Here is a 57,671-nt window from a genome sequence, read left to right as displayed (position 1 = left end):
AACTGCACTCGAAGCGTCATCCCCTGACGTTTCAGGCATCATGCTACCCTCTGGCGGGGCTATAACCTTCGTATCTTCCCGCGCTGGAGATAAACCGGAAGCTTTATCAGCTTCTTTGACACTATTTCTCTTATCGTCATCCTTCTTTTTTTCAGCGCCTAACACCACACCAAAGCCTCTATTCAGCCTATGAAATCCTCGTTTATTACCATTGGATTCAGGCACGCCCAGCGTCGTGCAGAGTTCACTCATAATAAGCTGTGAAAAAACTATCATTTCAAAAGCATAGGGGTCATCAGGATTATTGGTCATTAATTCGGTGATACCCAGCACCTCTGGAAGACGACGGAAAGAGTGTTCAGAGAACGTTCCATCCAGAATCACCCTGGCAAAAATTTCCCGGACTAAAAGCCCTTGGTCGTCCAACGCTTCGATCTTCTGAGCCACGGCACGCTGAGACAGGTTTTGAACGTCCATCACGTCACTGCTGTAAGGATCCAGCTCAAGGTATTTATGGGTAGCAACGTCAATGGCCAGTTTTATCGGTTGAGCCATAGCCTCGTCTGTTATCTTTTTACGTACCTGATCTTTCGACGCATTCTGCCAGTCACTGTTTTCGGTATAACAGGCAAACAACGCACGGAATAAGCCGACACCATCATCATCCTTCACCTGTAACATGCGGGCGGATGAAGACGGCTCTCCCGATTTATCACCAGAACGTCTGCGAGGATTTGAGCGTTGCGGGCTGGTCCGGGAAGATACCGAGACGCCAGAGTCATCATCACTCTCAGGCTTGCCTTGTAAACGTTGTTCCAACTCCGCCATTAACATCGCTTTGTCATCAAGAATTTCTTCACTGGTGTTTTTTTCTTGCCGATACCAGGCATAACCGAGGTCTCTGTATGCTTTTCTGGCTCTTTCAACCCGTTTCAAGTGATCAGCGTCAAGAAGACTTTCATCCCCAAAAGCTGAATCCCCCTCGTCAGGAACTGTCAATGCCCTCTCAGGATCATTGGTAATTTTAATAGAAGGACTTGGCTTCACAGCCTCGGGAGTACTACGGTGCTCTGGTCTATCGGAAGAATGCTGGCTGCTGCCATCAAAAGAAAGGCTGATAATCGGGTATTGTATGGCATGATAGCGAGCCTGGAAGCCCAGAAGCTCTTGCTCGGATGAGCCGGTCTGCGCCAGCTGAGAAAGAAGAGTGTTAAATTCCCGGGCACCATCAGTAATTGCCTGCTCGATAAGACCAGCATCATAAGCAGACTGTTTTTCCGATTTCAGTTCATTTACTAACCCCAGAGATCCCTGCAACCATGACTTCAAGTCAGATAAATCCAAATTATCCAGTTCAGGTGGAATTAAACGAACCCGTTGCCCATCGGGTAAATTAAAGGTTACTTTGACATCATTCGACTTATTTTCTTTCAGTTTTTTTATGGCCGCCTTATGCGCTTTTTTAAATGCAGTCCTTAACTTATCATTTGGAAGATCCCATTTGCCATTCATTTCTTCCTTGATTTTTTCCAGTGCAGTTATTGATGCATCTATATATTTCATCTCCTCGTTTTTTCTGAAGCTTTGTTCCAGAGGCTTATCATCGGCCAAAAGCCTATTCAGGTCACGTTTGATTCCTTCTGCCCCCCCCGGTCTATTTGGGGGAACCGTACTTCCGGTAGCATGTGCTGGCTGAATATTGTCAGTTAGCCCACTACTCCTGACAGGGTCATCATTTGTGGGAATGCGCCTTTCGGCTGGATGAGGAGAAACTTGTCTGGTTGACATTGTACCTGTCTCTGTAGTTTCTCCAGCACCTGAATGAGTTGGGAGCACTGAAGGGCCAACGGGTGTTCCTGATGGTGGGGAGCCTGGACGGTCCATAGAAAATCCTTTTTGATCAACGTTGCTTCAGATAAGAGTCCATTTAATAATTTAGTTAAAATATACCAATACTTTACGATGAATATAACAATATTAAAAAAAACAAAACATTAGGAGCGCTTGTTTTTTTGACAAGCAACATACAGAAACCAGAAAAAATTCAAAATGTGACACTTGCTCAGCATCTCACACAGCCAATTAAAAATAAAACACCCATAACTTGATAAACAAAAAGATCAAGAACATATTTTTATAAAGGAGTGAATCATCAGCAGATATTCACCATACGTAGCAATACCACATTCAGGTAAGCCTATGATTAATGCCTTGATCAAATTATTCTTTATACCTGTTTTTTTTGTTGGCCCGGCAGCATGGTTTGGATTTAAATTTTATTCTGAAACCCAATTAATAAAAGCAATAGACAAATACAAACCTGTAATATCTGATTACGCAGAGGTTGAATTTGGTTCAGTTAATGTTCACATAACTGGCGAAGTATCAATAACAAAAATAACATTAACACCTAAAAAAATACTCAAAAGTCCAATTACTATAAAAAGATTGACCGTTGTTTTCCCAAGCATTTTGACAATGATGAAGACAGTGTATGATGTCAGCGATGGAGAACTCTCAGAGCTGCCTGACTCCCTGCGCGTCCAGTATGATGGAATTCAACTGCCACTGAAAGGTAATGAAGAGTTTTATACCTTTTTCAATGATCAACGCCAGTTACGACTCAAACAAGAGCTGAGCAGCATAGTAGAACCTACCTGTGGTATTGAATATATTATCGGCCTGAATGAATTTCAACAGATGGGCATTGATACACTTATTGACAGACATTTCTGGGAATATAAATACACCCCCGAAAATCAGAAAATGTTTGTTCGATTTGGTATCAGCGCCACAAATCTATACAAGGCATCACTACAGGCAAGCTTTTACAAAAAAGGGTCTCTCGTTATCAAAGACTTTATGCAAATACCCTCCCTGACCAATGCTGAACTGACCTATCAGGATGAGGGCCTGATCAGGATGAGCAGCCAGCATTGTGCTAATAGCTCAGGTATTTCCAAAGACGCATACATTAACCGTCTAACCAATCTGCCAGACAGCTTTTACTTCTATAAAGCAGGCATTGTTCCTAATGAAGCGATGAAAAATGCCTACATCAACTTTCTGAAGAATCCTGACACAGTGACCATCAAGGCGCATTTCCCCCCCAACTTCCATCCTCATGCCTTTTCTGTCTATGACACTGAGCTATGGGTTTCATCATTTAGTCTCACTCTGCTGGTGAACAACAGTCCCGTTTCTCCCTTTGAAATCATCACCCCGGGGCAATTTGGCCCGGCAGGGGATTCAGATGATATGAACATGACGGAACCCTCTTCCGGGAATACCAATGCAAATATCAAGAAGGAGTGGCAATCTCAGCCTGCCCATGGAGAAGCATCCAAAACCTACTTCTTTGTTGATGAACTGCCTGCAACCAATCAGGAATCGGAATTACTGAACCAGCAGCCCAGGGACATTCCAATCTATGAGTTACCAAATCATATTGGTGCCTGGTTAGAGGTTTATGTCGAACCGTCGAAACGTTTCAGTGGAGAACTGCTTGGAGTCGAACGCGAAAGACTGTTACTGAAGGTGCGATCTGCAGGGGGCAGCATCACAATGCCTATTAAGCTCCATCGCATTAAATCGATTAAGGTCCGATAAAAAAGCCCACGTTTACGTGGTACTGATACCTGATACCAGCTATTACTCTGCATCACAACATTCCTTAATACGGCACCTCAGTTTTTGAGGTGTACATAAGCAAGATCGATGATCGTAAAGTTTCCCACGATGTGAAAGAAGCCATCCGCATTGAAAATATTACTAATAGCTATAACAAATAATTATATTTGGCTGAAATAATTATTAGATAAAGTGTTTGCAAGAGAAACTAATGCAAAAAGAAAATGTCTTAAACTGGAATTCAATAATTTGATAATTCAATGGATCACTTTACTCAATTACTTCCATTCGAGGTTGCTTTTAGCGAGCCTTATTCGAGTTCATCTGGCGAGCCTTATTCGAGCTCACAAGAACCAAAGCGCCAAGATACCCAAAATGAACAACAGCCGACGTATCAAGGGATACCTGTTCAGGTGCTGAGCGCTCCTTTTCATGTTTACCATAGTCAATCAGACAGACACAACAATAACCCTGATCCATTTGGTTCATTGAATAAATATAATATTGCATTTCCAACTCATGCCGATCAGGAAGCCCCTCATAGAACTGATATTTCTGAGGTTACACAGTCAGGGCTAAATGAATATTCTTTTTGTCATTCTGACACTACCCACTTAGAGGATGCGCTACCTTCAACGCCAGACACCCCCTTTGCTCAGCTGCTATGCATATTGGGGAGCGAGCTTGAGGTTAACGAGCCAATGCCACCGAGCCATTCTGCCCCGGATTATCAGTTTACTAATCTTCCTGACATATTCTCTAACCCACAAAATTCAGAGCCTGTTACTGTAGTTAACCTGCAAAACCAGAACCAGACGACAATTGATAATCAAACGCCCCAGGCAGTAGAAGATGTTAGTGATAACAATTCAGCAGTTGAGCACCAAAAGTGCTATCAGAATTATCCTGATCACTCAAAGCGCAGCAGGGTATGCCAAAGAAAGAGGCCTTATCGGAACGATCCCGCTTATGCAGAGCGCCAGAATGAGAAACAAAGGGAGCGTTACCGCAATGATCCCGATTACGCAGAACGCATAAGGGAGCGCCAAAGGGAGCGTCTCAAAGATCCCGTTTATGTTGAACGCAAAAACAGGCAGCAGAGGGAGCGTTACAAGAATGATCCCGATTACGCAGAACGCATCAGGAAGCGCATGAGGGAGAACATGCGGAAGCGTTGCCAGAATGATCCCGGCTACTCAGAACGCATGAAAAAGCGCATGAAGGAGCGTATGAAGGAGCGTATGAAAGATCCTGCCAAGCTCGAGAGCGATAAGATACTCAAAAGGGAGCGCCAGAGAGAGTACCTTAGGGAATACCGGAGGAAGCGCCGTAGCGAGCTTCACAAAGACCCCGCTTGCGTAGCTATCGCATATACCAATCCCACCATTTAATCATGAATTATGCTGCCATTTTGAACAAGGGGAGGCACCGTTGGAATTCCAGGCCAGGGTATTACGAAGCGATTCTTGACGCTGCCATCAATAACCTCACTTCCTGTTGCACGACCGTCATTGCCCTCCTCATCCATCAGGTGCTAGCTTGCGGAGTGTTTGACATCGCATTAGAAATAGCTTTAGCAAATTCTTATGCAAGGTTACAAATAAATATTGAATGGGTAATATCAAGGAGGAACTTTTACAAGAGGACGTGATCTTATGTTTTAGTTCGATTATTCAATAATTCAATAATTCAATGCATAGCCTTATTACTTACTTTCAATTACCAGCAGATTCTGATCAATTTCTTTCTGTTCAGGATGTTACTATTTCTGAGTCTGGTGCATCAGGGCAGGCCTTCTCCCGTGCAGTTGAAGAAGCAGACTCTACTCTGTGCCCCATGTGTACTGGTGAGATGACTAAAAACCACCTTCAGCAGCTAACGCTGCCTTTTAATAATCCATTTAATGATTATCGTTTTAAAAAAAGATCAGTAGTCATCGTTTTCAGCAATACTATAAAAGATCAACCACTTCACTTAACAGTCAGAACAGAAGCACTGAATGATAAACCTGCTCCTAAATATATTCCTGATAATGAACGTTTTTCGATCCAGTCAATTTTAGGTCTAAGTCCATTAGCCCTGCAAAGCTCATCAGTTGTTGATAACAACCTTCATCCGACAGAAAAAATGTATAACCTGGAATCTGCCGATGCTTTTTTTGAGTCAGCAGCACCCGTTGCAATTATTAACCCTCAACCAGAAAGTGTACAGAATCAACAACCCAAATCCCCAGCAGAGATTGAGTGTGCAACGGAACACTCTTTTCATGCTAACGAATACCAAGCTCAGGCCTCTGCAGAGAGTGAAATGGATTCATCAGACAATTTAGCCGGGTCAAGTAGTAAGAAGTCTGACGAAAGTCACTCATTACCAATTGGACGTAAAAGTAATCGCTACAAGAATGATCCTGCTTACGCACAGAAGATAAGGGATCGCGAAAGGGAGCGCCAAAGAAAACTTCGCAATAACCCCGCTTTCCTAAAACGCGAAAGGGAGCGCCTAAGGGAGATTCGCAAAAACCCCACTTACGCAGAGCGCGAGAGGCAGCGCCAAAGAGAGCGCTACCAGAATGATCCCGATTTTGCAGAGCGCCAGAGGAAGTACCAGAAGGAGCGATATCATAATAATCCTGATTACGCAGCACGACAAAAGGAATACTGTAGGAAGCGCCGAAGGGAACAGCGCATGAAGCAAGCTATAATCGCGGAAGAGAAAACTATCCCGTCAGCAAATTTACCTGGAAACTCAGGTGAATTATAACTGACTACTAATTCAGTTTTTGAGGTGCCCGTTAGTAAAGTCGATGGTCGTAAAGTTTCCCATGATGTTCCCGAAGCAACCCAGCGAGTACAGACCTGAAACCTGATGACGACTTTCTCATAAGAGAGAGGCCAGCATCCGGTCATGATTCAGACCGGATACCGGTTAAATTGACATGCTATTTTCTACTGGAAGTGGAACGACCAAACACTCGATAAGTGAGTGGTCGTTTGCGGTGTAACCCAGTCAGGCCAGGAGGCTGTCCCAGAATAGACTGCCCTACTGCGTCGACAGCAAATTGGTCTAAAAATCCGCTTTTGTTCGGCAAATAGCCCCGCTATTCACCTCACAAAACCGAATTTATATCCTCAATTTTCTGTCGTCCTCGTTACGGGGTCGCCTAGACAGGCGCTATTCTCGGTCAGCCTCCTGGCTACCTGCACGACTATCGTCGCATTACATCATGCCGCCCATGCCACCCATACCGCCCATGCCACCCATATCAGGCATAGCTGGCGCGTCGTCCTGTGGCTCATCAGCAACCATGGCGGCAGTCGTGATCATCAGGCCTGCAACAGAAGCTGCTGCCTGCAGGGCAGAACGGGTAACCTTGGCTGGATCCAGGATACCCATTTCGATCATGTCGCCATATTCACCGGTAGCAGCGTTGTAACCGAAGTTACCAGAACCCGCCTTAACCTTGTCAACAACCACAGAAGCTTCGTCACCAGAGTTGGTAGCGATCTGACGGATCGGGCCTTCCAGGGCACGCAGGATCAGCTCAACACCGGCACGCTGCTCAGCGTTAACGGTTTCAACGTTGATGGCAGACAGGGCGCGAACCAGGGCTACACCACCACCAGCAACCACGCCTTCTTCAACCGCAGCACGGGTAGCGTGCAGGGCATCTTCAACGCGGGCTTTCTTCTCTTTCATCTCAACTTCGGTAGCAGCGCCTACCTTAACAACAGCAACACCGCCAGCCAGCTTGGCTACGCGCTCCTGCAGCTTCTCTTTGTCGTAGTCAGAAGAAGAGTTTTCGATCTCGGCACGGATCTGTTCAACACGGGCAACGATGTCAGCCTGAACGCCAGCGCCGTCGACGATGGTGGTGTCTTCTTTGGTAATCTGTACGCGCTTGGCAGTACCCAGGTCATCCAGAGTTGCCGTTTCCAGAGACAGGCCTACTTCTTCAGAGATAACCGTAGCGCCAGTCAGGATAGCGATATCCTGTAGCATGGCCTTGCGACGGTCACCGAAGCCCGGTGCTTTGACAGCAGTGACTTTCACGATACCGCGCATGTTGTTCACCACCAGAGTCGCCAGGGCTTCGCCTTCAACGTCTTCAGCGATGATCATCAGTGGCTTGCCAGCTTTGGCAACGGATTCCAGAACCGGCAGCAGTTCGCGGATATTGGAGATTTTCTTGTCAACCAGCAGGATGAATGGGCTTTCCAGTTCAGCGGACATTCTTTCCTGGTTGTTGATGAAGTATGGAGACAGGTAGCCACGGTCGAACTGCATGCCTTCAACAACTTCCAGTTCGTTTTCCAGACCGCTGCCTTCTTCAACAGTGATAACGCCTTCTTTGCCAACTTTTTCCATGGCTTCAGCGATGATCTGGCCAACCAGTTCATCGGAGTTGGCAGAGATAGTACCAACCTGAGCGATGGATTTGCTGTCGGCACAAGGAGTAGACATAGCCTTCAGCTGCTCAACGACAGCAATTACCGCCTTGTCGATACCGCGCTTGAGATCCATTGGATTCATGCCGGCCGCAACGTACTTAAGACCTTCGTTCAGAATAGACTGGGCCAGAACGGTAGCCGTAGTCGTACCGTCACCGGCCTGATCGTTAGCCTGGGAAGCCACTTCCTTAACCAGCTGGGCACCCATGTTCTGGAACTTGTCTTTCAGTTCGATTTCCTTGGCAACAGACACACCATCTTTAGTGATGGTAGGCGCGCCAAAAGACTTCTCCAGCAGAACGTTACGGCCCTTGGGACCCAGAGTAGCTTTTACAGCGTCAGCCAGGATGTTGACGCCCTTGAGCATTTCTTTGCGAGCTTCGTCGCCAAATTTAACTTGTTTAGCTGCCATGGTTGGTGACCCTGTGCACTATTTTGTGAAATCGGAAAAATACCGTGTGATTGCCTGACAATCAGCCTTCCAGAACGGCGGAGATGTCACTTTCAGACAGAATGATCAGCTCTTCACCGTCAATCTTCACGGTGTTTGAGTCTGCATACTTGCCGAAGATAACCTTGTCACCAACGTTAACGCCAACAGGACGCTTTTCACCATTGTCCAGAAACACGCCATCGCCGACTGCAACCACAATGCCCTGGTTAGGCTTTTCAGCGGCAGAACCTGGCAGTACGATACCACCAGCAGAGGTAGTTTCTTCTTCGACACGACGAACGACCACGCGATCACGCAACGGACGGATTTTCATCGATTCTTTCTCCAACAGTTTGCTTATGCCGTGCAACCTTTTACAGGCTGCTCGCTATCAACGTAATGGCAGTAAAACGATGCACTATCGCTTCACTATGGCCCGGTTTACCCGAACCTCCCTGGTATGCACCCGGGATAAAGTTTACTTTGGCACAGGCCTTTACTAACAGCTCAAGGCCTTGCCGAAGTCTTATCAGGTGTTCCCCTTAGTATGGGTAGCTGGCGCAGTTTTCAAGAGGCAGATAGAAAAAAAACTGACTTTTCCACAAAACTGAGGCTCTAAACTCAAGAAACAGTGAAAAATTCGTTATATGCCCGGAAATCAAGGCTTATCAATTAATGGCGTTTTTGGCTTCCGGAACGGCCATCATCATTTTCCCGGGTAAAGTCCCCATCAATGGTGTGGTTGAGGTGGGTTTGATCCTGACGCCATGATGGCTCACGACGATACTCAGCCTCATAAATATTGGTTTGCTGCACCTTGACCCCGTTCACTTTCAGCCAGCGGCGGATCAGCAGCTGACGAGCCGGTGGAATCAACAGGAATACCCCAAGAAAATCAGTGATAAAACCGGGAATCAACAGCAGCAGGCCACCCAGGGCAATAGCCAGGTTTTCCAGCATTTCCATAGCGGGCAGTTCGCCTGCCGCAATCTTCTGCCGGGCTCTTAATGTGGTTCTGAAGCCCCGGCGGCGAATCACTTCGATGCCAATAAATACCGACAGAATAACCAGGGCAACCGCATTCCAGGCTCCGATGATACTGCCCACTTTAATCAGCACCACCATTTCCAGAATGGGTAAAAGAATAAATAGCACAGAGAGGAAGCGCATAAAAGGCCCCGTTAATCATTGGAGCCTCCTATATAAAGGCAGTGTCGTTTTTTTTCAAGGGTTGTCAGGAAGCACTACCGGCTTCATTCCGGGCAAGGCTGTTGAACTTTTGGTGCAACACGATGCATAATTCCCTTATTACTCAAGCCCCAAGCCCGGCAGCAGCGATTAATCCAGCAACAACCCATAACCCGCCAGAATCCACAGGACACACTTGCGGGCACCAGGTTTCCGCTGCTGAAGAACTCAGGAAATTCGATGAGCGCATGCCTTTCAAAGTTCGGATTTTCAGTCGGGATTTGTATGATCGTGAACGAGAAGATGGAACTATCCTCGAAAGACGCATTGATTGAGATTTTCGGGGAAAACAATGCGCAACATTTGAGAAATCAACTGAACCGGATGCAGGCCAACAACCCAGGTACAACAACTGTCCGAGGCATTATGGCAGTTTGTTGAACAATCCCGCGATGCTTCTGATCCAGCCCCTGAGCTAAACCCGGATTTTGTTCCCAGGAAGGGGTTTCCTGATCGCAGGTAGTAGGAAGGTTGTACTCGCATCTTAATGAAAAAACTTCTTGCCTTGGTACACCAGCTTCACCAACAAATCCGACCGACCAGTAAATCGGATTCTGTTCTGCCCGCTTCTCCAAAGAAAGAATTCTCTTATTATAAATTATTGTCTTTTATTCAGATTCGTTTCAGGATGATCAGTGTACCTTCTACCAATAAAGCATAAGAACAATTATGAACATCAAAAATAAAAATATCCTGATCACCGGTGCTGCCAGAGGACTTGGTCTGGCAATGGCCAACTGGTTTGCAGAACGTGGTGCCAATATGGGTCTTATGGACCTTGATACTCCCGAACTTTATCAGGCAGCGGAACTCTGTCGTTCAAAAGGGGTTAACGCGATAACACTGCCAGTCAATGTTGCTGAAGAAGCTCAGGTTGAAGCGGCTGTTCAGAAAGCCTATGCAGAACTCGGCCCATTGAATGGCCTGGTCAACAACGCCGGTATTCTCAGAGATGGCCTGCTGATCAAAGCCAAAGATGGCAAAGTGACCGACAAACTCTCCTTCGACAAATGGCAGTCCGTAATAAATGTTAACCTGACTGGGGTCTTCCTCTGCGGCCGTGAAGTGGCCGCCAGCATGATCGACAGTGGCTCAAAGGGCGTCATCGTCAATATTACCAGCATTGCCCGTGAAGGGAACTTTGGACAAAGCAACTACTCTGCGGCCAAAGCCGGTGTTTCAGCCATGACCGTGACCTGGTCCAAAGAGCTGGCCAAATACGGCATCCGTTGTGCAGCCGTCGCTCCGGGCGTTATTGAAACCGCAATGACCGGCGGCATGAAGCCAGAAGCCAAAGCCAGGTTAACTGCCGGCATTCCTGTTGGACGCATGGGTACCCCGGAAGAGATTGCCCGGACCGTTGGTTTTATTTTTGAAAATGATTATTACAATGGGCGGGTTTTAGAGCTGGATGGTGGGTTAAAACTCTGAAAATTCGGGGCAGTTTATGAAATATCCGGGTTAAGTAAATCCCTCTATGCATTGGCCTGAAGACCAGACATATCGTCCACTCCCCTAACCTTGTTATACTGAGACGCTTAATTTCCATGACTTGCCTGAAACAGAACGCGTGCAAAGACTCAATGATCGACAGGCTGAGGCCGTAAAATACATCGATACTCCCCTGCTGGTACTTGCCGGTGCCGGTAGTGGTAAAACCAGTGTTATTACCACCAAAATTGCCTACCTGATTCAACAGTGCGGTATCAGCGCCAAAAACATTGTGGCCGTTACCTTTACCAACAAAGCCGCCCGGGAAATGAAAGAGCGGGTTGGCAAGCTGGTGAAAGGCAAAGCCTCTTTTGGACTGACGGTTTCTACGTTCCATAATCTCGGCCTGAATATTATCCGTCGTGAGTACCAGATTCTGGGCTATAAACCAGGGTTTTCGATTTTTGATCAGCAGGATGCCCGATCACTGATTACCGACCTGATGCAGCGGGACACTTCTGCAGATGATAATGGCGTGGATCAGATCCAGCACTGTATCTCCAACTGGAAGAATGATCTGATCTCCCCGGCCCAGGCGTTACAGATGGCCAGACAGCCCTGGGAGCAGACGGCAGCGATTGTTTATGAGCACTATAATCGCATGCTGAAAGCCTATAACTCTGTGGACTTTGATGACCTGATCATGAAGCCGGTGGAGTTATTCAGACATTATCCGGAGGTCCAGCAACGCTGGCAGGACAAAGTTCACTATATGCTGGTGGATGAGTATCAGGACACCAATGGTGCCCAGTATGAGCTGGTCAGGCGACTGGTGGGCGACCGTCGTAAGTTGACCGTCGTGGGTGATGATGACCAGTCCATTTATGCCTGGCGCGGAGCCAAACCGGAAAATCTGGCGCAGCTGAAAGAAGACTACCCCAGCTTAAAGGTGATCAAGCTGGAGCAGAATTACCGTTCCACCAGCCGTATCCTGAAAGCAGCAAATACCCTGATTGCCAATAACCCACATGTGTTTGAAAAAACATTATGGAGTGAGATGGGGGTTGGGGATGAAATTCGCGTGATTAAATGCCGAAACGACGAAATGGAGTGTGAGCGGATTGCCACAGAGATAATCGCCCACAAACTTCGCCACGATAACAGCTATAAAGATTATGCCGTTCTCTATCGGGGAAATTTTCAGTCGCGGCTGCTGGAGCTGAAACTTCAGCACCATGGTATTCCTTACCACATTAATGGCGGCACCTCGTTCTTTGCCCGGGCAGAAGTGAAAGACATCATGGCCTACCTTCGCCTGCTGATTAATCAGGATGATGACAACGCCTTTCTGCGGGTGGTGAATACCCCTAAGCGGGAGATTGGGCCATCGACACTGGAGAAACTGGGCAACTACGCCAACAAACACCGCATCAGTATGTACAAAGCCTGTGAAGAAGCTGCCCTTGCAGAGGACCTGGCACCTCAGTATGTCGACAGGCTGCGACGCTTTACCGGGTGGATGGACGACGTTTCACGACGACTGCAAACCAGCGAAGACCCTATGCAGGTGGTTCGTGAAATGATTGCTGATAGCGATTATGAAAACTGGCTGATGCAGCACTCCTCAACGCCAGCACAGGCTGAAAAGCGCATGGCCAATGTCTGGTTTCTGGTGGATGCCCTGCAGCAAACCCTGGAACGGGGTGATGAAGACAGAACGGTTGCGGATGCCATTGCCCGGCTGATTCTGCGGGATATGCTGGAACGCAATGAGGAAGAGGAAGATGCCGACCGTGTTCAGCTACTGACCCTCCATGCCTCCAAAGGTCTTGAATACCCCCATGTCTTTATGATGGGGATGGAGGAAGAGCTGCTGCCTCACCGAACCAGTATTGAAGAAGATAATATTGAGGAAGAGCGTCGTCTTACTTATGTCGGCATTACCCGGGCCAGGAAATCACTGACCATGACACTGGCCGGGCAAAGAAAACAGTTTGGTGAGATCATTGATACGCTGCCCAGCCGCTTCCTGGATGAGTTGCCACAGGAAGACCTGGTGTATACCGGTTTTGATGAATCGTCCCGCCAGGAAACCAAAAAAATGGCGGGTAAGATGGGACTGGATGCGCTTTACAAGTCTATCGGCGTATAAGTAGCTAACCATATGAAATCATATATTTCTGACTCCTGGTGCTGGCACTCTGCTTCGTTACAACTCCAGTCACATAGCTACGGCTATGCTCCCTCCGTTGTGCCTCGCATAGTACCAGCCCAGGTAGCCAGAAATATTCGATTCCATATGGCCAGCTACTTAGCCGCCATAAGCAGAAGTGAAGGGCCAGGTTCCCTGCTTCTGCTGCTTTATCGCTGTAAAAACGAATTAAGGCTTTTACTCTATGACTCTATCTTTCGACAAACCTGGCTACCAAAGGAAAAAATGAGTCAGATTGAGGACAATTAATCCACTCAGGGACTGGATCGATCTCTGTTTTATCTCTTCTGACAATGCGAATCGTGTTGAATCGTTCACTATATCTACTGATACTTTCCTCCAGCTTATGAATCGCTATATTTCCCTGAGAACCAAATGCAGATATATACAACAAGTTCCCGAGATAAAATTGAGAGTGTTTTGGTTTAACAACGCCATCAACACAGGTTTCACAAAACTGGACAATATCGCCCTTTTGGAGGCTTGCCGGGTCGAAGGGGAGCATTTTTACCTCTGGCATAGACAAATACCAGTCCTCCCATTGTGCATATGTGCAATCGATATCGTCGTAAAAATTTACCCCGAATGCCAAATAATTAGCTAGCATATGGCAATTGGCTCCAGGGATTGCCTCCTCACCAGATCCCCACAAATTACGTTTTTTTTCTATTTCCCTGAATGAGATACAACCTGCAACACCTTTTTGCAATAAGTGTACAATCCTGGACTCAAAACATTGTTGATACAGAGTCTTATTCTTTTCAGGAATGTCGCCAATAATCGCTGATTCAGTTAAAAGGGGAAAAGCTTTTTGTTGCTCTAAGGTTTCATATTGAACACCATCTATGTCAAAACAATATCCAGATATGGCATTCTCCTTGATAAATGGATAATGGCAGGAGGCTAATGAATAATATGAAGCGGGTGAGTGTACCCTCTCTAGAGCATCTCCCCCTTTGTGGCTCTCTTCAGCCATCGTTTTTAATGGCTGTTCAACTTTATTTTCACAATTTACGCTAACAATTGTGCGAGTTGTGCGAGACTTCAGAAAAGACAACTCTGCATTTTGTTGCTTCCCTGGAATAGATATACCCTCGCCTGCATTTGAACCCTTATCACTTTGGGGAGAGTTTACAGGCATATGATCGCCCATTGACTTAGTATTCCAACCTGTCCGAAGAATATCCATGTTATCTCTCATAAGCAGTTGCTAAGTAATCGTTCAAACAGGGGGCAGACTCCCCCTATTTGTCGAGATCGGCTTTTAATGGATTAGTGTCAATCGCTACCGTTGGGTCGTTCAGGTAAACCTGAAGCTCCTTTTCCCGGTTGTGGGCATTTCTGACTTTATCCTCAATTTTCTGACATCCTCGCTACGGGGTCGCCTAGGAGGCTGTCCGAGAATAGCGCCCGTAGCGAGGACGGCAGAAAATTGATGATAAAAATTCGGTTTTGTGAGGTGAATAGCGGGGCTATTTGCCGAACAAAAGCGGATTTTTAGACCAATTTGCTGCCGCCGCAGTAGGGCAGTCTATTCTCGGACAGCCTCCTAGACGGGCGCTATTCTCGGTCAGCCTCCCAGACAGGCGCTATTCTCGGTCTAAGCCTCCTAGGCCCAAACATAACCCGGATCGATTCTTTTGTACCCATACCATATCTGCGCCCTTTGCCGGTGTTGGTTAGCCCTGGATAAATCAGTCATAGCCCAGAGACTGAAAGTATGCCCCATGGAACTGAACAGACAACGCAGTCTGAATCTGATTTCAGCATCAACCTTAGGGTCGTCGGCGATTTCCGGTTGTTTTAGCATTGCCTGCACAGCATTCCAGATGACTTCAGGGTTGATATCAGGATCAATCTGATCCAATTCCAGACAATGCATCAGTGACGGCAAAATAAATTTATTCCTGGCATCCAGCACCCATTGCCTGGCCTTCTGTCTCATCGGTGCATCGGGAATGATAGCCGAGCGGAAAAAATCATCAAACTGATGCAACTCCGTCCAGGCGCACTCCTCCCAGATTCGCTCAATGCCAATACAGGTTTTCAAAAGAGGCTGATTCAACAACTTCTGGTATATCTGCCGCTCGCCGTTTATATCCGAACGGGTCCTGGCCGCCCGGATACACCGGAGTGTTTGCAGAATAACCGGATTCCAGTGTCGGGAGAGCAGTTTTTCAAATGGCTTTATGGGCCCCCTGGCCGACTGTACCTGGAAATCCTGAAAATCAGCCGATGGACAGGCAGAATGATGTCTGCCGGACCGAACCACCCTGATCACTGGCGCAACCTCCTGGTGACCAGGCTTGTTCACCTCCGGCTCGCGCCCCTCAGCTCCACTCCCCCCCGGGGATTCAATGACATCATGCTCTGACTTGTTGACAGACTCATTTCTTTGACCATTGCGCTTCCTGCCTTTATTTCGGGCAAGCCCCACCGGCAGGTTGGCAAACTTTGGTACATCTTCAGAAAACTGTCGTAGAACTGCGTCAAAATCGTAGTCCTTGTCTGAAGCCACTGCCTGCCCTGTTGGTGATTCCGAGAAGGCAGACAACTCCATGGTCCGTTCACTGGTATCCCTCCAATATTCAGCCAGTAGAGGGCTTTTCTTCAGATAATACCTGGCATATTCAGTTGCTGCATCGGCAGCCAACTCCCACTTACGGGCTTTAAGGAAAAAAATATAGGCACTTGACCAGTGATTAGGGGACATTTGTGCGGCTTTGCGATATAAGTTGGCTACTTTCCAGCTATACATTGGTGAAGCAGAATGTGCACGCTGATGGATGCTTGCCAGAAGACAGGTGACTAAAGCATGAATGTCACCCTCCCCTTGAATGTAGTCTTTTCGGGCACGAGCGACGGCTGATTGAAACCTCCTGTCAACCTCCAATATTTTACGCCTGCATGGCTTATTTCTTCCGTTCATACCTCCGGTATACAACAGACATTCAGCAATCAAATCCCTGACTATATGAAAGAGTTCAGAACTTAACTCTGAGTCAGAGAACCAGCGTGATCGTTTATACCGCTTGTCTACCAGAAAGTGAGCGTTCAACTGCTGTAAATAAGACATCACCATTATCTGCATTGCAGCACCAAGCTTGGTTTGTGGTGGCACATTAGGCTGATCGACAAACAATGACGTGAAGCTCACCGGGGCAAAACGCACATAATCGTAGGGAGAGAAGCTGACCGGGGACAAATAAAAAAACATTTCCTTGATAATTGTCGGGCAGTAGGCGAGCAAGGTAATGCCCTTGTGATAGTTAACGCCATCCTCAAAGAACGGCAACCCTCCCATAAAATAGAGCAGACTTAATGAATAAAAATCCATCATCATGCTGGCTTGACTGGTCAACTCAGCAAAATCATTCAACACACTTTGATTCAGGGCCTGTATCAGATGCTGACGGTCAGTTTCAGACACCGGCTTACCCCGAAGCATATCGCTGTAACACTTCAGCAGCACCCAGTTTCGGAAATAGGTGGTCATATCCTCATGCATCAGTTTTTGCAAGCCCAGCAGTTTTCCTGTTGTCTGGTTCCGATCTTGCTTCTTCTCCAGCCAGGCAGCCACATGTCTGTTCAGCACCCGCTTCAAACCTGCAGACCGCAATTCCTCAGCGGTCAACTTGCTACCATCTACTTGCAGGTTAATGTTGGCAAACATGTCCAAAACGTCGTCACCGGGTACCGCAAACCGATCCAGGGGAATATCCAGAAAGCGGTCAAGCCAGTATTCAAGCCCGGCATTGCCATCACTACCCTGATTTGTTGCCGCCTGCACGACATCGGCCTGTGGTTCTTGTGGCATGGCTGTTGCAGTAGCTGCATTTTCAGTACCGGGTGGCTCAGAATAATTCACCACTCTTGCAACAACGCTAATACCACGCCTGCGAATCTGATCAGCAGCAGCCCCCTCCAGGCAAATTGACGTCGAGACAACCTCACGACGGGTGTTGGTGACTCTGTCGACCAGCCACACATTTAAACGACAACGGTTTTCAACACGCTCCTGTGGCTGGGTGCCGCGCTCACCAGAATCAGGATCGGTGCGGTTACGCTGACCATCACTGCCACGGTCAACTGCCGGAGTATTGGTAGTTGGACTAATGTCGCTGCCTATGCCATGACTGAAACCGCTTTGCATCGGATTGCTTTCTGCATGCTGCATGAAATCTTTTTTATTCCTATGACACTCATTCCTCAAAAAGGTTCAAATGTATAACTGATAACTTAACCCGGAACAAATTGATCTGATTGGATAACCCGGCAGGCAATGAACTTATAATCTCAGCCTGTTGCTGCAAAACCCGCATAAACTGCCTGCAATGATGTTATGCTTTGAACAAGTGGTATCGAAACAGCTACTCTGTCGCTTCAACCCATATTTTATAAACCTCTGCTTCGACCAGGCGCTCACTGGAATCCCAAAAATCCGAATAGAGAATATTCACTTTCTGATTCGCAGCAGCAGCATCTTCTGCATAGCGGCAAAGGCTTTCCTGATAAGTGGTAAACTGTCCAACATCAGGGACAAACGGATGATCGTTACCTGCCCCACGTTTTTTAACGGGCAAACTTACAGTTTTCTCACCCGATTCGTTGAGGAAACTCTGTTCGGGTATCCATTCATCCCGATAACTGACAACACGTCGATTGCCGCCTAAATGAACATCAATAATACAAAGATCACTGAACAAACGTCTGTTTATCCGCTGAACTCTGGTGACCAGCCCACTGTCGACCTTCTCACGATAAAACCAGTTGCTGTGATAATCCCAATCAACTTCAGCCCCTTCCGGAAATGCTTTAAAAGAATGAGAAACGGAAAAATCCTCTGCCAAAGAGGAAATATCCGTAAGAATGAAGTCACTTTCGGAACTGAAAGGACTGCTCCAGAAAGCTTTACTTCTAAAGAAAAAAATGAGCGCATCTGAATCTGGTGTAGCAACCAGATCCTTCCAAAGCTCCCGGCCCGATGCTTCGACAGACAGTAAATATTGAAATGAAGGGTACTGAGAAAGCTGCGACGCTTTACTTGCATGCACCGCCAACTCCCCGGAACTCCACAAAACCCCATTAACCCACTCTCTGGAGCCAGGGATTCCAACCAATATACCGGTTAGCCAGCTATTTTGACTATCGACGATAACCGCATCGTTTGCTGTACCACTCAAGGCCTCTCGCGGTGAAACCTGGGCAAACTTGCCCGGGGAATTCGCTTCTGACCTACCTGTGGGAACAAGAAACAACACCATAAAAACAATGATGGTCATCCATTTCATCATTAGCTTCCCTGTATGAGTTTTAACATCCACTGTCGCACGCGTCGACCGGCCATGCGAGCAGGGGGCAATCCCAAAAGCAACGGTTATTCAAGGCAACAACTCCTGCATTGCCCCGAAGAACGAACGATCACCCTAAAGCAATATCTTTTAAGATAACGAAGGTTAGTGATTAAGAACAGGGGTATATCTTATGTTGGTGCCATCATAGACTTCATCTGACCAACCTTCACAGAGCTGACGTTTCCATAGCATCAGCACCTGCCATGGCTGCATCTTTTTTAATCTGGTATTCCATCAGGACAATTTCATCCATGGGACAAAAGAAGCCACCAGCCACAGGGCGAATCATTGCCAACAGTTCGGGACGATCCATGAACGCATCCCTTGCCACATCAACAGAAATCAACAGAAAGCACGCCTGCTTTTGCATAATGGTTAAATCGCATAAATTAAAAATTACTCAAAGATTATTTACAAAATTATATGACGAATAGCAGAAAAACCATTTTATTAACCACAAGATAAAAACCATAGTACTAATCAAAACAACCTGACAGGAAATATAACAACTACGGCTTTATATATATTGATTATGAAAATCCCTTTATATGAAAAAAAAACATTTATCTATTTTTTTATATAGCCATACCATTTTGCGGAAATAAAATATTACTCTAGAATCCCTCTTAGTATCTCTCCATGCAGTAAGCGAGTTCCATTACCGAGCTTAAATTAATAAACAGCCATGAAATATTTCAAAAAAATATATTTAAAGCTAGGAATAATAAGGCTTGCTTACTGTCCAACCGTTCGGTTCTGATCTTTATTTAGAGAGAACCGTTTTTCTTAATTAAAACAGCCATCCGGATAAGGGGTTAGCATGTTTAGAGGAAAGTGTTTATTCGTCGTCTTATTGTTATCAATCACATCGGCATCATGGGGAGCCCCTTCCGATACCAGAGTCGGGGTTGAGGATGGGTATTCAGGCGGGAGTTCTTTTCCAGCCATTCTCAGTAGCGGTACTTTCTCTTTTCTTGAGCTGGCTGCTCATGCAACCATTCTGATAGGTGGTGGGAACTATGCTCCGGAAAGCCCCTTTACAAAAGTATTGTCATACATCCCGCAAAAGGTTTATGACTTCAGTGCTACCAACATTCTTTCCAACCGTGTTGCCCACAGCGTCTTCCTGAGCCAGGTATTAAGATTACTGCCCGTTGCCAACGATTACGTCTGTGGCATGATGACACTGACGACTGAAGATGGCTATTATATCGACAGCGTTCTGGTAAATCAGGGATCAATACAGAACGACTCACAATTTGAGCATATTGGCGACAATCTTTTTGTGCCAAAAAACAGAGGTATCACCAACCTGTTATTAGTTAAGCAGATGACCGGGTGGTCAACGGCAGGAAGCGCATACATCACTGAAAACCCAATTGACTTATTCGTCACTGTTTCTGATGGCCGACAAACGTCTACTATCAATGTTCAGAAAAGCTCATGCACATTGTACAGTTATGGAAAAGCTCAAGCCTCTGTCATAAAGGGTGATGATGTATCTTTCTGTCTGACAAACTCTGGAACCGACTCAAAAGTATCAACGATTACTGCACTAACATCTGCCTACGGTAAACCAGCCCTAATGCGTATTCCCGGGGAAGCCTGCGAAAGCTATTAGTCCGGTATTCTGAATGATTAATGTTAATCTCTAACAATATCCAAACAATACCACCCTCTTGGTAAAACAGGGTGGTTTTTACCAGAACAAATTATACCGAGTAATAGCGACTGTCCGTTGCAATACCAGACATGTCTATATCCCAATGTTCTACAGGGATCGATTCAACTTTCTGACACTCATGGGCAAGGCCGATAAGTATTGGCTTTTTCGCAGTACGGGTAAAAGCAAATGTTTTGTCATAGAAGCCTCCTCCCATGCCAAGCCTTCTGCCAGCTTCATCAAAACCGGTTAAAGGTACAAGGACAACATCCAGCTTTTCCGGTGAAATCGGTTCTACCTCCTGCAAGGAAGGCTCAGGGATTCCAAAACGATTCAAAACCAGATGAGTGTCGGGCAGGTATTCAATAAACAGAAGGTTGTTATTGCTCCCAATCACTGGCAGATAACATTGTTTGCCAGAATTCCAGAGAAAATCACGGAGAACGTCCGGATTTATTTCGCCATCACTGGCTATATAAATAGCAATGTGCTGGCTATCTGCAAGCTCAGGCCGGGCACTGAGAATATCACACAACATTACACCAGCGCTGACCTGCTGGTCAGCGCTTAATGCCCGCCGGCGCTCGCGGAGAGAGGTTCTTAACTCAGAACGGGATATCATCATCAAAATCGTCAAAACCACCAGCAGGCTGTGGCTGGGGAGTTGATTGCGGTTGCTGCGACTGCGCTGGTTGATGCTGTTGCTGTTGTTGTGGTGGTGGTGACCCGTATTGCTGAGGCTGCTGCGGAGCATAAGACTGCTGCTGTTGCGGTGCCTGCTGCTGGTAGCCACCTCCCATCGGAGCCCCCATAGCGCCTTCCTGACGGCCATCCAGCATTTGCAGCTGGCCACTGAATCCATCAACAACAATCTCGGTAGTATACCGATCCTGACCGTCCTGACCCTGCCACTTGCGTGTCTGCAGCTTACCTTCGATATAGACTTTCGATCCTTTACGAAGGTACTGCTGGGCGATCTCAGCCAGCTTGCCGAAAATAACCACCCGGTGCCACTCCGTTTTCTCCTGTTGCTGACCGGTATTACGGTCTTTCCAGGACTCACTGGTTGCCAGACTCAGGTTGGCAACGGCACTGCCATTGGGAGTAAAACGTACATCCGGATCATTGCCCAGATTACCAATCAGTATTACTTTATTAACGCCTCGAGCCATTTAGCTTCTCCGCCATATTCACTCAAACTCAAATAGCCTCCAAGAACAGAGTCCATTCATTGAAGACACCATGGAGTAGCCTTACAGGACCACACCATATTAAAAATGCTCAATTAAAACAAAGGCCCTATACTTGGTTCCCCGTTTTTATTCTGTATCAACCCGCAGGTTTAATATCTGAACCTAGCACTGCCCAAACTGTCTTAACTCGGACCAGTTCAGTGCCTGCTTATCAACTTTCAGATAAGCTGTTTTCTCTGCGGCAAGCACTGTCACTTCCTGAACACCGTCAATACCAGCAAGTCGTTCTCCTACCGAACTGACATCACCAAGCTCAGGATTCAGAGCCATTACCATAGTACTCACATAAGGTGGTTGCTTCATAGTAACAGACAACCAGCACCACAGGGCAGTGGGAATTGTACAAAGCATTATGACAGCGGGAACACCGCCATATTCCATGGCTACGCCCCCAAGGCTGCCGCCCAGGGCAGCCCCCAGAAACTGGCTGGTTGAGTAGCCTCCCATGACAGTGCCACGGGTTCCCACAGGCGCGAGTTTGCTGACCAGGGATGGCAGCGTGGCTTCCAGAAAATTAAATCCAAAAAAGAAAATCAATAAGCCCGCCAACAACATCGTGGCACTGAGCATGCCTTGATAAAACAGCGCAAATGCCACGAACAGAATGATAATGCTAAAGCTGTAGCACTGCTTGAGCAGTCGCTGACGCTCACTGAAAATAATAAGGGGGATCATCATAACAAATGACAGGCCCAGGACGGCCAGATAAATACCGCCATGAGCAGAGCGGTCAAAATCTTTGCTCAAAAGCTCGGGAATAAAAATAAATAAAGCCATCAACACAAAATGGAGGGTAAAAATTCCAATCATGTGCCTCAGCAACTCCAGGTTAGTGAAGACCTGATGCAACACCTGACGATCAACAGAGCTGTTTAAGTCCCGCCGTTTAATGACCGGCGTTGGCACCAGCAGGATAATAACCAGCATCGCGGCCACCGCCATCAGGGCATTAGAGATAAAGAGTCCGGACAGCCCCCAGATATCACTGACCACCGGCCCCAGTACCATGGCAATGGCAAAGGCAAGGCCAATGCCCATGCCAATCATGGCCATGGCCTTGGTTCGATGCTGATCCCGGGTAAGGTCAGCCATCAACGCTGTCACTGCGCCGGCAATGGCACCACACCCCTGTAAAATACGCCCGGCAATCACTCCCTCGATGGTGGTAGCCTGTGCCGCCAGAACGCTTCCCAGTAGAAAAATAAACAGTCCCAGCAGAATAACGGGCTTCCTGCCCCAACGATCAGAAAGCCAGCCAAACGGAATCTGTAATATGGCCTGGCTGAACCCATAGGCACCAATGGCCACCCCGATCAAACTGGGCGAAGCGCCCTGAAGATCGTCAGCAAAAAGAGCCAGAACAGGCAGTACCATAAAAAGTCCAAGCATCCGAAAGACAAAGACCAGGGAAAGGGATACAGCCGCTTTTAATTCAACAAATGACATGGGATAACAGCAAAGTCCTGAATTTTTTTGGTGGTTATAACTGATAAAATTACTGATAAACAGTGTCGCCGCAAGTCTATCAGGATCCGGATCCCGGATGCTATGCAGAAATCATGCTCACGGATTATAGCCCAGGGAGAATCATCATTAGTGACGGTGAGACCCGTTGATGTTTTACCCAGCGCTCAGGCAATCGTCGCCGGGTCAGGTGGTCAGGCCAAAACACTCTATTGTGTCTGCGACAAAATGTCACTGTTGCAACCATAACATGTTGACTATAAGTACAGGTCAAAGCCTGTTGAAAATCCGTTATGTGCTTATCAAAAACAGCTTATCAAAGACAATAGTCGGGCACACGTATCAGGATCTGGTTTAACGATAGCGGCAGCAGCCTGACATCGAAACTATCAGGCATTAGTACGCTATCCTCACTTGAGCAGATTAATCCATGAGTGATATTTTAAAAAAAACCATCTTTTTTATATTAGCCATTTGTTTTCCCTTACTTGCTGCATCTACGGCATTTCCTGCTGACACATCAGATTCCGAAACGCCCATTTCGGCACATTACATAAAGCAAAATAGTGATGGCACAGAAACCAGCTGCATTGTGACCGGGAATGAAACTCAAGAAGAACGGGAAAGGCTGCACAAAGCTGGCTGTACTCTGGAAACACTTCAAAATAACCCCGATATTGAAGTTGAGGTCACATTAAAAACAAACACTGGCCCCAGATCGATCCTGATGACCTCCAAATACTATTTAATGTGGTTAAACAGCGGCCTCCATGCCGTCAATATCTCTCGCACCTTGTCCTTTGCTGTCCTCAATCTGGTCGTTTTTCATCCTGGTGAAGTACTGAAATACCTGGGTTCTTCAGCGCTATATAATGTAGGCTTGTCCCGTAATGCCAACCAGACACTCTACCCATTCCTTGGTAAACACCTCTCATCTTACTTTTATCCTGATGGCCGGGATAACCGTAATAACGATGAACCTGAAAGCCTTGGCCTTGGAGGTCACATCCTGGTCATAAGCGCAGATCTTATTATGTGGTGGCTAGAAGCCCCTGACTATGGCTTTAACATAAACAGTCTGATACTCGGTCTGGATTTATTACACTTTGCCCTTGATATGGCAATATAAACCGGACAAGGCATTTCCAATAAAGTGTCTGGCTGACGAACATGGCTAGCCTGCAAAATCAAATAAATCAATATTTTGGTTGGTACCCTTTTAGAGCTATTCAAAACCATCACGTTGGTTGGAGAGTAAACCAGAGGGATAAACGTTATCCATGTCAAAAAGCACCTACCCCCTTGCCCGGAATAATAAAATCATCAAAATAACACGACATTTGTTTAATTTTTGGGTTCGATGCATTCTGTCCATGCTGGTTACCTTTTCTCTACCATGTCTTTCCGACACCATCAAAGAAGAAACCACAAGCTTCTCGATGTCAGCCAGCTACACGACAATTAATGAACACGGAAAAGAAACCCTCTGCACAATCTCAAGTAACGACCGCATTGAGAAATTGCAAGCGTTGAAAAGCACTGACTGTAAGCTCCCCATGTCAATTGACCCTAATGATCAGTCAGTCATTCTTATCTCCCATAGCCCCTACCATAAAACCAAGCAGATATTACTCACTACCCGAAACCTGCTGATGTGGTCCTATATGGCAGTGCACGTATACAAACTCCTGGACTCAGGAAACATCCTCTGGACTCAACAGGAAGCCTGCCCCTGTAGCGGGAAATTAATGGATATCAGCAATAAACCGGACAGGTTAATGACCAAAGGTTTCTTTTTTACCTACTATCTCCTGAGCCTTGGATATCATGGCTGGCGTTATATTCAATCCTATATAAATCCTGATGCCTCAGCCCCTGACAACAAAACATCTGAATTCAAGAATGATGAACCTGCATGGTCCGACACACTGAACAACTTTATATCCAGAGTGTCAGAGTATCCTTATGCCGGTCAAATTCTGACCTTGGCTCTGGATTCAGCCGCACTGAAATGGGACTGTCGATGCCCCGGCTATTTTACCGACAGCAAAGGTGGCCTTTACTTCAACGGCCACCTCTGGATGCTTTTGCTGAATGTCGCAATTTTTACTACAGACTTGGCGATCGACTACTTATAATACTCCGTTTGCTCTCAGAGCCTGTTGGTGACCTTTTTCAGCTTGCAGAAAGGCCACCAACAGGCTCTCTCACTGGCACGGAGAAAAGGCTGTGGAAAAGATTACCGTACAGGGCGCGCGTACACACAATCTGAAAAACATCAACCTGGAGATGCCCCGTGACAGCCTGATAGTAATCACCGGACTATCAGGTTCCGGTAAATCTTCACTGGCCTTTGACACGCTGTATGCAGAAGGCCAGCGTCGTTATGTCGAGTCCCTGTCAGCCTATGCCCGCCAGTTTCTATCCATGATGGAAAAGCCCGATGTAGACCATATCGAAGGACTGTCGCCGGCGATCTCCATTGAGCAGAAATCCACCAGCCATAACCCGCGCTCCACCGTCGGTACGATCACAGAAATCTATGACTATCTCCGGTTGCTGTTTGCCCGCGTCGGCATTCCCCACTGCCCGACACACCACCTGCACCTGGAAGCTCAAACCGTCAGTCAGATGGTAGACCAGGTTCTGGCTTTGCCTGAAGGCACTAAACTGATGCTGCTGGCCCCGGTGGTCAGGGGGCGCAAAGGTGAACACCTCCATGTATTCAATGAACTGAGAAGCAACGGTTTTATCCGTGCCAGAATCAACGGGATTGTTACGGATCTTGATACACCACCAAAGCTGGATAAAAAGAAGAAGCACACCATCGAAGTGGTCATAGACCGCTTCAAGGTGCGTGATGATTTACAACTGCGTCTCTCCGAGTCGTTTGAAACGGCCCTTGAGTTGACCGATGGTCTTGCTACTGTCAGCTACATGGATGATGACGCTAAAGACGACATCGTCTTCTCTTCCCGGTTCGCCTGCCCTGAATGCGGTTACAGCCTCAATGAGCTGGAACCACGGCTTTTTTCCTTTAACAATCCGGCCGGAGCATGCGCCACTTGTGATGGGCTGGGCGTTAAACAGTTCTTCGACCAGGATCGTATAGTACAGCACCCTGAATTGACCCTGGCAGAAGGCGCAATCCGTGGTTGGGACCGGCGCAGCGTTTACTACTTTCACCTGCTGAAATCACTGGCCGCTCACTACGGTTTCAGCATTGACACCCCGTTTGATGACTTAAGCCCGGAACAGCAGAACATTATTCTTCATGGGTCCGGTGATGAAGAGGTCAATTTCAGTTACGTCAATGACCGGGGGGATGTCTATAAAAAACGGCATATTTTTGAAGGCATTATTCCCAACTTTGAGCGACGTTTCAGGGACACCGACTCCCAGTCCGTCCGGGAAGAGCTGGCCAAGTACCTCAGCACCCAGCCGTGCCCATCCTGCAAAGGCACCCGTTTACGCAAAGAAGCCCGGAATGTATTTGTCCAGAATGAAACCCTGCCGGACCTGGTTAAATTGCCCGTTGAAAAAGCACTGGTCTATTTTCAGGATCTTGACCTGCCCGGCCGCCGTGGCGAGATAGCCAGAAAAGTACTTAAGGAAATCTGCGATCGCCTGAGCTTTCTGGTCAATGTCGGCCTGAACTATCTTACCCTGGAGCGCAGTGCGGATACTCTTTCCGGTGGTGAGGCCCAGAGAATTCGATTGGCCAGTCAGATTGGCGCAGGTCTTGTGGGGGTTATGTATATTCTTGATGAACCCAGTATCGGGCTGCATCAACGGGACAATGAACGTCTTCTGAATACGCTGACCCGTTTGCGAGACCTGGGTAATACGGTGATCGTCGTTGAACATGATGAAGATGCCATTCGCAGCGCTGATCATGTTATCGATATTGGCCCCGGAGCCGGTGTTCATGGTGGTGCCATCGTCGCCCAGGGAACCCCCGGACAGATCATGGACTCGCCGGATTCTTTAACGGGTCAATACCTCTCAGGTATTCGCAAGATCAATGTACCATTCAAAAGAACGCCCGCAGACACAAAGAAAACCCTGAAGCTCAGTGGTTGCAGCGGCAATAACCTGAAAAATGTCACACTGGAAATTCCAGTGGGTTTAATGACCTGTGTTACCGGCGTTTCGGGCTCTGGCAAGTCCACCTTAATCAATGGCACACTGTATCCGCTGGCCGCCACAGCGCTCAATAAAGCAACAACATTAACCGCTGCTCCCTATAAAAAGCTGACCGGCATTCAGCACTTTGATAAATGCATTGATATTGACCAGAGCCCCATTGGCCGGACACCACGTTCTAACCCGGCCACCTACACCGGGATTTTTACCGCCATTCGAGAACTCTTCGCAGGCACTCAGGAAGCCCGTTCACGGGGCTACAAACCCGGCCGTTTCAGCTTTAATGTTAAAGGTGGCCGATGCGAGGCCTGTCAGGGAGATGGTGTTATCAAGGTAGAGATGCACTTTTTGCCAGATATCTACGTTGCCTGCGATGTCTGTAAGGGCAAACGTTATAACCGTGAAACCCTGGAAGTAAAATATAAAGGCAAGAGCATCCACGAAGTACTTGAAATGACCGTGGAAGAAGCCTTGCAATACTTCGATCCAATACCCGCAGTCAAGCGCAAACTGCAAACCCTGATGGATGTAGGGCTTTCCTACATTCATCTCGGGCAGAACGCCACCACCCTGTCTGGTGGTGAAGCCCAGCGGGTGAAACTGGCGAAAGAGCTGTCCAAACGGGATACCGGTAAAACACTCTATATACTGGACGAGCCCACCACCGGGCTCCATTTTCACGACATTGAACAGCTACTCTCTGTCCTTCATCGCTTGCGGGATCATGGCAACAGCGTGGTCGTCATTGAGCACAACCTGGATGTGATTAAAACGGCAGACTGGATTATTGACCTGGGCCCGGAGGGTGGTGATGGCGGCGGGCAGATTATTGCCGCTGGCACCCCGGAAGCCGTATCGGATGTTTCAGAGTCTCATACCGGCCGCTTCCTGAAACCAATGCTTGTTTAGAACTGTCGGACTTAACACGGCCCTACACGGCAACGGCTCCTGCGTTGCCCTGGCCCCGGTTCAGGACGAACGGAGCCAGGACATCAATTATATTGAAACCGTGTCACAAAGGAACTTTTATAAGAAAGAGTGATCTCTAGCTGTAAGTCAGTAATGCTACAATTCAATGAATCCCCTTAATAACATACCTTCATTCGATTGCTATTTTGACGGCCTTCATTGCGGCTTGTCAGATTTACCGGGGCAAACGTATAAATCTGGTGTCAGTGGACAACAGCCTGAATACCTGGGCATGTCTGTTCAGACACTGAGCACTCCTTTTCCGGTTTACCATAATCAGTCAGATACACATGAAAATTTTACAGACTCTTTTAATTCATTGAATAAATATACTATTAATTCTTCAACCCTTTCCGCTTCAGCAAACACTTTCGTAAATGATATTCCCGAGATACCTCAATCAGCTCTGGATCAATATGTACACTGGAATTCTGATGATCAACAATTTCATTATACGTTGCCATCAGATATTCCCTTTATTCAGCAGGTATGCTTATCAGGAAGCGAACCTGAGATCATGGAGCCAACATCAGTAAGCTATTTGAATCCAGAAAACAGGTTAACTCATTTTCCTGTCGACAACCCAGAGGATTTACAACCAAGTGCTGTGCTTAACCCACTCAGCCTGAACCAAACAACCCGGGCACAGGGAATAGTTGATGGTAACTCTCCAATCGTTAAGCACAACAAGGAGCTTCACAATAATCCTGCTTGCCAGGAGAAACAAAGGGGGTTCCAAAGGAAGCGCCACAAGAATGATTCTTCATACACAGAGCGCCAAAGGCTGTACAAAGAGCGCCAAAATCTGAATAGAAAGATGCGCTACATAAATGATCCCGATTTCGCAGAGCACCTGAAGAACTATCAAAGGGAGTATCAAAGGGAACGTCGCAAAGACCCTGCTTTCCGGGAGCGCCAAAGGCTGCGCCAAAGGGAGCTCCGTAAAGACCCCGCATACTCTGCGCGCGAAAGGGCGCTTAACAGACAGCGTTACAAAGATCCTGCTTACGCACAGCGCCGAAAGGAGCTCAGCATGCAGTGGTATAGGAAGCGTCGCCAGGAGTTCAACATGGAGCGGCAGAGGAAGTGTCGCCAGGACTCTGCTTACGCAGAGCACGAAAGGGGAGTCGGTTGGGATCACCAGAAAAGTTACCACATACTCAACCGGCAAAAAGAGTGCCAAAGATTGCATTACCAGCATGCCCCTTCTTACCCGGGAGATGAGCATCTCCCGTCGGCCAATTCATCTGCTCCTCTTAATGCATACGGTGAGCTCACATCAATGCACCTCTTGAATGAATAAGATTGATAATTAAAGCTGACCACCGGTAAGTACAAATTCGTTAGCCAAAAAAATAAAGCCCTGTGCTGCCTCAGACAACACAGGGTTTCAATAAATATGGAAAAAGATACTGCGCTCAGTGATGCATTAATCAAATATGCTGCACTTCATCGATCTCATATTCCACCCCGCCAGAAGGGGTGTTAACCACTACCACATCCCCTTCTTCCTTGCCGATCAGGGCCCGGGCAATGGGTGAGTTGACAGAGATCTTGTTCACTTTGATATCCGCTTCATCATCACCGACAATCTTGTAGGTGACTTCCCGGTCATCATCCAGGTTGATCAGTACAATCGTGGTACCGAACAGCACCTTGCCGGTCTTGGTGATGGTGGTAATATCAATGACCTGGGCATTGGAGAGCTTGGCCTCAATCTCGTTGATGCGACCTTCGGCAAAGCTCTGCTGCTCACGGGCGGCATGGTATTCAGCATTCTCCTTAAGGTCTCCGAGCTCACGTGCTTCAGCAATAGCCGCAGAAATACGAGGACGTTCCACCCCCTTCAAATGAGCCAGTTCCTCACGGAGGGCTTTTTCACCCTCCACCGTCATGGGAATTCTTTTCATCCAACGTTACCTTCGTGTAGATCCTGAAGCCGTCTGACCAATCTTTCAGATCCAAAGGCGATCGAACGCGCAATCGCTTCTGCTCCTGCCATGGTGGTTGTATATAGCACCTTATTGGTCAATGCAGAGCGACGGATCAGGTAAGAATCAGCTATGGCCTGACGACCTTCAGTCGTATTGATGACGAAGGCTATATCACCATTGACGATCATGTCCACCAAATGCGGTCTTCCCTGATGCACTTTGTTGATGGTGGTGACCGGCAAACCGGCTTCTTCAATCACTTTTGCCGTGCCGGAGGTGGCCAGCAGCTCGAAGCCGATATCCATCAGCAGACGAGCTACCATCGGCAACTCCGGTTTGTCAAAATCCCGGACGGAGAGAATGACCTTACCCCCCTGTGGCAGCTGCATGTTCTCAGCCAGCTGCGCCTTGTGGAAGGCTTCCGGGAAGGTAGCCCCAACGCCCATCACTTCGCCGGTGGATTTCATCTCCGGGCCAAGAATCGGATCCACGCCGGGGAACTTATTGAATGGGAAAACCGCTTCTTTGACACTGTAGTAAGGCGGCACAATCTCAGCAGTAAAGTTCAGCTCTTCCAGGGTTTTGCCCATCATCACCCGTGCCGCAATCTTGGCCAGGGAGTGACCAATGCACTTGGAGACAAATGGCACGGTACGGGAAGCCCTGGGGTTCACCTCAATCACGAAGATCTGGTCATCCTGAATGGCCAGCTGCACGTTCATCAGGCCCACAACACCCAATTCCAGGGCCATGGCACGAACCTGCTCACGGATTTCATCCTGATGACGACGGTTCAGGCTGTAAGGCGGCAGCGAGCAGCTGGAGTCACCGGAGTGAATACCCGCCTGCTCGATGTGCTGCATGATCGCGCCAATCACCACACGCTCACCATCACACACTGCATCAACGTCCACTTCTACCGCACGGTTCAGGAAGTAGTCCAATAGCACCGGGCTGTCGTTCGATACCTGAACAGCGTCTTTCATATAACGCACCAGCTCATCTTCGCCGGCGACAATTTCCATGGCACGGCCACCCAGAACATAGGAGGGACGAACCACCAGTGGATAGCCAATCTCCGCCGCTTTGGCCACCGCTTCCTGTTCACTGCGAACCGTGGCGTTAGCGGGCTGCAACAGACCCAGTTTCTGGATCATCTGCTGGAAGCGCTCACGGTCTTCGGCACGGTCAATGGCTTCAGGGCTGGTACCGATAATTGGCACACCTTCGGCTTCAAGGGCACGGGCCAGTTTCAGCGGAGTCTGCCCACCGTACTGAACAATCACCCCGGTGGGTTTCTCAACATCGATGATGGCCAGCACATCTTCCAGGGTTACCGGCTCAAAGTAGAGTCGGTCAGAGGTGTCGTAATCGGTAGAAACGGTCTCCGGATTACAATTAACCATAATGGTTTCGTAGCCGTCTTCCCGCGCCGCCAGTGCCGCATGGACACAGCAGTAGTCAAACTCGATACCCTGACCGATACGGTTTGGTCCACCACCAATCACCATGATCTTTTCACGGCCAGAAGGCTCGGCTTCACATTCTTCATCATAGGAAGAGTACATGTACGCTGTCGTAGACTGGAATTCAGCCGCACAGGTGTCCACGCGCTTATAGACGGGCTTAACCTGTTGTTTACGACGATAGTTGCGTACTTCGGCTTCTTTAATACCCAGCAGTTCCGCCATACGCGCATCGCTGAAGCCTTTCTGCTTCAGACGGAACAGGCGCTCTTTCGACAGAGAGGCCAAACCTTTACCATTAACGGCGTCGTCAGCCAATAACGCTTCTTCATTCACCAGGTCCTGAATCTGTACCAGGAACCATGGATCGATCATACACTCAGCAAAGATCGCTTCCAGGGTCATACCGGCACGGAAGGCATCCGCAACGTAGTAGATACGGTCAGCTTTCGGTGTCACCAGTTCACGACGGATTCTGGCCAGCGCATCTTCACGCTCTGCATCAGAGCAGGCATCCAGTTTGATATCAAACATGGAGTTAAAGCCCGTGGCACCAGTTTCCAGGCCACGCAGTGCTTTCTGCACAGACTCCTGGAATGAACGACCAATGGCCATTACCTCACCCACCGACTTCATCTGAGTGGTCAGACGGTCATCTGCCTGAGGGAACTTCTCAAAGGCAAAGCGGGGGATTTTGGTCACCACGTAATCGATGGATGGCTCAAACGAGGCTGGCACCACACCACCGGTGATCTCATTGCTCAACTCATCCAGGGTGTAACCCACCGCCAGCTTGGCAGCAACACGGGCAATGGGGAAACCGGTGGCCTTGGAAGCCAGGGCAGAAGAACGGGATACACGGGGGTTCATCTCAATGACCACCATACGACCGGTGTCCGGGCAGATGCCAAACTGTACGTTGGAACCGCCGGTTTCCACACCAATCTCACGCAGCACCGCAATGGAGGCGTTACGCATGATCTGGTATTCCTTATCGGTCAGCGTCTGGGCTGGCGCGACGGTAATGGAATCTCCGGTGTGAACCCCCATGGGGTCAAAGTTTTCGATGGCGCAGACAATGATGCAGTTATCATTGCGGTCACGAACCACTTCCATCTCGTACTCTTTCCAGCCAATCAGCGACTCATCAATCAGCAGCTCATTGGTGGGCGAAAGGTCGAGGCCACGGAAGCAGATCTCTTCAAACTCTTCCTTGTTATAAGCAATCCCCCCCCCGGTACCGCCCATGGTAAACGACGGACGAATAATACAGGGGAAGCCAACCTGATCGAGAACGGCGCGGGCTTCTTCCATGGTATGGGCAATACCGGAGCGCGGCGTTGCCAGACCGATATTTTTCATGGCCTGGTCAAACAGCTGGCGATCTTCGGCTTTGTCGATGGCCTGCTGGTTGGCACCAATCATGGCCACGCCGTACTTTTTCAGCACACCTTTATGGAACAGATCCAGGGCACAGTTCAGCGCGGTCTGACCGCCCATGGTGGGAAGAATCGCATCCGGGCGCTCTTTTTCGATAATCTTCTCGACGGTCTCCCAGCGGATTGGCTCAATATAGGTTGAGTCCGCCATGGCCGGGTCGGTCATAATGGTCGCCGGGTTGGAGTTTACCAGGATGACCCGAAACCCCTCTTCCTTCAGCGCCTTACAGGCCTGCGCTCCGGAATAGTCAAACTCACAGGCCTGCCCGATAATAATTGGACCAGCCCCGAGTATCAGAATACTTTCAATATCAGTACGTTTTGGCATCTTTCTCTCACATCAAAACGGGGTTGGTTACTTTGCTGCCTTCAGCATCTCAACAAAACGGTCAAACAGCCCGGCCACATCGTGTGGGCCCGGGCTTGCTTCAGGGTGCCCCTGGAAGCTGAAAGCAGGACGATCAGTCCGCTCAATACCCTGGAGGCTGCCATCAAACAGTGACTTATGGGTTGCCTGCAGGTGCTCTGGCAACGAATCTTCCGCTACGGCGAAACCGTGGTTCTGGCTGGTGATCATGACCTGACCGGTCTTGAGATCCTGAACCGGGTGATTGCCGCCATGGTGACCAAACTTCATCTTCTCGGTCCTGGCACCACTGGCCAGAGCCAGCAGCTGATGCCCCAGACAGATACCAAACACCGGCAGAGAAGTTGCCAGAATTTCCTTAATGGCGGCGATGGCGTAATCACAGGGCTCGGGATCACCAGGGCCATTTGAGAGGAAAATACCATCTGGATTCAGGGCCAGAACTTCTTCGGCCGGTGTTTTGGCTGGCACAATGGTAAGGCGACAGCCTCGCTGAGCCAGCATGCGCAGAATGTTTCTTTTAACACCAAAATCGTAAGCCACGACGTGAAACGGCAGGTCCGTCACGTTGGCATGGCTGTCGGTCTCCAGATTCCAGACACCTTCTGTCCAAGTGTAAGGCTGGTCAGTGGTGACTTCTTTTGCCAGGTCCATCCCTTTCAGGCCCGGAAATTCACGAGCCCTGGCCAGTGCTTTGGCTTCAGCAGCTTTTCCGGTCAGAGCGTCACCCGCCAGGATACAGCCATTCTGCGCACCTTTTTCCCGGAGAATTCGAGTCAGGCGGCGGGTATCAATACCAGCGATGGCGACAATATTGCGGGATTTCAGATAGTCATCCAGAGACATTTTGCTGCGCCAGTTGCTGGCCAGCAGTGGCAGGTCCTTGATGATCAGACCGGCAGCCTGGATCTGTGGGGATTCTTCATCTTCCGGAGTAATACCGGTATTACCAATATGGGGATAGGTGAGCGTAACGATTTGGCGGGAATAGGAAGGGTCGGTGAGAATTTCCTGATAACCGGTCATTGCCGTGTTAAAAACCACCTCACCACTGGTCTCACCATCAATACCGATGGCAATTCCCCGGAAAATACTGCCATCTTCCAGAGCTAAAACAGCCGTCTTAGTCAAAGGATCCTCCCGAACTTGAACCTGAGCGCCTTATGCCCGAACGCTATGATGCTTAAAGTTCTCCAGTTTGAAGACCCAAAAAAAGCGAGATGTTTTAAAAAACCATCTCGCTTTTGATCTTGCACCCTGCCGCGCACACCATAAATTCAAGGCAAATTTGTGGTATTAGACTATAAATCAATTAACTTTTCCACTACTTTTTTTGGTCGCCAGGTGATTTTGACTCAGAGCATCAAGAGGCAGCAACTCAACCCAGTCTTGTTTATTCATATATTCTTCAACCGCTCTTCCAGCTCCTCCGGCCAACTCTGCACGATTGGACATCTCCCGGATCGCCTGATTATACACACGCGCTCTAAACTTCTTCTGCAACTCCTCCTGCTTAAGTTCAAATGTCAGTTGTTGAATCTCTATTTCCAATTTAATCAGTTTTCTTGAAGATTCATCGTGTACAAGTACCTTGAATGCATACTCCATAGGATGCATTAAATTACCCAGACTGCGTCTGCAGAAACCTAGATTTTCCAAAACTCTCTTCGCCTTGTTTTCTTTGCTTTTCAGCTCACTCTTTTTTTTCTGTGTTTCGATCAATAGCTCTAATCTGTTTTTTTTGATGATTCTCTCCATCCGATGCTGAAAGCGTATCCTGAATAAATCAGAGTTACGGCTCTCCCTGTGGTTATTTGCAGACCCGGGCGGGTTGTTTTTACTAAAAGTGGATAGCTCATTTCTTGCTAATTTCTGAGGCACCACTTCAAGGTCCGTGCTTGCAGGCAACGGCCTTTTCATCGATTTACCCATGCTTCCCGCTGGAACAGAGCCATTATAAGGCGCAATATGACGGGAACAAAGGCTGCGGGCAGTTCTGTCGCAAGCTGTATAACTGCCCGGAAGCATTTTTTTCTGTCCTTCAGCTGTCCTCGGGAAACCTTCAATGCCATCAAGAATGGCATCAAGACTCTGATTCGCTAACCAATCCCCCCACCCCTGAGGGGTAACAACGCCGGATACTATCATCACTATCAACCTCCTTTTTCACCCATTTTCCGGATTATCAGCGCACCGGGCAGTGATTTAAGTTTTCAGACCCAAAACATCCTGCATATCGAACAGGCCGGACTTTTTATCAGAAATAAATCGAACCGCCCGCAATGAGCCCCGGGCATAGATCAACCGGCTGCTGGCTTTATGGGTTACCTCCACGCGCTCACCTTCACAGGCAAACAGCACCGTATGGTCACCAATCACATCACCGGCTCGAACAGTGGCAAAGCCAATGGTTTCCCGATCTCTTGGCCCGGTATACCCTTCGCGACCATAAACAGCGCACTTTTCCAGATCACGCCCCAGGGTATCTGCCACCACTTCACCCATTTTCAGTGCCGTTCCGGAGGGTGAGTCCACCTTATGACGATGGTGCGCTTCAATAACTTCAATATCTGCATCATCACCCAGCACCCTGGCTGCCATCTCCAGCAGCTTGAACACCAGATTGACCCCGATACTCATATTGGGCGCAAAAACGATGGCGGTATCTTCTGCCGCTTTGGCGAGTTCTGCCTTCTGACCATTGCTTAAGCCAGTGGTGCCAATCACAATGCCTTTACCATACTGCTGGCACAGGGCGACATTCTGCATGGTCAATTCCGGGGTGGTAAAATCAATCAAAACATCAAAGTCATTAACAGCTGCCACCAGGCTATCTGTTAATGGCACACCCAGTGAGCCAACCCCTGTCAGGTCTCCTGCATCCACCCCCAACAGACTGTCGCCAGGCTTGATAATTGCTGCTCCCAGCTGGCACTGCTGATCAGCGGCAACGGCTTCTACAAGCATTCGCCCCATTCTTCCGGCGGCACCCACAACGGCAACTCTGGTCACGTCACACTCCCTCTGGCACTTTAATCGGCTGCAAAAATCCTTCGTAGTCTATCGGACTACCCACAAACAGCAAGCAGGGCAGGAAAAACAGCAATCCGGCTTTTATTTTTTAAGGAAAAAACGATAACCTGCCCCCCAGACCATTTCGTGAAAGTTACAGGTGCAATAATGATCAGACAGTTTATGCAAGACGTTCGGGAGATGCATTGGGTTCCAAGGCTGTTTATGGCCATGGTCATTGTGAAAACCCTCTCTGTGATGATTCGGGAAGCACAGATACTTTAAAACTGAACTTTTTAACCTTACGAATGTCCTAAGTTCTGATTCCTGAACATGGATTAACTCCAAATCCATTAAATTTAATTCATAAAACCTTGGAAATAATGATTATGAATACGGGTCAGATTACAAATATACAAACCTTATAGACCAAGGCCTTTTCCTCTATCATGGAATTTTTCATAAAAAGTATTTACCCGAACTGGTCAAATCGCCAGAGTTCGTTGTAGCAACCAATCAGAGAAAGGAGACAGTAGCCTACTGGGACACATCGGTTAGTGACGTCCCAACGAAAAAACCTGTTTGAATCAATAATCCGGCATCAATGATGCCATTATCCTACTCCTTTGGGCGCTCTATCTATACGAAGAGACAATGAAGTTCGCAATAGGTTATATTACTCCGCTAATGATGCTGATTCTCATCCAAGGTAATCATGAGCAAGAAAGTAGCAGTTATAGAAGGTGAAGAACTTGCGGCAATCGCTGAACGCTGCGAGAAGCTGGTGAACAGCCATCAAACGTTAACGCTTTCCACGCTTTCTCCGGATGGAAAACCGGAAATCAGCTACACTCCCTACCTGCGGGGAGAAGACGGTACTTTTTATATATTCGTCAGCGAGCTGGCTCACCACACTCCCAATATGCTGGTTAACCCTGTGTGCTCAATCCTGTTTGCAGCCCCTGAGTCAGAAACCAAAAACCTGTTTGCCCGGGAGCGTGCCTTTTTCCACTGTCAGGCCCATGAGCTGGCAAGAGGCACCGAACGCTGTGACCACTGGCTGGACCTGATACAGGAAAAATTTGGCAATACAGTGGAAGTCTTGCGCAATCTGCCGGACTTTCACCTCTTTGCCCTGACGCCTGAAAATGGCCAGTATACCGTTGGTTTTGGCAAAGCTTTCAAAATCAATGCGGATGGCTCCTTCAGCCATATTGTTATCGATAAGAAAAAGTAATAACCGAGGTTCCAATGACCCAAGAAGCCATAGACAGAGGCTTTATGGCCAAGGCTATCAAGCTGGCTCGCTCAGGTTGGTATACAACCATGCCCAACCCGAGAGTTGGCTGTTTAATTGTAGACGTCAACGGTCATATTATTGGAGAAGGCTGGCACGAAAAGGCAGGAGAGCCTCACGCCGAAGTGCATGCACTACGCATGGCTGGCACAAAGGCCAAAGGTGCCACAGCCTATGTAACCCTGGAGCCTTGCAGCCATTTTGGCAGAACCCCCCCCTGTGCAGAAGCCCTCAAGGCTGCCGGTGTCGCACGGGTGGTTGCGGCAATAAAGGATGACAACCCGGCCGTATCCGGTAAAGGCATGGCCCTGCTTCAGGAAGCGGGGATAGAAATCCAATCCGGTGTTCTTGCCGATGAAGCCCGGGCCCTGAATGAAGGTTTTTTCAAGCGCATGTCGACGGGCATGCCGCTGGTCAGAGCAAAACTGGCCATGAGTCTGGATGGCAGAACCGCCATGGCCAGCGGTGAATCCCAATGGATTACCGGCCCCAAGGCACGCAGCGAAGTGCAAAAACTCAGGGCACAGAGTTGTGCCATTATCACGGGGGTAGGCTCGATTCTTCATGACAACTCGTCACTGACGGTTCGCCCCAATGAACTGGGTTTGGCCAATGCAGAAGCGATCTGCAAACGTCAGCCTCTGCGGGTGGTCCTGGACTCCACACTGCAAACGCCCGTTGATGCCAAAGTTATTTCAGGCCCCGGGCATTGCCTGATCGTTACCACCTCAGCGTGCTGCACCGAGAAAAAAGCACGGCTGGAGCAGGCGGGCGCAGAAGTGCTGGTTTTAGATAATCCCGAAGACCAAACGGCTGGCAGAGTAAACCTCCCGGCACTATTAGCAGAACTGGGACGCAGGGAGTGCAACGAGGTACTACTGGAAACCGGCGCTCAACTGGCTGGCAGTATGATGGCTGAAAACCTGATTGATGAACTGGTGGTATTCATGGCTCCGGTTCTGATGGGCTCAGCAGCAAGACCCCTACTGAACTTACCACTGCAAAGCATGTCTGAAAAAAAAGAGCTGGTTATCAAAGATATCCGGGCAATAGGTAATGACTGGAAAATCACAGCACGACCATTGTCTTGATAAGCTGCTCCCAACCAAAGATGGGGATTTTCTGCTTAAAAATGTTCCATTTTATTGGAAGAAACAAGGTATTGTTATTACTAATATAGCGGTTAGTGATTTATGTGAAAGCAAAGGAAGAACTACTTACAACCATTAACGATAACTTAATTGAGGTTAGTAAATGCAATCTGTTAATCCATCTGAATCAACTTACCAACATCCACCACAAGCACATTTTGACGAAAACAATGAAACTGTAGCGCTCATGTCTGGAAGATATATAAAAAAACACCAGATTGGCGAAGGTTGTTTCTCGAAAGTGTTTCTTGCTGAAAAAATAACAGGAAATACAGAAAACAAATATGTCGCACTGAAAAAAACCAGCCATTACGGTGAACTTGAAATCAATGCTTTCAAAGCATTAAACCCACATGTAAATATTGTAACTATGTTGGACTACTCTCTGGATAGTTCTACCATTGCTATGGAGCTGGCAGACTGCAACTTATATCAACTCATTTTTTTATGGGGGCAAGACAAAACAAAGTTGAATAGCAAACAGCTGAACTTTTTTATAGCCGAATTATTAAGAGGGTATCTTCACATACTGCAAAAAGGCAGGATTATCAGTGCAGATATTGGCAAGAAAAATGTCCTCTATGTTGCCCGAGAGAACAGGCTGAAAATTTCTGATTTCGGCCGACCAAACAATTCTGATGACACCCTCATTTGGAATCGCAGACAACAGCAAAAAATAGGTGAGCTTTTGCTATCCCTGCTCGACATGATGGGTCACCACTGTGTGGGAGTCCCGCCCGGACACAAACATTGCTCTGATTGCCTTCAACATGAATCAAGAATTTGTAGAGAAGGCCCTAATAAAAGCTTGAAAAGATTGAAACAAGAACTTAGTAATGAGCAGGAGAAAATCATCTCAGACCTTTTAAACGCACGTCTTGATTCAGGCCAGATAGAAAATATCCTGGAAAGCTTAACCACCCAATTAGAAATACTGCCCAAGCCTGATAAATTTTCCGGTCCGTTGCGGGCCTGAGAATAGCACGCTCCAACGAGTGAGGATCTCGTTAGTAGACAATTGTTGCCGTACTTTCGGTTTTTTCTATCCTGATGCGTTAAGTAATTGCCCTTAAATAATTCCGACATTTAGAGTTCACTCTCCGTTCACCCTGAGCGGAGTAGGAGGGGGCCTGGCACGATCTGTCATGCTTCGCAGTTCACGCCCTTCGATACTTCGTCAAGCTCAGCACTCAGGACGAACGGAGTTTGGAGGCTCCAGAATGTGGAAATTATTCTAGGACTATTCCCAAGCATGCCAGCAATCACAACACTACTTTTTCCTGCCTGTCATGTAGTGTTTGGCCTCTTTATCGTACACAAATAATTCTGCCTCAGGGTATTGCCCCATGACTTCAGACAATGTTTTTTTTGGATACTGTTCAAGCTCACCTTCAGGACCTGCAACGTTGAGTACCTTTTCATCAAGATCGCAAACAATGATCCTGCAATTTTCAGTACACGCCATCAGACGAAGATCAATCTGTTCGGCATAATTATGGGACTTCTGTAACTGTTCAATTTGTTCTTTAAACGTAACAGTGAGTGCCGAGTCAAACGGCAGCTTACCATCGCCTTGCAGGCACTTTATTCCCTCCTGGTAGGATCGATCTCTTAATTCCCTGATGCTGGAATGACGTCTAACCCTGGACATACCATCATAAAAACAATTGCCATCGCGAGCCGTCGGAAAAAACTCACGGTGGTATTTCGCTAATATGGCCTCCGCCTTTTGCTCTTGCCAGATAAATTTTTCCTGCTCAACGGCGTTCGTTTGTTTACTTCCAGCGATACCCAGCGCCATATCGGGATCACTTTCAGCAACATTGCCTGAGTCCAGACTAAGCTGAGTGGCCTTTTCCACATCTGCCCGCTCTCTGGCACTGCGCATTTGCTCATCCAGTTCTTGCGTTTCTATGCTGAGCGCTAACGCCCGGGCCAAATCGGGATCATTCTCATCCGTTGCAGTAGCCAGACTACGACGTATAGCTTCTGACAGCTCACTTGCCTCCCGGTCTCGGTCAGCACCTCTCAACTGATCCGTGATCCCGGTCACCATGCTCTGCTCTAATGCTTGCTGGAGTTCATCATTAAATATGTCAGCATTTGCATGGTTATGGTTCACAGGGCTCTCAGAATAACCTTCATCCTGAGCTTCATCAGGAAGCCTATATACACGCTCCATGTCATCTACATCAAATGGGCCAGGAATGTCACTTAGATTACTGGCCGTTTCATAACCTGAATCATCATCTGACTCTGTCGATCCGATTGTCGGACTATTTGCGTTTTGGCCACCCTCTATTGCTGGCAATGATTCCTGGTATGGTATGTGACTCACAAAGGGCACAACCCCCTTGTTAACCCCTGCAACATACCGCTCCTTTATGCTTTTCTCTATGGTGGGTGCCTGGAGCGCTTCCTCCATGGCTTTCTTGTAACGAGATGCGAGAAGGAAACATTTGACATGATTTTTCAGATAAGAAAAAAAACCTTCCTCTACCACCAGCTTATAAACAAGTCGACCATCTGACGTATTCACCTTTTGCATATCCAGAGATCGCCAGAGGCTGTTATTACCTGTACTATTCCATTTTTCAAGAACGTCAGCAGAAGACTTTAATGCGTCCGATGTATTTCCAAACATTATAAATAGTCTCTTTATCATTCCATTGGATATTGATCGGCCAGATAAGCAGCAGCCATACGTTTAGCCTGAAACATTACAACCCAATCACAACAAAGCCCAGATTCCCCATAAACCGCTTTTAACCCCTGACGAAAAGAGTAAAATAGCCGCCACACATTTTTTCGCTTATAGCTGATAAGAAATCGTACCGGAAACCACCGGGTATCAGAGGGACATTATGCAGCTGAACTCCATCGAAGAACTTCTAGAGGACATTCGCCTCGGTAAGCCGGTCATACTGATGGATGATGAAGACCGTGAGAACGAAGGTGATCTGATCATCGCTGCGGAGAAAATCACCCCGGAAATTGTTAACTTTATGACCCGTGAGGCCAGGGGACTGCTGTGCCTGACACTGACCGGCGATCGTTGTGATTTTCTTGGTCTTCCGCAAATGGTGGGGGCTTCGGACAACCAGTCTGGCTATGGCACACCATTCACCGTATCCATTGAAGCGGCAGAAGGGGTGACCACGGGTATTTCCGCTCAGGACCGGGCCAGAACCATTTTAACGGCGGTTGACCCACTTTCACGCCCGGCCGACATTGTCCAGCCAGGTCATATTTTCCCACTTCGTGCCAGACCCGGCGGTGTATTGAGCCGCGCTGGCCACACAGAAGCCGGTTGTGACCTTGCCCGTCTGGCAGGGCTGACACCGGCAGCCGCCATTATTGAGATCATGAATGAAGATGGCTCAATGGCCCGTCGCCCTGACCTGGAAGCGTTTGCAGAAAAGCATGACCTGAAAATCGGTACTATTGCCGACCTGATCCACTACCGGATTATCCATGAAAAAACCGTAGAAAAGGTTGAGCAACGGGTCATTAATACCGACTTTGGCCAGTTTGATCTTTCGGTTTACCAGGACAGCATCAGCGACTGCAAACACCTGGCGCTCAGCAAAGGTTATATTACGCCGGATTCACCAACCGTGGTTCGTGTTCATGCCATGGAACCGTTCCGCGACCTTCTGGCAGCCCACAGTGATACTACCCGCACCAGCTGGTCTCTGCATAAAGCCCTGGCCAGGGTCGCCGAAGAAGGCTGCGGGGTTGTGGTACTGCTGGATTCCGGCAGCCACCAGGACCTGGGAATGGCCCTGGAGCGCTTTGTTGATGCCAATGAACGTTCGTCTTCCGATGGAATGTCCAGAGCCTACCAGGCCATTGGCACCGGCTCACAGATTTTGCGGGACCTGGGCGTTGGCAAGATGCGCCTGTTAAGCTCGCCCATCCGCTTTGCGGCTCTTTCCGGGTTTGACCTGGAAGTTGTGGAGTATCTGCCATTTGGTGAGTAACTCATCCGATGGAAATAGCCCCTCAATAGCGTAAAAAAATCACAATGAACGCTACCCGATCATGTAAACTGATCGGATATCGTTCATCTGTATTTAATACAAAAGTTGCCTTTGCTATTACTATTTGGTTGGTTCACCTTCTGGTGGTACACCGCACTTTGATTGCGTTGCTAACGAATGTGTTTAAAAGCCGTCTCAGGTTAATCTGGAAGATGAAGTGCTTCCCCTTGATGCTCTGACGGCAATAAACCTGATCAAAATCTGGCAGCAAGGGTGGAAAGGCCCACGCCTTTCAAATGATATCCCTTTTATAGAATCTGGAGGCTTGAGGTGAGCACCTCGCCAATGAATAACCCACAAGGCAACCCCGTTCAAAAGAAGAGCGCAGACCGGCTTAACCCGTCGGCTCGCAGAAGAGCACGACAGCTGGCCCTTCAGGCACTGTATCAGTGGCAAATTGCCAAATCACCACTGAACCAGATTGAAGCGCAATTCCGCACTGACAATGATTTCAGCAAAGTGGATGCCGGCTATTTCAGTGCCATCATTCATGGTGTTCCCAATCAGGCCAACCAACTTGATGAAGCGATGACCGCCGTACTGGACCGCCCATTGAGCCAGCTTGACCCGGTGGAGCTGTCCGCCCTGCGCATTGGCTGCTTTGAACTGATCAACCGGAAGGATGTTCCTTACCGGGTGGTGATCAATGAAGCCATTGAACTGGTCAAGCGCTTTGGTGCCCAGGACTCCCATCGTTATATTAACGGCATCCTCGACAAGCTGGCACCACGCCTGCGTTCTGAGGAAGTGCAAGCCTACCGGAAAAAATAGACTGATCATAAGCTGCTTACGCCATGGCGTATGTCAGGCACAGAAGACGACTTGACCATTTAACGGGGATTTATGGCCACTGGTGTAATGGGTGAATTCGAGCTGATCAAACGCTATTTTGCTCGCCCTGAGATTGCACAGATTCAAGGGCAATATACCAGCAGCATTCTTGGCATTGGAGATGACTGTGCGCTCTTTGACATCCCCCCGGATATGCAGCTTGCCCAGTCACTGGACACCCTGGTGGAAGGGGTTCACTTCCCCGGTGAATGTGATCCTTTCGCCCTTGGTTACCGTGCCCTGGCCGTCAACCTCAGTGATCTTGCGGCCATGGGGGCAGAACCGCACAGTTTTACCCTCGGCCTGACCCTGCCCAGGGTTTCCGAACTCTGGCTGAAAGAGTTCTCTGAAGGTCTTGCCCAGCTTGCCCAGCGATTTAAAATCCCGCTGATTGGCGGAGATACCACGAAAGGACCGCTGACCCTCACGCTCCAGGTCCAGGGGCTGATCCCCAAAGGACAGGCCCTGTTACGCAGTGGTGCCCGGCCCGGTGATCTTATCTGTATTACCGGCACCCTGGGTGATGCCGCCGGGGCGCTGCCTTCTGTGTTGAGCGGCGAGACACCGGAAACCTGTGGTGATGAAAGCCTTAAATACCTGTTACATCGCTATTGGTACCCCTCACCCCGTCTATTCGCCGGACAATGGCTGCGCCAGGCAGGCGCTACCTCGGCCCTGGATATTTCCGATGGGCTGCTGGGTGATCTTGGCCATATCCTCAAAGCCAGCAACGTAGGCGCAGAAATCGAGCCTGAACTGGTCCCCAGGTCTGCGGCCCTTGGCCGGTGCCATGACCAGGATACCGCACTCACCCTGGCCCTGACCGGTGGTGACGATTACGAACTCTGCTTCACGATTCCCCGCCACCTGGCTCAGACGCTGCCAGCGAAACTCTCAGATGGCTGTCGCATTACCTGTATTGGCCAGATTAATGATGAGTCTGGAATAATCAGAGACCCACAGGGCAACCTGCTCAGCAAAAAAGCCTACACTCATTTTTGATTTCTGAAAGAATATAAAGCCCATGACGCTCTCTACCAAACAAGGCATAACACCAAGAGAAACCTGCTGGAAAAATCCTGTTCACTTTCTCGCCTTTGGCTGCGGCAGTGGGCTGACTCCTAAAGCGCCCGGGACCTTCGGCACCGTTGCCGCTGTGTTTTTTTACCTGCTTCTGCAGGGATTAAGTCTCTGGACATACCTCGGGGTTATAGTTGTCGCTTCAGTGTTGGGTTTCTGGCTCTGCGGGCGGACCGCAAAAGATCTGGGGGTGCATGACCATCCAGCGATCGTCTGGGATGAATTCTGCGGCTTCTGGATAACCATGATTGCTGCCCCGGCAGGATGGCCCTGGATTCTTCTGGGCTTTGTCCTGTTCAGGCTGTTTGATATCTGGAAGCCATGGCCGATCAGCTGGCTGGATAAAAAAGTTCACGGCGGTATTGGCATTATGGTTGATGACCTGGTGGCAGGCGTCTTTGCATTTTTGTGCCTGCAGGCCATTCATTATGTCTATCTGAAGAAAGTTCTCACATAGGGATTGTTAATCTGGCTTAAGCCTCTGATATCATCAAAAACAGTAAGTATAAGAAATAAGAATACATAATGAGACTGTCAACCTTTCTTCTGGCCCTGGCCATAAGCACCCACAGCCATGCCAGCAATATCAACGTTGTTGGTCTGTTTTCCAATAAAGCACTGGTTATCATCGACGGTCAGCGGCATTTACTGGCTACAGATGGAAAATCGGTGGCAGGCATAAAACTGCTGAAAGCGACCAGTACCAGCGCCACCCTGGAAGTCAATGGCAAGGCAATGACCTACCGGATCAGTCGGGATATGAACGGTGGCATTCAACAGCCTGAGAAAGCAATGATCAAAATATCCCGAAATAACCGGGGACAATACATCACCCGTGGACGGATTAATGACCGTGCCATTGATGTTCTGGTGGACACTGGTGCTAATGTTCTGGCCATCAACTCACTGGTCGCCAAACGTCTGGGCATCGATTATCAGGCAGGAACCCCAATTAAAGTAGCAACCGCCAGCGATCTTGTTGATGGTTATCAGGTAAATTTATCGAGCGTGCTTCTGGGCAACATTCGGGTAAATCACGTAGAAGCAACCGTTATCGAAGGCTCCCACCCTGACATCGTATTATTAGGCATGAGCTTTCTGAAACACGTCAAACTGTCAGAGCATCGCGGAGTCATGCAGATTGAGGCAAATTACTAACCCATTGTTCCGGGTCAGCCGGTAGTTCTCTCTATTTTTCTGCCTTATTACCATACTCGCCTGACGCCTCACAGACTGATACAATCCGGTCACGAACTACATAAGGAGCAGTGAGTGTCTGTTAGTTTTGTTGCAGAGTCTCGCTTACCCACGCCCTATGGCGAATTCATCATGTATGGCTTCGAAGACATTGGTACGGGCAAGGAGCATCTGGCATTAACCATGGGGAATGTCAGTCAGGGGGGACCGGTACTTGCCAGGGTTCATTCAGAATGTCTGACGGGTGATGCACTGTTCAGCATGCGCTGCGACTGCGGCCCACAACTTCAGGCGGCCCTGGAGCGTATTGCTGAAGAAGGCCGGGGAGTATTGCTTTATCTCCGCCAGGAAGGCCGTGGCATTGGTCTGCTGAACAAGGTTCGCGCCTATCACCTTCAGGACAGTGGCATGGATACGGTTCAGGCAAATGAAGAACTGGGTTTTGAACCGGATATGCGCAAGTATGACATGTGCAAAACCATGCTTGATCATCTTGGCGTTTCCAGCCTGAAACTGATGACCAACAATCCACGCAAAGTTGAATCCCTTACCAACCTTGGCATTCAGGTTGCCGAAAGGATCCCGCACCAGACCGGTCAAAACCCTCACAACGAGCGTTATCTGGCCACAAAAGTGTGGAAGCTGGGTCACATGTACAACATGGCCTGAACAAATCCAATAACATCAAAAAGGGAGCCAGCCGGCTCCCTTTTTTATCATCTCGACGTTGTCGTGTGAAGGACAGGTGTTCAGGGCAAACTCCCTAAGCCGGAGTAGCCGTTTTGCCAAGATGAAAGGACTTCCGCTCTATCCGCTCCATCCTGTCACGAACCGAACGAATAATACCCTCCTGATCCAGCCCGCACTGAGCCAACTGTTCCTTATGGCTCGCCGCTTCAATGTAGGTATCAGGAATACCAAGGTTCAGCACCGGCACAGTCATTTCCTGCTTCTGCAGATATTCCATAACGCCTGAGCCTGCACCACCGGCAATACACCCTTCTTCCAGGGTCACCAACAACTCATGGTTAGCAGCAAGCTCTTTGACCAGCACTTCATCCAGAGGTTTAACAAACCGCATATTGGCAACCGTGGCATCCAGCGACTCAGCAGCTGCCAGGGCATTCCCCAGCAAGGTGCCAAACACCAGCAGCGCTACCCGGCTTCCTTTACGACGAATTTCACCTTTACCAACAGGCAAAGGTTCAAGATCAGGACAAATCTCCGCACCAGGCCCTGTTCCCCGGGGATAACGAACGGATGCCGGCCCATTATAAAGAAAACCAGTAGACAGCAGCTGTCGGGTTTCATTTTCATCGCCCGGCGTCATCACCAGCATATCGGGGATACAACGCAGATAGGCAATGTCGTAGCAGCCACCATGGGTTGGGCCATCTTCCCCAACCATGCCGGCACGGTCAATGGCAAACAGCACATCCAGCTTCTGCACAGCGACATCATGAATCAGCTGATCATAAGCACGCTGCAGGAATGTCGAGTAGATAGCAACAACCGGCTTGAGGCCCTCACAGGCCATGCCGGCCGCCAGTGTGACACAGTGCTGCTCGGCAATCGCCGCATCAAAATAACGCTCCGGAAAGTGATCCGCAAAACGAATCAGGTCAGAACCTTCTTTCATTGCCGGCGTAATACCCATCAACCGTTCATCCGCAGCGGCCATATCATACAACCACTGTCCAAAAACATTGGCGTATTTGGGTTTCCTGGGGGCAACCGTCTTCGGATTCTCTGTTGCCTGTGGCTCCAGCTTGGTAATGGCATGGTAACCAATCGGATCCTGCTCGGCCGGATTAAACCCTTTCCCCTTCTGAGTCACCACATGCAAAAACTGAGGGCCTTCCAGGTCTCTCATATTCCTCAGGGTATGAACCAGCATCGGCAGGTCATGACCATCAATAGGACCGATATAGTTGAAACCCATCTCTTCAAACAACGTTCCGGGAACCACCATTCCCTTGACGTGTTCTTCGGTTCGTCTTGCCAGCTCCCAGGCACGGGGGATAACATTCAGAACCTTTTTACTGCCTTCACGAATATGGTGGTAAGTCCGGCTGGCAAGTATTTTGGCCAGATAGTTGGCGAGCCCGCCAACACTTCTGGAAATGGACATATCGTTATCATTAAGAATCACCAGCATATTGGCCTTTACATCCGCTGCGTGATTCATGGCTTCATAGGCCATACCCGCCGTCATGGAGCCATCGCCAATCACCGCAACAGCGCGTCTCTTTTCACCTTTAGCCCGGGCGGCAATGGCCATGCCAAGCGCCGCACTGATCGACGTACTGGAATGCCCGACACCAAACGTATCGAACTCACTTTCGTCTCTTTTCGGGAAAGCGGCGAGGCCATCCTTTTGTCTCAGGGATGACATTCTATCCCTGCGCCCCGTCAGAATTTTATGCGGATAAGCCTGGTGACCCACATCCCAGACCAAACGGTCTTCCGGAGTATTAAGCATATAGTGAAGCGCAATGGTCAGCTCCACTACACCAAGCCCAGCACCAAAATGCCCCCCTGTCTGCCCAACGGAATACAATAAAAACTCCCGCAGCTCCCGGGCCAGTTGTGGCAGACGGGATTCTTCAAGTGCGCGAAGTTGTTCCGGATTATTTACCTGGTCCAGCAAAGGAGTATCAGGCAGTGTCTTGGGTATCTCGTGAAACATGTGCTCGTAATAACGTCTGGGATGATCCGCTGGGGCATTGTACACCCAACCTGACTGGAATAGCATCGCACAATCTTGTTGTGCCGCCTAGCCCGTAGAATTGACAAATCAGATAGGTTGGATTCCTGAAGCCACCAACAACATTAATAGCTTCTTCGAATGATGTAGTCGGCAATCTGGCGAAGAAAATCAGCACAATGGTCGAATCCGGAAAGGGCGCTGATGGCAGTATGGTGAAGCTCTTTGGCATAAGCTTTCGCTGCCTCCAGCCCCATCAGGGAAACATAAGTAGGTTTGTCCAGAGCCATATCCGCTCCCTGAAGCTTGCCCAGCGTTTCCGTATCAGCAATCACGTCCAGAATATCGTCCCGAACCTGGAAGGCAAGGCCGATGGCTCTTGCATAATGATCCAGTAACTGCAACTCCTCGCCCTGCAACGGCCTGGCGCACAATGCTCCCATACGGACACTGGCCCGAATCAGAGCACCGGTTTTATGGGTATGCATCAACTCAAGCTGCTGCTGGTTCAGCACCGTCCCGGCGGCACACTGGTCCATCGCCTGACCACCCGCCATGCCAGCCAGTCCCGACGCCTGGCTGAGGATCGTCACCAGCTGCAATCGAACACTGTCGGTCAGGGTTGAATCAGGACATAAACGGGCATTGCCCAACACCTCAAAGGCCTGACTCTGCAGCGCGTCTCCCACCAGAATCGCAGTTGCCTCATCGTATGCCTTGTGACAGGTTGGCTTGCCCCTGCGCAGGTCATCATCATCCATTGCCGGCAAATCATCATGAACCAGTGAGTAGGCATGGATTAATTCAACAGCGCAGGCAGCAGGGTTGGCCTGCTTAACATCCCCACCAAAAGCATGGCAGGCAGCATAAACCAGCGTTGGCCGCACTCTTTTGCCACCATTAAAGACACTGTATCGCATCGCTTCCAGCAGCAGGGGGCTGACCTTACTGTCATCAGACAGGACTTTAGAGAGCGCATTATCCACCTGTAAACGACACTGCTCGATAAACTTTGAAAGCGGCACAGGGCTTGCCATCTTCACAGTCCTCTATCTGCTGAAGGCTCTGCACCGTCAGCAGCAAATGGCTCTGTGGTCAGTTCACCATTTTGCGCAAGCAGCTGTTGAACTTTCTGCTCAGCATCGGTCAATGCTTTCTGGCAACCACGGGTCAGTTTAATGCCCTGCTCAAAGGCTTTCAGGGATTCTTCCAGGCTCAAATCGCCGGACTCCATTTTCTGGACCAATGTCTCCAGCTCGGCCAAAGACTGCTCAAAGGCAAAGCTCTCAGTATCCACCGTATTTTTTGACATGAATGAGCCTGTTGAAGAAAACATTCATGGCTCGTTATCAACGAGCCATGACGAGAATAGTTGGCGAAAACGATTTTCGCACTGGTTTAACCAACCGCTTTCGACCATCCGCAATGATCAAACCATTATCCCGTTGGCCGATATTGAAAGCAATGCCCCGGCAAGATCATGGACCTTAATGATGGAAGAACAAAAACGGCAGGCAGTTTATCACAACTCAAGGCTGGGCCAGATCCTGATAAAAAAAGGATATATCTCACCAGAGCAGCTTGATGCCGCCATTCACCGGTCAGCAAGCCATGACCAGCTGCTTGGAGAGTACCTGATTGAACAGCGCATGCTGTCACGATGGCAACTACGCAGGGCACTTTCCAGCCAGAGCCAGCTTCGTTTATCCGCCTCCCTGTCAATGGCTCTGCTCACTCCGGCTTACCCACTGCTTGCGAAAGAACATGCCGAGCCGATTGATAGCACGCTGGAAACACTGCTCAAGCCTCTCCTGATAGCAGGCTCCGCTGACACACTTGAATTCAACCCTGATTTGTCAACGATTGAATTCAGTCACAATGGCCTGATTCGGCTGCGGATCCCAAGCTCACTTGGTGAGCTGAACTTTGACGGCCTGCGATTGATAACCGATGGCAGCAAAAACCACCTGGCATTGTCCCTTGCTGATCTTGAGCTTACTGATGCCAGGTTATTTATCCGAACCATCCACAACCAGCTTGATCCAGCCCTGTCTTGAAACGTTTCAGGGCCTGCGCAACATTTACAGCAGCTACAGCAGCCCTGATATACAAACGACCATTAATGTTTATCAGGGCTCCCCTGACGAAATCCTGAGTCCGGATAGCCATATTTTAAGTATATTGTTGGTGCTGGCCATGGCCTGAATTACTGTAAGTACACCCGGCCAGCAAAATGATTTTTTACTCTAAGCAGGCAGGTCATTGCCGCACGCGGAACTTTTTTCAGACCCCGGGCTCATAGAAAAAAAGGTGTACAAGGACCTATATTATGTTTCCAGCCACTGCTGTGTCACCCCGAGTAAAGTCGTTTATTCTTGATCCCCAAACCCCTGACTCATTAATTCCATTCGCGCTTTTTGGTATCAGAACCGTAAAAAAAGTACATCGCCAACCTGATAACTGTTATTTGAACAAACTTCCTGATGAACTACTAGAACTCATTGCCAGTAATCTGTCTTTTTTTGATTTTGTTCATTTCAGTGCGACCCATACACGTCATGTGTCATGCCTTCGATCAGATTATGTCATTAAAAAAATGTTGGTCAGCGATAAAAGCATGGCATTGTTGCTTTTTGAAAGAGCGGACAAAAAAGCGGAATGTTACCTGAGGGGGCTGCTATGGAATGACCTTCAGCTCACACCGGATGAAGTGGTTAATGCTTTCCCGGACAGTCCGGAAAGCAAACTGGGGATAGCGCGCTTCAAAGCGAATTGTTGCATCAGGGGCATACCGTTGAATAACCAGAAGGTCTCAACGGAAGCTGTGGTAGAGGCGTTCCCGGATAGCCCGGAAGGCAAAGAGAGGTTATCGTTCTTCAAAGCGCAATGTTGCCTGAGGAAAATGCCGCTGCATGGCCAGAATGTCTCAACGGAAGCTGTGGTCGAAGCTTTCCCGGATACTCCGAAAGGCAGACTTGAGATGACGATCTTCAAAGCTCAATGTTGCCTGAGGGAACTGCTGCTGCATGGCCAGCAGGTTTCACCGGAAGCTGTGGTCGAGGCTTTCCCGGATAGTCCGGAAGGCAAACTTGAGATGGCCATCTTCAAAGCACAATGTTACCTGATGGGACTGCCGCTGCATGGCATGCAGGTCACACCGAAAGCTGTGCTTGAGACTTTCCCGGATACTCCGAAAGGCAAACTGGAGATGGCGTTCTTTAAGCGGGAATGTTGCTTTAGACGCCTGCCATTGGGCAATCCGATCTTACCCAAAGTAGTGGTTCAGGCTTTCCGGCATAGTCCGGGAGGCAAACTGGAGATAGCGCGCTTCTTAGGACAGTGTTGCCTGAGGCGCCTGCCGTGGAAAGGCCAACTGATCACACAGGAAGATGTGCTTAGAGCTTTTCCGGATAGCCTGGGAGGCAAACTTGAGATGGCGCACTTCAAAGCGGCATGTTGCCTGAGGATCCCGCGGGTGTTAGGCCACAGGATCAAGCGGGATGAGGTGGTTAAGGATTATCAGGCAGCTAAAGCAACACTGCCGCTGGTGCGTTTCAAAGCGGAATGCTGCCTGAACGGCCTGCCACTGAATCACCAGGCGGTCTCAGCAGATGAGGTTGGCAGGGACTATGAGCGTGGCGGCTGGTTGGCAGAAAGAGACGATTTTTATACTCGACTGAAGCGGAAGAAAAGTCAGTTGAACGACGATTATCTTGCATAATTTTATTAAGCGACAGTTTTTAACTTCTGCTGCGTCTCCTCCACAATCAGGACCGTTAAGTCTTGATCCTGAAATTTTGAACCTGATAATCATTTGAAGGTCAAACTGCGATATTTATATTCCAAGTGCGCAGGGTTTTATTCTGAAAGCAATCACATCCGCCTCCCCCTACCCAAAGCCTGCTGGCCAGGTTGGCCAAAAACCTGCTTCAAGCGGGAGTTCTCCACACTCTGGAAGTACATTTAGCGGTAAAAGAGTGTTAAACCGTCCGTCGTTTAAAGGCACAGCTCGCTCACTGAATGATGGCAAATTTGTTGAGGATGCCTTTTGGGAAAAAAAACTATTACATGGACGTAAAGTCACATCAGCTGATGTACTGAGAGCCTATGGGATGGATAAATCGTCTCTGCGTAGTGGCTTCTTCCTGCAAAAGCTCTGCTTACAAAACATTCTTCATGGCAATAGAAAAGTGACACCAGATCAGGTCATTCAAGAATTCAACCGGGAGCCGTATCAAAATAAAAAATACCAGCTGGCAATCCTACGCTTTAAGGAAGAATGTTGCCTGAAGAGTATGCCGCTGCATGGCCAGAAGGTCACACCGGAGGAAGTAGTTAAAGGCTTTCAGGCCACCAGGGCAACACTGGAGCTGGCGCGTTTCAAAGCAGAATGTTGCCTTAGGGGCCTGCTTTTGAATGGTGGGCAGGTCACACCGGACGAAGTAGTTAAGCATTTTGCGACGAGCCCGAAAGACAAACTGGGGATAGCGCGCTTTAAGGAACAATGCTGCCTGAGAGGCCTGCGGTTAAAAGGCCAGCTGGTCACACCGGGTGCGGTGGTTAATGATTTCCCGAACAGTCCGGAAGGACAACTGGGGATTGCGCGCTTCAAGGCAGAATGTTGTCTCAGGGGCCTGACGTTGAATGGCCGACTGATCAAACCGGACGAAGTAATTAAGGCTTACCCGGATAATCAAGAGGGCACACTGGGAATAGCCCGCTTTAAGGAACAATGTTGCCTTCGGGGCCTCTCGTTGAATGACCAGCAGGTTGCACCGGATGCGGTGGTTAAGGGGTATCAGGTCGCCAGAGCAACACTGGAGCCAGTGCGTTTCAAAGCGGAATGTTGCCTGAGAGGTTTGCTGTTGAACGGCCAGCTGGTCACACCGGATGTGGTGGTCAGGGGTTTTCAGGCCGCCAAAGCAACCATCGAGTTGGCGCGCTTTAAGGAACAATGTTGCCTGAAAGGCTTGACGTTGAATGGCAAGCGGGTCACACCGGAGGCGGTGCTAAAGGATTTTCCGGACATTCCGGAAGCCAGAATGGCGATAGCGCGCTTCAAAGCGGAATGTTGCCTGAAAGGCTTGACGCTGAATGGCCAGCGGGTCACACCGGAGGTGGTGCTAAAGGATTTCCCGGACAGTCCGGAAGGCAGACTGGGGATAGTGCGATTCAAAGCAGAATATTGCCTGAGGGGCCTGCCATTAAACTGCCAGCAGATCACACCGGATAAGGTGGTGGAGGATTATCAGGCAGCCAAAGCAGCACTGGAGCTGGGGCACTTTAAAGCGCAATGTTGTCTGAGGGGGCTGCCATTGAGTGGCCAGCTGGTGACATCGGACGCAGTGGTTAAGGATTTCCCGGAAAGCCCTGAGGGCAAAGTGGCGGTAGCACGCTTCAAAGCGGAATGTTGCCTGAAGGGCCTGCCGTTGAATGGCCAGCAAATCATACCGGATGTGGTGGTCAGGGATTTCCCGGATAATTCAGAAGGCCGACTGGGGAAAGCACACTTCAAAGCGGAGTGCTGCCTGAAAGGCCTGCTATTAAATGGCCTGAAAGTCACACCGGATGAGGTAGTTAAGGAGTTCCCGGATAGCCAGCAAGGCAAACTGGGTATAGCACGTTTTAAGGAGCAATGTTGCCTGAAAGGCCTGCCATTGAATGGTCAACAGGTCACACCGGAGGCGGTGGTCAAGGATTTCCCGGAGAGCCCGAAAGGAAAACTGGGGATAGCACGCTTCAAGGCGGAATGTTTCCTGAGGGGCCTGGCGCTGAATGGTCAGCAGGTCAAACCGGATGCAGTCATTAAGGGTTATGAACGCGGTGGCTGGCTGCTCGAAAAAGCGATTTTTTACTCCAAGCTGGCATTGAATGCAACAGAATTGAATGGCAACTATCTGGATAACAAGGACGTATTAGCAGCATTTAATGAAGCATCCGGGGATCACTCTTCAAGGAAAGCCAGGTATCTGATGCAAAGACTGAAACAGTCTCAGTGTTATGATGAAACCAACGACGCGCAGGACTTACTGCAAGAAGCCTGGCAAATCTTAAACCATGTGCCGACCAAAGACGATGAGCAACACCGGTTGCAATGTATGTTGCAATGTATGGCTATTCATCATGGGCTGCCAATAAATCATCAGAGAGTATCAGCAGAACAGGTATTGCAATCCATCAAAAGACTGAGGCGCTCATTTCAGAACTCACGACTGCATTTCTTCTTCCTGGCACAATGCCATATTGCCCGCCAATCTATTAATGGACGACAAATCCACAGGTATCAGGTTCTGGAGAGTCTTCAGAGTTTTCCTGAAGGAAGCAAGCTGCGCCACGCCCTGGGCTGCTGGTTTGAACGTTATAGCTGCGAAGCCAACATAATGGATGAGTTACTGTTTCAACGGGAAAGCGCCGTTCCCGGTGATGGCATCAGGCATTCAGCCAATCGTGCAAATACTGCCAGGCATGACCATAAAGAACAACTCCCCCACGTCCCCCCCGGTGTAGAGAGTTCTGGCCGAAGAACAACATCGGTAGCGGTATCCGTCGCCAGTTCGGGCAGTGAACGCCGGGATAAAACAGACAATACGTTCACCTCTCAGACAGCTATCGCCTATGTAGTACAAACGGTGAAGCAATGGTCAAGCAGGCCAGATTTAGTCAGTTCGGTTACGCGGTTAAATGCATTAACATTGAAAGCACTGGAGGTTATTCAGGAAATCAATGGTCTTTATAGCAATCCCCAAATTCTGATTACCGGCTCATACGCCCGTTTTTTACAGAACCTCTGCTCATCATTCAATGATATTGACATTATCTGCACGGGCAAAGAGTCGGCCAGAAGACTCGTTAAAAAGATGCAGACTCTTAACAGCGACATGGACTCAGAAATCCCCAAAAGCGTCACCATCGGGCCTATCCCGGGATGCCAGGCGATTAAACTGCCAAGCGCCTACAATATTCAGCTTAAAGAGGGTGATTTGGGGGTGAAAACAATGGGGCTTCAGGTCAATATTGATGCCAGGGCAGCCCGTAGAAATACCGCAGAATTGGCCATTCACGTTCCCGGCGTTGAAAGGCCGGTAATGTGTTTGTCGTTTGCTGAAGAAATCCGGTTACTGAACGATACCCTGGAATACCTCACTGAAAACCTTGATTCTTTGACCGGGAAATTGCAAAAAGAAGCGGTATTTCATATACCACGAACCATTCTTTTTAATTCACCTCAAAACGCCGATGAACGTATTTACGGTTTGTTTATGCGCACCCTGCTTACCTTGCATAAGGCCAGCCAGTTTATTGCTTTGCACGTTGACGACAAACCCATAAAACCTGACTGTCAGACTGAACAATTTCACGAACAACAACGCCTCCATGCTCTTACTGAGAATCTTAAAATCAAATTGAACAACCATATTTGCCGCAATGACTTTGAACTCAGAGTGAACAACTGGCTATCCACCACTGCGCATGTTAATGATTTCGAGATCAAGAGAAAGGAATTTATCAAAACACTACTTGCGATGCTGCATTCTGAATAAGGAACGTCATCTCTTTATCGGCTCACGGTTTTGTCCGCACTGCGTGATTATCGTCAACAACTAACGAGTACCTGTAAGAAACCCCATCTAATCGGTCGCTCCAAAATAGCTTCGAGCTGTTCAAGATTTCCCGGACTCCATAATCCTTTGTCATAACTGACTTGATTCAGTGCAGGAAAGCGTTTCTTCGCCCCTTTTGCTATGGAAACAGCAACATGGTCGTCTGTTTGCTTTTCCATAACAAGATGATGGAGGGTAAAACCGAACTGATCCTGTAATATTATTTGGGATCCTCCAGCCTTGGCTCAGCCGCATGCAGCGCGGTCAGTTCAAGCAGGGTGTCTTCAGCTTTATGGATAATCCTGAGACTGTATTTTAGGTACTCAAGATGAGCCAGCTCAATATCATGCTGCCGCTGGCTCTTCCTGGTCTCTCAGTCGGTCGTTGAATGCTTCAGGTTACGAGCCGTGTGATAGCATTTCCGGTGTTGTTTTTTTAAGTACTCAGTTGCTGCCACCCGATAAGACGATACTGCTGGGCGAGAACAGCCGCAAACTCCACCATTTTACGGCATGCGTCGCTCAATAAACTGATGTCTGTGGGGAAGTGGATGTCGGTTTTGCCGACGAACGAATCGGCACGGTAACATAGCGGTTCATCTTTTTTTACCAGTTCATGGCCTGCGACAACGACCAGAAGGTTCACATGGTCCAATATCTCCGGCGTGAACAGGCTGATATTATCCTGAAGTGTCTGAATATGATAAGAGTGTGTGCAGTAAGGCCCGTGACCAGGCATCTTTCGTAAAGTGCCATGCTCGTTAGCGAGTTCCTGAAGCCGGTCATAATCACAGTTCGTCACCAGTCTGAGCGTACCAAAGACCAGTATGCTCCATAAGCTCATTCCCGGGCGGCCATTGCTCCGGGATGCAGGAATCTTGGGTCTCAGGCATTGATTTTCAAGGGCTCAGGGTGTCAGAATTTTCAGGGTGGTGATAGTGATTTTTCTTAGCAGTGAAAGCTGCTGGATCTCTTATGTTTTCAGAAATTATGAATACGTCAGTTTTCAGGCTGTGGCAGTTGACGTGTATTGGAGTAGCTGCAGCGGTGCGCTATCCAGTAACACACCCCACAGCCAGGCTGCCTGACAAAACAGGTCAGGCTTCTCTGATACCGGTTGCCTGGAACTTTACCGGGCTGACAAGGTCGTACTCTATTGTTGTCATTCTCAAACGATTCTCCAATTGGAAACAGGGAGGACCTCCAAACAAACCATGCAGTCACCTTCCTCCTCAGCAACCGCAGATACTGTATCCCGGTTAACATCCACTGAAGCTGGAAGAGACGAGCCGTCAA

The 57,671-nt window shown here is 48.7% G+C and carries 45 protein-coding genes (1 of these 45 running past the window's edge); 24 read left to right on the top strand and 21 right to left on the bottom strand.

The features are described from left to right. Positions 1 to 1,611: the 5' portion of a hypothetical protein gene (locus J7438_RS12960; RefSeq protein ID WP_209276865.1), read on the bottom strand. Its footprint begins 78 nt before the window's first position; 1,611 of the gene's 1,689 nt are visible here — the first part of the coding sequence; it begins with the start codon at positions 1,609 to 1,611; its stop codon lies off the left edge, out of view. A gap of 588 nt (positions 1,612 to 2,199) precedes the next feature. Here J7438_RS12960 and J7438_RS12955 point away from each other — a divergent pair. The 3 genes from J7438_RS12955 to J7438_RS12945 all read left to right on the top strand — a co-directional run bounded on the left by J7438_RS12955 (position 2,200) and on the right by J7438_RS12945 (position 6,390). Then, the gene (locus tag J7438_RS12955) at positions 2,200 to 3,609 is read left to right on the top strand and encodes an aq_1923 C-terminal domain (protein WP_209276864.1); all 1,410 of its coding nucleotides are present in this window, start codon (positions 2,200 to 2,202) and stop codon (positions 3,607 to 3,609) included. Positions 3,610 to 4,331: 722 nt separating this feature from the next. Next, positions 4,332 to 5,021, top strand: a complete 690-nt coding sequence (locus J7438_RS12950; protein WP_209276863.1) for a hypothetical protein — start codon at positions 4,332 to 4,334, stop codon at positions 5,019 to 5,021. Positions 5,022 to 5,322: 301 nt separating this feature from the next. Further along, the gene (locus tag J7438_RS12945) at positions 5,323 to 6,390 is read left to right on the top strand and encodes a hypothetical protein (RefSeq protein WP_209276862.1); all 1,068 of its coding nucleotides are present in this window, start codon (positions 5,323 to 5,325) and stop codon (positions 6,388 to 6,390) included. 456 nt (positions 6,391 to 6,846) lie between these two features. Here the strand turns inward: J7438_RS12945 and groL are convergent, their stop codons facing one another. Next, positions 6,847 to 8,490 carry a chaperonin GroEL gene (gene groL / locus J7438_RS12940; protein ID WP_209201874.1) on the bottom strand — a complete coding sequence of 548 codons (1,644 nt, stop codon included), beginning with the start codon at positions 8,488 to 8,490 and terminating at the stop codon, positions 6,847 to 6,849. Positions 8,491 to 8,551: 61 nt separating this feature from the next. Then, positions 8,552 to 8,845 carry a co-chaperone GroES gene (locus tag J7438_RS12935; protein WP_101744992.1) on the bottom strand — a complete coding sequence of 98 codons (294 nt, stop codon included), beginning with the start codon at positions 8,843 to 8,845 and terminating at the stop codon, positions 8,552 to 8,554. 25 nt (positions 8,846 to 8,870) lie between these two features. Here J7438_RS12935 and J7438_RS12930 point away from each other — a divergent pair, with 25 nt between their 5' ends. Further along, positions 8,871 to 9,014 carry a hypothetical protein gene (locus tag J7438_RS12930; protein WP_209201873.1) on the top strand — a complete coding sequence of 48 codons (144 nt, stop codon included), beginning with the start codon at positions 8,871 to 8,873 and terminating at the stop codon, positions 9,012 to 9,014. Between the two features lie 169 nt (positions 9,015 to 9,183). On the opposite strand, the gene J7438_RS12925 is transcribed toward J7438_RS12930, so the two are convergent. After that, a complete protein-coding gene (locus J7438_RS12925; protein ID WP_209276861.1) occupies positions 9,184 to 9,681 on the bottom strand; it encodes an FxsA family protein in 498 nt (165 codons plus the stop codon). 122 nt (positions 9,682 to 9,803) lie between these two features. Here J7438_RS12925 and J7438_RS12920 point away from each other — a divergent pair, with 122 nt between their 5' ends. From J7438_RS12920 to rep, 3 genes are all read left to right on the top strand, one after another. Continuing rightward, positions 9,804 to 10,034 (top strand): hypothetical protein, encoded by a 231-nt coding sequence (locus J7438_RS12920; protein WP_209276860.1) that lies wholly within the window; start codon positions 9,804 to 9,806, stop codon positions 10,032 to 10,034. A 394-nt stretch (positions 10,035 to 10,428) separates the two neighbouring features. Next, positions 10,429 to 11,190, top strand: a complete 762-nt coding sequence (locus J7438_RS12915) for an SDR family oxidoreductase (RefSeq protein WP_209276859.1) — start codon at positions 10,429 to 10,431, stop codon at positions 11,188 to 11,190. 139 nt (positions 11,191 to 11,329) lie between these two features. After that, positions 11,330 to 13,342 (top strand): DNA helicase Rep, encoded by a 2,013-nt coding sequence (gene rep, locus J7438_RS12910; protein ID WP_209276858.1) that lies wholly within the window; start codon positions 11,330 to 11,332, stop codon positions 13,340 to 13,342. A gap of 250 nt (positions 13,343 to 13,592) precedes the next feature. On the opposite strand, the gene J7438_RS12905 is transcribed toward rep, so the two are convergent. The 4 genes from J7438_RS12905 to J7438_RS12890 form a co-directional block, all read right to left on the bottom strand. Further along, positions 13,593 to 14,591, bottom strand: coding sequence for a C40 family peptidase (locus J7438_RS12905; RefSeq protein ID WP_209276857.1), 999 nt, complete (start codon positions 14,589 to 14,591; stop codon positions 13,593 to 13,595). A gap of 420 nt (positions 14,592 to 15,011) precedes the next feature. Further along, on the bottom strand, positions 15,012 to 17,555 hold the full coding sequence (locus tag J7438_RS12900) for a hypothetical protein (protein ID WP_209276856.1): 2,544 nt from the start codon (positions 17,553 to 17,555) through the stop codon (positions 15,012 to 15,014). A gap of 217 nt (positions 17,556 to 17,772) precedes the next feature. Further along, positions 17,773 to 18,696: a hypothetical protein gene (locus tag J7438_RS12895; RefSeq protein WP_209201866.1), complete on the bottom strand. Its 924-nt coding sequence runs from the start codon at positions 18,694 to 18,696 to the stop codon at positions 17,773 to 17,775. A gap of 226 nt (positions 18,697 to 18,922) precedes the next feature. Further along, on the bottom strand, positions 18,923 to 19,069 hold the full coding sequence (locus J7438_RS12890; RefSeq protein WP_209276855.1) for a hypothetical protein: 147 nt from the start codon (positions 19,067 to 19,069) through the stop codon (positions 18,923 to 18,925). 507 nt (positions 19,070 to 19,576) lie between these two features. On the opposite strand from J7438_RS12890, the gene J7438_RS12885 reads away from it, so the two are divergent. Continuing rightward, on the top strand, positions 19,577 to 20,377 hold the full coding sequence (locus J7438_RS12885; protein WP_209276854.1) for a hypothetical protein: 801 nt from the start codon (positions 19,577 to 19,579) through the stop codon (positions 20,375 to 20,377). A 91-nt stretch (positions 20,378 to 20,468) separates the two neighbouring features. On the opposite strand, the gene J7438_RS12880 is transcribed toward J7438_RS12885, so the two are convergent. The 3 genes from J7438_RS12880 to J7438_RS12870 form a co-directional block, all read right to left on the bottom strand. Further along, entirely contained in the window at positions 20,469 to 21,044 is a 576-nt protein-coding gene (locus J7438_RS12880; protein WP_209201863.1) for a 5-formyltetrahydrofolate cyclo-ligase, read from the bottom strand. Then, positions 21,025 to 21,591 carry a single-stranded DNA-binding protein gene (ssb, locus tag J7438_RS12875; protein WP_209276853.1) on the bottom strand — a complete coding sequence of 189 codons (567 nt, stop codon included), beginning with the start codon at positions 21,589 to 21,591 and terminating at the stop codon, positions 21,025 to 21,027. The genes J7438_RS12880 and ssb overlap by 20 nt, the downstream gene beginning before the upstream one ends. Positions 21,592 to 21,774: 183 nt before the next feature. Next, complete coding sequence (locus J7438_RS12870; RefSeq protein WP_209201861.1) at positions 21,775 to 23,118, bottom strand: MFS transporter; 1,344 nt, start codon at positions 23,116 to 23,118, stop codon at positions 21,775 to 21,777. Positions 23,119 to 23,728: 610 nt separating this feature from the next. On the opposite strand from J7438_RS12870, the gene J7438_RS12865 reads away from it, so the two are divergent. From J7438_RS12865 to J7438_RS12850, 4 genes are all read left to right on the top strand, one after another. Then, positions 23,729 to 24,265, top strand: coding sequence for a hypothetical protein (locus tag J7438_RS12865; RefSeq protein WP_209276852.1), 537 nt, complete (start codon positions 23,729 to 23,731; stop codon positions 24,263 to 24,265). Between the two features lie 151 nt (positions 24,266 to 24,416). Next, positions 24,417 to 25,274 carry a hypothetical protein gene (locus tag J7438_RS12860; protein ID WP_209276851.1) on the top strand — a complete coding sequence of 286 codons (858 nt, stop codon included), beginning with the start codon at positions 24,417 to 24,419 and terminating at the stop codon, positions 25,272 to 25,274. A gap of 91 nt (positions 25,275 to 25,365) precedes the next feature. Continuing rightward, on the top strand, positions 25,366 to 28,191 hold the full coding sequence (uvrA, locus tag J7438_RS12855; protein ID WP_209276850.1) for an excinuclease ABC subunit UvrA: 2,826 nt from the start codon (positions 25,366 to 25,368) through the stop codon (positions 28,189 to 28,191). 379 nt (positions 28,192 to 28,570) lie between these two features. Next, a complete protein-coding gene (locus J7438_RS12850; protein ID WP_209276849.1) occupies positions 28,571 to 29,554 on the top strand; it encodes a hypothetical protein in 984 nt (327 codons plus the stop codon). Between the two features lie 130 nt (positions 29,555 to 29,684). Here J7438_RS12850 and greA read toward each other — a convergent pair whose 3' ends face one another. The 5 genes from greA to dapB all read right to left on the bottom strand — a co-directional run bounded on the left by greA (position 29,685) and on the right by dapB (position 36,469). Then, positions 29,685 to 30,161: a transcription elongation factor GreA gene (greA, locus tag J7438_RS12845; protein WP_209201856.1), complete on the bottom strand. Its 477-nt coding sequence runs from the start codon at positions 30,159 to 30,161 to the stop codon at positions 29,685 to 29,687. Continuing rightward, on the bottom strand, positions 30,158 to 33,418 hold the full coding sequence (gene carB, locus J7438_RS12840; RefSeq protein ID WP_209201855.1) for a carbamoyl-phosphate synthase large subunit: 3,261 nt from the start codon (positions 33,416 to 33,418) through the stop codon (positions 30,158 to 30,160). Before carB ends, greA begins: the two co-directional genes overlap by 4 nt. A 27-nt stretch (positions 33,419 to 33,445) precedes the next feature. Continuing rightward, positions 33,446 to 34,588 carry a glutamine-hydrolyzing carbamoyl-phosphate synthase small subunit gene (gene carA / locus J7438_RS12835; RefSeq protein ID WP_209201854.1) on the bottom strand — a complete coding sequence of 381 codons (1,143 nt, stop codon included), beginning with the start codon at positions 34,586 to 34,588 and terminating at the stop codon, positions 33,446 to 33,448. 177 nt (positions 34,589 to 34,765) lie between these two features. Next, positions 34,766 to 35,608 (bottom strand): hypothetical protein, encoded by an 843-nt coding sequence (locus J7438_RS12830; RefSeq protein WP_209276848.1) that lies wholly within the window; start codon positions 35,606 to 35,608, stop codon positions 34,766 to 34,768. 54 nt (positions 35,609 to 35,662) lie between these two features. Continuing rightward, the gene (dapB, locus tag J7438_RS12825; protein ID WP_209276847.1) at positions 35,663 to 36,469 is read right to left on the bottom strand and encodes a 4-hydroxy-tetrahydrodipicolinate reductase; all 807 of its coding nucleotides are present in this window, start codon (positions 36,467 to 36,469) and stop codon (positions 35,663 to 35,665) included. Between the two features lie 715 nt (positions 36,470 to 37,184). On the opposite strand from dapB, the gene J7438_RS12820 reads away from it, so the two are divergent. From J7438_RS12820 to J7438_RS12810, 3 genes are all read left to right on the top strand, one after another. Then, positions 37,185 to 37,706, top strand: coding sequence for a HugZ family pyridoxamine 5'-phosphate oxidase (locus J7438_RS12820; RefSeq protein WP_209276846.1), 522 nt, complete (start codon positions 37,185 to 37,187; stop codon positions 37,704 to 37,706). Positions 37,707 to 37,720: 14 nt separating this feature from the next. Continuing rightward, positions 37,721 to 38,857 (top strand): bifunctional diaminohydroxyphosphoribosylaminopyrimidine deaminase/5-amino-6-(5-phosphoribosylamino)uracil reductase RibD, encoded by a 1,137-nt coding sequence (gene ribD, locus J7438_RS12815; protein WP_209276845.1) that lies wholly within the window; start codon positions 37,721 to 37,723, stop codon positions 38,855 to 38,857. A gap of 163 nt (positions 38,858 to 39,020) precedes the next feature. Then, entirely contained in the window at positions 39,021 to 39,893 is an 873-nt protein-coding gene (locus J7438_RS12810; RefSeq protein ID WP_209276844.1) for a protein kinase domain-containing protein, read from the top strand. Between the two features lie 294 nt (positions 39,894 to 40,187). Here the strand turns inward: J7438_RS12810 and J7438_RS12805 are convergent, their stop codons facing one another. Continuing rightward, on the bottom strand, positions 40,188 to 41,561 hold the full coding sequence (locus J7438_RS12805; RefSeq protein WP_209276843.1) for an OTU domain-containing protein: 1,374 nt from the start codon (positions 41,559 to 41,561) through the stop codon (positions 40,188 to 40,190). Between the two features lie 220 nt (positions 41,562 to 41,781). On the opposite strand from J7438_RS12805, the gene ribBA reads away from it, so the two are divergent. The 6 genes from ribBA to ribA all read left to right on the top strand — a co-directional run bounded on the left by ribBA (position 41,782) and on the right by ribA (position 46,737). Then, entirely contained in the window at positions 41,782 to 42,900 is a 1,119-nt protein-coding gene (ribBA, locus tag J7438_RS12800; RefSeq protein WP_209276842.1) for a bifunctional 3,4-dihydroxy-2-butanone-4-phosphate synthase/GTP cyclohydrolase II, read from the top strand. Between the two features lie 345 nt (positions 42,901 to 43,245). Then, positions 43,246 to 43,731: a transcription antitermination factor NusB gene (nusB, locus tag J7438_RS12795; protein WP_209201847.1), complete on the top strand. Its 486-nt coding sequence runs from the start codon at positions 43,246 to 43,248 to the stop codon at positions 43,729 to 43,731. A 72-nt stretch (positions 43,732 to 43,803) separates the two neighbouring features. Further along, positions 43,804 to 44,793 carry a thiamine-phosphate kinase gene (thiL, locus tag J7438_RS12790; RefSeq protein WP_209201846.1) on the top strand — a complete coding sequence of 330 codons (990 nt, stop codon included), beginning with the start codon at positions 43,804 to 43,806 and terminating at the stop codon, positions 44,791 to 44,793. Between the two features lie 22 nt (positions 44,794 to 44,815). After that, complete coding sequence (locus tag J7438_RS12785; protein WP_209276841.1) at positions 44,816 to 45,328, top strand: phosphatidylglycerophosphatase A family protein; 513 nt, start codon at positions 44,816 to 44,818, stop codon at positions 45,326 to 45,328. Positions 45,329 to 45,396: 68 nt separating this feature from the next. Then, positions 45,397 to 46,029 (top strand): retropepsin-like aspartic protease family protein, encoded by a 633-nt coding sequence (locus tag J7438_RS12780; protein ID WP_209276840.1) that lies wholly within the window; start codon positions 45,397 to 45,399, stop codon positions 46,027 to 46,029. 114 nt (positions 46,030 to 46,143) lie between these two features. Beyond that, positions 46,144 to 46,737 carry a GTP cyclohydrolase II gene (gene ribA / locus J7438_RS12775; protein ID WP_209276839.1) on the top strand — a complete coding sequence of 198 codons (594 nt, stop codon included), beginning with the start codon at positions 46,144 to 46,146 and terminating at the stop codon, positions 46,735 to 46,737. A 94-nt stretch (positions 46,738 to 46,831) separates the two neighbouring features. Here the strand turns inward: ribA and dxs are convergent, their stop codons facing one another. The 3 genes from dxs to J7438_RS12760 form a co-directional block, all read right to left on the bottom strand. Next, the gene (dxs, locus tag J7438_RS12770) at positions 46,832 to 48,757 is read right to left on the bottom strand and encodes a 1-deoxy-D-xylulose-5-phosphate synthase (protein ID WP_209276901.1); all 1,926 of its coding nucleotides are present in this window, start codon (positions 48,755 to 48,757) and stop codon (positions 46,832 to 46,834) included. 143 nt (positions 48,758 to 48,900) lie between these two features. Then, complete coding sequence (locus J7438_RS12765) at positions 48,901 to 49,812, bottom strand: polyprenyl synthetase family protein (protein ID WP_209276838.1); 912 nt, start codon at positions 49,810 to 49,812, stop codon at positions 48,901 to 48,903. Between the two features lie 2 nt (positions 49,813 to 49,814). After that, a complete protein-coding gene (locus tag J7438_RS12760; RefSeq protein ID WP_209201840.1) occupies positions 49,815 to 50,087 on the bottom strand; it encodes an exodeoxyribonuclease VII small subunit in 273 nt (90 codons plus the stop codon). On the opposite strand from J7438_RS12760, the gene J7438_RS12755 reads away from it, so the two are divergent. The 3 genes from J7438_RS12755 to J7438_RS12745 all read left to right on the top strand — a co-directional run bounded on the left by J7438_RS12755 (position 50,086) and on the right by J7438_RS12745 (position 56,316). Then, the gene (locus J7438_RS12755; RefSeq protein ID WP_209276837.1) at positions 50,086 to 50,832 is read left to right on the top strand and encodes a cyclic di-GMP-binding domain-containing protein, MshE-related; all 747 of its coding nucleotides are present in this window, start codon (positions 50,086 to 50,088) and stop codon (positions 50,830 to 50,832) included. The genes J7438_RS12760 and J7438_RS12755 overlap by 2 nt on opposite strands. A 272-nt stretch (positions 50,833 to 51,104) precedes the next feature. Next, a complete protein-coding gene (locus tag J7438_RS12750) occupies positions 51,105 to 52,496 on the top strand; it encodes a hypothetical protein (RefSeq protein ID WP_209276836.1) in 1,392 nt (463 codons plus the stop codon). Between the two features lie 391 nt (positions 52,497 to 52,887). Then, positions 52,888 to 56,316, top strand: coding sequence for a hypothetical protein (locus J7438_RS12745; protein WP_209276835.1), 3,429 nt, complete (start codon positions 52,888 to 52,890; stop codon positions 56,314 to 56,316). Positions 56,317 to 56,811: 495 nt separating this feature from the next. Here J7438_RS12745 and J7438_RS12740 read toward each other — a convergent pair whose 3' ends face one another. After that, a complete protein-coding gene (locus tag J7438_RS12740) occupies positions 56,812 to 57,219 on the bottom strand; it encodes a hypothetical protein (RefSeq protein WP_209276834.1) in 408 nt (135 codons plus the stop codon). Positions 57,220 to 57,671: the final 452 nt, after the last annotated feature.

It is taken from the genome of Thalassotalea sp. G20_0, from assembly GCF_017744175.1.
Lineage (GTDB): Bacteria > Pseudomonadota > Gammaproteobacteria > Pseudomonadales > Endozoicomonadaceae > Endozoicomonas.
This window is presented reverse-complemented; position numbering and strand designations above follow the sequence as displayed.

Bases quoted from the DNA above. Each gene is read 5' to 3' on its own strand.
- J7438_RS12740 (WP_209276834.1), bottom strand. From the start codon at position 57,219: ATGAGCTTATGGAGCATACTGGTCTTTGGTACGCTCAGACTGGTGACG.
- J7438_RS12905 (WP_209276857.1), bottom strand. From the start codon at position 14,591: ATGGATATTCTTCGGACAGGTTGGAATACTAAGTCAATGGGCGATCAT.
- J7438_RS12915 (WP_209276859.1), top strand. From the start codon at position 10,429: ATGAACATCAAAAATAAAAATATCCTGATCACCGGTGCTGCCAGAGGA.
- J7438_RS12820 (WP_209276846.1), top strand. From the start codon at position 37,185: ATGAGCAAGAAAGTAGCAGTTATAGAAGGTGAAGAACTTGCGGCAATC.
- J7438_RS12765 (WP_209276838.1), bottom strand. From the start codon at position 49,812: ATGGCAAGCCCTGTGCCGCTTTCAAAGTTTATCGAGCAGTGTCGTTTA.
- J7438_RS12805 (WP_209276843.1), bottom strand. From the start codon at position 41,561: ATGTTTGGAAATACATCGGACGCATTAAAGTCTTCTGCTGACGTTCTT.
- J7438_RS12895 (WP_209201866.1), bottom strand. From the start codon at position 18,696: ATGATGAAATGGATGACCATCATTGTTTTTATGGTGTTGTTTCTTGTT.
- J7438_RS12745 (WP_209276835.1), top strand. From the start codon at position 52,888: ATGGATAAATCGTCTCTGCGTAGTGGCTTCTTCCTGCAAAAGCTCTGC.
- J7438_RS12780 (WP_209276840.1), top strand. From the start codon at position 45,397: ATGAGACTGTCAACCTTTCTTCTGGCCCTGGCCATAAGCACCCACAGC.
- J7438_RS12890 (WP_209276855.1), bottom strand. From the start codon at position 19,069: ATGGATCGTCCCGAACTGTTGGCAATGATTCGCCCTGTGGCTGGTGGC.
- J7438_RS12750 (WP_209276836.1), top strand. From the start codon at position 51,105: ATGTTTCCAGCCACTGCTGTGTCACCCCGAGTAAAGTCGTTTATTCTT.
- J7438_RS12860 (WP_209276851.1), top strand. From the start codon at position 24,417: ATGTCAAAAAGCACCTACCCCCTTGCCCGGAATAATAAAATCATCAAA.
- J7438_RS12885 (WP_209276854.1), top strand. From the start codon at position 19,577: ATGTTTAGAGGAAAGTGTTTATTCGTCGTCTTATTGTTATCAATCACA.
- J7438_RS12920 (WP_209276860.1), top strand. From the start codon at position 9,804: ATGCATAATTCCCTTATTACTCAAGCCCCAAGCCCGGCAGCAGCGATT.
- J7438_RS12755 (WP_209276837.1), top strand. From the start codon at position 50,086: ATGAATGAGCCTGTTGAAGAAAACATTCATGGCTCGTTATCAACGAGC.
- J7438_RS12760 (WP_209201840.1), bottom strand. From the start codon at position 50,087: ATGTCAAAAAATACGGTGGATACTGAGAGCTTTGCCTTTGAGCAGTCT.
- J7438_RS12930 (WP_209201873.1), top strand. From the start codon at position 8,871: ATGCCGTGCAACCTTTTACAGGCTGCTCGCTATCAACGTAATGGCAGT.
- J7438_RS12950 (WP_209276863.1), top strand. From the start codon at position 4,332: ATGCCACCGAGCCATTCTGCCCCGGATTATCAGTTTACTAATCTTCCT.
- J7438_RS12880 (WP_209201863.1), bottom strand. From the start codon at position 21,044: ATGATGATATCCCGTTCTGAGTTAAGAACCTCTCTCCGCGAGCGCCGG.
- nusB (WP_209201847.1), top strand. From the start codon at position 43,246: ATGAATAACCCACAAGGCAACCCCGTTCAAAAGAAGAGCGCAGACCGG.
- greA (WP_209201856.1), bottom strand. From the start codon at position 30,161: ATGAAAAGAATTCCCATGACGGTGGAGGGTGAAAAAGCCCTCCGTGAG.
- J7438_RS12870 (WP_209201861.1), bottom strand. From the start codon at position 23,118: ATGTCATTTGTTGAATTAAAAGCGGCTGTATCCCTTTCCCTGGTCTTT.
- ribBA (WP_209276842.1), top strand. From the start codon at position 41,782: ATGCAGCTGAACTCCATCGAAGAACTTCTAGAGGACATTCGCCTCGGT.
- groL (WP_209201874.1), bottom strand. From the start codon at position 8,490: ATGGCAGCTAAACAAGTTAAATTTGGCGACGAAGCTCGCAAAGAAATG.
- ssb (WP_209276853.1), bottom strand. From the start codon at position 21,591: ATGGCTCGAGGCGTTAATAAAGTAATACTGATTGGTAATCTGGGCAAT.
- J7438_RS12900 (WP_209276856.1), bottom strand. From the start codon at position 17,555: ATGCAAAGCGGTTTCAGTCATGGCATAGGCAGCGACATTAGTCCAACT.
- carB (WP_209201855.1), bottom strand. From the start codon at position 33,418: ATGCCAAAACGTACTGATATTGAAAGTATTCTGATACTCGGGGCTGGT.
- J7438_RS12810 (WP_209276844.1), top strand. From the start codon at position 39,021: ATGCAATCTGTTAATCCATCTGAATCAACTTACCAACATCCACCACAA.
- thiL (WP_209201846.1), top strand. From the start codon at position 43,804: ATGGCCACTGGTGTAATGGGTGAATTCGAGCTGATCAAACGCTATTTT.
- J7438_RS12785 (WP_209276841.1), top strand. From the start codon at position 44,816: ATGACGCTCTCTACCAAACAAGGCATAACACCAAGAGAAACCTGCTGG.
- J7438_RS12955 (WP_209276864.1), top strand. From the start codon at position 2,200: ATGATTAATGCCTTGATCAAATTATTCTTTATACCTGTTTTTTTTGTT.
- J7438_RS12925 (WP_209276861.1), bottom strand. From the start codon at position 9,681: ATGCGCTTCCTCTCTGTGCTATTTATTCTTTTACCCATTCTGGAAATG.
- ribD (WP_209276845.1), top strand. From the start codon at position 37,721: ATGACCCAAGAAGCCATAGACAGAGGCTTTATGGCCAAGGCTATCAAG.
- J7438_RS12935 (WP_101744992.1), bottom strand. From the start codon at position 8,845: ATGAAAATCCGTCCGTTGCGTGATCGCGTGGTCGTTCGTCGTGTCGAA.
- dxs (WP_209276901.1), bottom strand. From the start codon at position 48,757: ATGTTTCACGAGATACCCAAGACACTGCCTGATACTCCTTTGCTGGAC.
- J7438_RS12945 (WP_209276862.1), top strand. From the start codon at position 5,323: ATGCATAGCCTTATTACTTACTTTCAATTACCAGCAGATTCTGATCAA.